Raw genomic sequence first — 57671 nt, 5'->3', positions numbered from 1 at the left:
GATAAATTGATGTTTTTGGCGGTAATATAAACGCTTGAATCAATTCAGCTGAATAATAATTACTGGGGTTAAGTTTTGGATCTTCGCTTAATGGTTAAATTTGCTTTTTGAATATCTGATGGCAATCCACAGGGCGGCAACCCCCAATAACATGACGATGGTATAAGTAGCTTGCATACCGCCACTGATGGCACTGGCGGTCGCCTGCTGAATGTTCCGAGATGAGCTGGTAAACGCGAAAATAGCGCCCATGACAGCTGCGCCCGTAATCAAACCAAGGTTACGCGCAAGGTTTAGCATGCCGGAAACGACGCCTCGTTGATCGGCTCGGACCTCGGTCATCATCAGTGTATTGTTTGCTGTTTGGAAAATAGCGTAGCCTGCGGTCATCAGACTGACTGGCGCGACGTAGGCCAAGACCCCCGCAGTCGTTGATACTAATGTCAAAATACCCGCCCCAAGCGTGAGCGCAGATAATCCCGCGATGACCATGACTCTCGCCCCCCATTTATCTACCAGATAGCCAGCGGGCACACCGCAAAATGCCGCGACCGCAGGGCCAACTGACATGGCCAACCCAACCCATTGAGCCAGCAAATTCAACGCTTGCGAAAGGTAGAATGGACCAACGACCAAGGTGGCCATCATCATTGTGGCGACCAACGTACTCATGATCAGCCCACCACGTAAGCCAGAATGGCGTAACAATGGAAGTTGAATTATCGGATATGCCACGTTTTTTTCAGCCCAGACAAATAAGGCGGTGCCGATGACCGAACCGAATAAGAGCATCCCATTGAGCGCGCTGAACGTGCCGTGCCCGAGTGTCATGGCAAGTGCATAAAGGGCCAATGTCAGTCCTAATAACAGCATGCCGAGTGGGTCGAAACCGCCAGAGGGCAGACGGTTTTTAGGTTCCGAGACAGGGAGGGGGAGATGGTGGGAAACTAGCAACCACGCCATTAGCCCAAATGGGATCATGATCAAGAACATGGCGGGCCAGCCAAATCCGGCAATGAGCAAGCCGCCGAGTGATGGCCCCAGAGCCGTGCCGATAGCCGAAAGGGTACCGAGCATCCCCATCGCGCGCCCTGTTTTCGCCTGACTGATGGTTTCTCCAACTAATGCCAGCGAGAGCGTCATCATGGTGGCGGCCCCTAACCCTTGTAACACGCGGGCAGCAATTAACACTTCGATACAGGGGGCCAGCGCACACCCTAGCGAGGCGAGCGTAAATAACCCGATCCCGGCTTTCAGCAAGAAGCGCTTATCGATGAGATCGCCCATTCGCCCAATGCTGATGGCCGAAGTGGTAATGGCCAGCAAATAGGCCAAAACCACCCATTGTGCTGATTGAAATGAAGCATTGAATACCCGCGTTAGCGTCGGTAATCCCACATTGGCAATGCTGGTCGCTAGTGACGAAAGTAGCATCGGTAGTGAGAGGCTGAGCATGACTTTTCGTGATTGGATGTTATCGATAATGGTTATATCAATGCTGTTGGTATCATTTTTCATTTGGGTATTTGTACCTGAAGGAAGAAACCAAAAGCGTATTTCATTGTGTAATACGGCGGAAGACGCATGAGATACAGCTTATTAGTGCATTTGACGCTATGTCATACGTCGTTGTGCTAGAGTGAATGAATGACAAAACCTGATCTGAATTTATTAATGACACTGAATGTGTTGCTTGCAGAAGGCAGCGTGGCCCGTGCGGCTCACCGATTGGGGCTAAGCCCTTCGGCGATGAGTCGATCATTGGCTCGATTGCGCCAAACGACGGGTGACCCCTTGCTGGTCAGGGCGGGGCGATCCTTAGTCCCCACCCCAAGAGCGCTTGAATTGCGTGAACAAGTGAGCCAATTGGTTCAGGATGCAACATCCGTTTTGCGTCCCGCCGAGAAATTGAATCTGGCGCAGTTAGACCGTGTGTTTACGCTGCGCACCAGTGATGGCTTTGTTGAAAATTTCGGTGCGGCCTTGCTTAAGCGGATACACCTAGAAGCCCCTAGTGTGCAGTTGCGATTTATTCAAAAACTGAATAAAGACAGTACATTACTTCGCGATGGTGTGGTGGATTTGGAGACCGGTGTGGTGGGGGAATCGGCCAGCCCTGAATTACGCAGTCGGGCATTATTTAGCGACCATTTTATTGGTGTTGTGCGGGCTGGACATCATTTGAGTGACGGAGAAATAACGGCTGATCGTTACGCTACTCAGGGCCATATTATGATTTCGCGGCGTCAGGGCCACAAAGGCGGAGTTGATAACGCGTTGCAGTTACTGGCATTGGCGCGCAAGGTGGTGGCCTCGGTTGATGGGATATCGGCGGCATTGGCATTGGCGAAAGGTTCAGATTGGGTCGCGACAGTACCTGAACGCCACAGCTTGAATTTACGTCAAGGAATGTACAGCTTCCCATTACCGATAGCTGTACCGAAAATTACTGTGTCAATGTTATGGCATCCGCGAATGGATGCCGATCTGGCGCATCGCTGGTTGCGGCAATGCGTGCTAGAGGTCTGCGACAAAAACGTTCAGGGCAGTTAAACGCCAACTGCCCTGAATTCGCTTTAATAACGTGGGATTGCGGTGCCCCAATTTCGCCAATCTTTCGGCTCTTCGGGGTTAAGCAAGAAGTGTTGATTGACGTTGGCTTTCGGTGCCAGAGGCGTGGTAGGTGGCGTTGCGAAGGCAATACCGCCTCGAATGAATTGCTGGAAGGTGCCACTTTTCACGACACCACCCGTTAAGCCAAATTCAAGGTTATAGCCTGATGCCAGCCAGAAGACCGTATTTTGGCGCACCAACTGCTGGAACTTCTGGCTAATGCGCAGAGAAACTTGCACCCGATCAGACATCGCCCCTAAATTGAACCCTGTCACTGTGCCGACTTCCAACCCACGGAATAACACTGGTGTGCCAACCTGCAACGATCCCGCTTCTGCCGTATCAAGAATAATGCTCAAGCCATCGAGATAACGCGAATCGGTGATGGTCGCGGTTTGTAGCTCAAAGGTACGCAAAGTGTTGCCTTTACCCGGTTCCACATTGATGTAGGGCTGGAACAGGGTATCGAGATTATTCACCCCTGCGGCGGAGATCTCCGGCGAGACAATGGCGAAGCGACTACCGGCACGGGCGAAGTTCTGCACATATTCAGGATAGAGCACGGCTTTTGCCAAGACCTCATTGCGTTCCGGTATCAGTTTGAGCGACTCAACCTGACCTATATTGATACCCAGATAACGAATAGGCATGCCCGCAGCCAGTTTGCTTGCATCAAAGGTACGTAATGTAATCTGGCTACCGACGGCTCGCGCGGCGGTTTCGTTACTATAAAGGGTGCGTTTAGCCCCTTTATCCAACGTGACCCCCTCGAGATTATCAAAGCTGATGGCACCCTTGAGTGCTCTATTGAGTGGCGATGCTTGTACAGTCAAACCGCTGCCGTTCAGTTGCACTTTTGCCCCCCCTTCAGCCCAGAAGATACTCTTATCAGTGAGTAGCTTGCGATACGCGGGCTGAATGTAAACATCTACTTCAAACTCATTGGCTTTTGGTCTGATATCGGTAATCTCGCCCACCTGAAACTTGCGATACAGCACGACGGAACCGGTCTGGACATCAGGCAAACTGTTAGCTGTTAATGTCAGGGTGGTGGCAGGGGCGTTACCCAAAATGCCGTCAGTCGCCTTAGCAATGCTGCTATACAGGGGATACTTATTCAGCGGCTCGCCTTTTCCTCCTGGAAGTATCAGGATGCCGCCATCAATCCACTCTTGCGCGCTGGCGCCTTGAATGTCGATGCCATCAATGCCGAATTTCACATCAAGGCGGCTGTTCACCACAAATTTCGTGTCTTTATGCACAAGATCTCGGTATTTCGCTTCAATCGCGGCAGTGAAATCAACGCCCGTAGCCGATAGCTCGCGCGTCAGAATTTGACCAATTTTAATGCCATGCAGTGAAATGGGTTGCCCGACATCAATGCCATAACTTTGTGGCGCAGTGAGTTGCAGCTCTAGCACATTGGGTTGCTGTAAAAGGCTTTTACTGCTCGGCAGCACGGTAAAGTGTTTTTGCGGCTCACCTTCACCGGGAATAAGTTCGAGAGTATTACCGGTCAACAACTCACTGAGTTTGGCATCATTCAGACTAATCCGCGGGCTGTTCATTTCGATGCGGCTACCGGTTCGCATCAAATCGACCACGGAAGGGTCAATGGTCAGCTCACCGGTGACTTTGCTGTCCGGTTGAAGCGTCATTTTAGTTAACGTACCCACTTGTAAGCCTTGATAAATCAGCGGTGTTCGCCCCTCACTTAGACTGTTTCCACTGGGAAGGTCTAAGGTAACTGCCACGCCACGTTGGCTGTGTGCTAAATCAGGATAAAGCTGGAATGGCTGGTCTGGTTTTGCATCTTGGCTGTTTTGCGGTGAGTCAAAGGCAATCGCACCATTGACCAGTGCCGCCAGACTTTCCATTTGAACCGATGCGCCACTGAGGCTGAAATCACCTTTAAAGCCGGAGACATTCCAGAAGCGCGTATCGTTTTTGACCAACTTGGCGAAGCGACGATCGATCAGGACATCAATCACTACGCCGTTGTTATCGGGGGCAATATTGTAATCGTAAACCTTACCCACCGGAATTTTACGGTAATAAACCAGTGAGCCGTTATTGAGTGAACCTAAATCAGGGGCATGGAGATGAACCATCAACTCACCGGTATTCATGCGGAATTTAGGTTGGGTATCCAGTGCTGTAAAGTGGCTTTGCGGTTTACCTTCGCCCGGCATCATCCCGATATAATTCCCACCGACTAACGCATCTAAGCCAGAAACACCGGCCAAAGAGGCTTTCGGTGTGACAAGCCAAAACTGCGTACCTTCGCGCAGCGAGTCTTCCATATCATTCTTGATGCTGGCGGTGACTTTAATATTGCGTAGGTCATCATCGAGACTAATGGATTGCACCATCCCTACCTCGACACCTTGATAACGAATGGGAGTGCGACCCGCCACAATGCCAGCAGCAGATTGGAAATCAATGGTGACTTCTGTGCCACGCTCTTGCCAGTTGTTATAAACCAGCCAACCCGCAATCAGTAGGGCAATAAAGGGCAGCAACCAGAAAGGCGATATCCGGCGTTTATGTTTAACTTGTGCCTCAGTCGGTGTACTCGGCGTTTCCTGTTGCATGTGCATCCCAAATCAATCGGCTATCTAGCCATTCGACAGCAAGAATAGTCAAAATGACCGCAGACCCAAAATAAAAGGCTGCTGGCCCCATAGTGAAGGAAAGGAGCTGATCGCGATTAATCAGCGACATCATTAACGCAATAACAAAGAGATCCAGCATCGACCATCGGCCAATCCAAGTAATCAGCCGTAGCAAGCGCATACGGGTTTTTAAACTGTGCTGTGTCTTGAAATGAATACTCAGCAGTAATGTGATGAGAACAATGATTTTGGTAAATGGCACCAGCACACTGGCAATAAAGACCACAGCGGCGATGGGCAGATTGCCCGATGAAGCCAAAGAAACGACGCCGGAGAAAATAGTATCTTCCATGCGCGTACCGTTGGCATAAACAATTGATATAGGTAATAGGTTAGCAGGCAACAGCAGCACTATCGAGGCGATTAGCGCCGCCCAAGTTTTTTGAATGCTGTGGCGTCGGCGATGGCGTAACGGGGTATGGCAACGTGGGCAACGGCCTTGTTCGTCAGGATGACCGGTGTAATGGCATGATAAGCAGATGCGTAATGTTTCTCGTGGGCCTGGGGGCTGCTCTTGTGGATAGAACCGCTCCCATAGCTGTTCCAGATTCAGGTGCACCAGTGTCAAAATACTCAGCAAGGTGAGTGCTAAATACGCTATCAATCCACCACCAGGCATCACATCAGCGTATTCCTTGACCTTGATACAGGCTACGGCCATCCCGATGAGATAAATGTCCAGCATGACCCACTCTTTGAGTCGTTCTAGCATCAGCAAGACAGGGCGTAGATTCATGCCAATCCGGCTGCCGATGCGCAGATAGAGAATGGATGCAGTGAGGGTGATGGGTGCGCCGAGAATGCAGAAGGCCACCATGCTGGCGGTAATCGGGTCGCCCTGACGACTCATTTGCCAGATACCCTCTAGCAGACTGGCATCAATTCGTGTACCCAGCAGGCGAATAGAAATCAATGGCGCGGTGAACGCGAATGGCATGAGCAAAAGCATGGCGACAGCCATAGCCGTGAGACGTGTCAGTGACCAATCGCGGCCGCTGGCAATCTTTGCACTGCAACGCGGACAATACGCTGTTTGCAGGCCATTAAGTGGCGGCAACGTAAACAGTGCATCGCATTCGCAGCATCGCTGTACCCGAGCGGTGGAGAGCGGCCGTTGAATGGCATGTACCTTCATATATAAGACCCTAACACCGACACCGGTTTATAAAGAATAGCGCGGATGTTAGCAGAGCAATGAGTCAAAACAAGGGGCAAAACGGGCCAAATCATCAATATTGATAACTCATTTTCTTTGTTAATGCTGAATAACCTTGTGGCAAAGGGCATTTAGTGATTATTTTATATAAGCCAAGCATAATCATTTCCGCTGGCTATTCTTAGGTTTCTAACGGTCATTAAATGAAAAAAGCAGAATTCTACGCGGAATTAAAACGTGACATGAGTTCCCTGATTGCAGGTGAAACCCATTTTATTGCAACCTTGGCGAACGTCAGTGCTTTACTGTATGAGCGCTTAGAAGGGCTAAATTGGGCCGGTTTTTACTTGATTGATGGCAAAGAGTTAGTTCTTGGGCCATTTCAGGGGAAAATCGCCTGTGTGCGTATTCCAATCGGTAAAGGTGTATGTGGAACGGCTGTGGCAGAAAATCGCGTTCAGCGAGTCGCAGATGTGCATGCATTTCCTGGCCATATCGCTTGTGACGCTGCAAGTAATGCTGAAATTGTGCTCCCCATTGTGGTAAAGGGCGAAATTATCGGCGTTTTGGATATCGACAGCATTGTTTATGATCGTTTTGATGAAGATGACGAATTGGGCTTAACCTCAGTTGTGGCGCGGCTTTGTGAGCATCTTGAACTCTGCGACAGTGCGAAATATGTCACACAGACTGCAAGTTGATATACGGATAACGTGGCAATTGCTGATGGCGTCATTATAATGACGCCTGTTCATGCCTGCGCTGGTTGGCAAACCCGTTGTAATCAGGAAATTTCATGGAAAATCAACCTAAGTTGAACAGTAGTAAAGAAGTCATAGCCTTTTTGGCTGAGCGGTTCCCGCTTTGCTTCACCGCCGAAGGCGAAGCACGTCCACTTAAGATCGGTATTTTTCAAGATCTGGTCGAACGTGTTCAGGGGGAAGAGAATTTAAGCAAAACGCAATTGCGTTCTGCGCTGCGTCTCTACACCTCAAGCTGGCGTTATCTTTATGGGGTCAAAGTCGGTGCTGAACGTGTTGATCTGGACGGCAACCCTTGTGGTGTGCTGGAAGAGCAACATGTCGAACATGCCCGCAAACAGCTCGAAGAGGCGAAAGCCCGTGTTCAGGCACAACGTGCTGAACAACAAGCTAAAAAGCGCGAAGCTGCCATTGCTGCGGGTGAAACTCCAGAGCCGCCACGTCGCCCACGTCCGGCAGGTAAAAAACCTGCGCCGCGTCGTGAAGCGGGTGCTGCTGTGGAAAACCGCAAGCCTCGTCAGTCACCTCGCCCACAACAGGCTCGGCCACCTCGTCAACAGGCCGAGGAAAACCAGCCACGCCCTGTGCCGGTCACAGATATCTCTAAACTGCAAATTGGTCAAGAAATCAAAGTCAGAGCAGGTAAGAGCGCGATGGATGCAACCGTATTAGAAATCGCTAAAGATGGCGTACGGGTGCAGCTATCTTCCGGTCTGGCGATGATTGTACGCGCAGAACACTTGCAGTTCTGATACGGAGGCCAACCTAGGCATGAACAAATTTGTCAGACTAACAGCAATCGCAGGCTTGTTACTGGCGGGGGCGAGTTACGCGGCCGATACGACAACGTATCGTATCGACCAAATTCCTCAACTGCGTCAGGAACCTGAGCATGCAACCGTGAGTGAGCGCGTAACATCGCGCTTCACTCGCTCTCACTATCGCCAGTTTGCGCTAGACGATCAGTTTTCAGCCAAAATATTTGATCGCTTTCTCAACATGTTGGATTACAGCCACAACGTGTTGTTAGCATCAGATGTAGCCCAGTTCGCGGATAAAAAAAATTCGCTGGACGATGAGTTAAAATCCGGCCAGTTAGACACGCCTTTCGCGTTATTCAATTTGGCGCAAAAACGTCGCTTTGAACGCTATCAATATGCATTATCAGTATTAGACCGTCCTATGGTCTTTACTGGCAATGACACGATTGATATTGATCGTGGTAAAGCGCCTTGGCCAACCAGCGAAGCGGAGCTGAATAAGCTTTGGGACGCAAAAGTTAAGTACGATCAGCTTAATTTGAAGCTTACCGGTAAAACGGATAAAGAAATCAAAGAAACGCTGACTAAACGCTATCAAGCAGCGATTAAGCGTTTGACGCAAAGTAACAGCGAAGATGTCTTCCAACTGATTATGAATGCGTTTGCTCACGAGATTGACCCTCATACTAACTACCTGTCTCCTCGTAATACCGAACAGTTCAATACCGAAATGAGCCTGTCACTAGAAGGTATCGGTGCTGTTCTGCAAATGGATGATGATTACACTTTAATCAACTCCATGGTACCGGGTGGCCCTGCAGCGAAAAGTAAGACTATCGCCGTCGGTGATCGGGTGATTGGTGTGGGTCAAGCGGGCAAACCAATGGTCGATGTGATTGGTTGGCGTCTAGATGATGTTGTCGCGCTAATCAAAGGGCCAAAAGGCAGTAAAGTGCGGTTGGAGATTTTACCTGCGGGTAAAGGGACCAAACCGCGTACAGTCACACTGACCCGTGAGCGAATTCGTCTGGAAGACCGTGCGGTGAAAATGTCGGTGAAAACCATCGGCAAAGAGCGTGTCGGCGTTCTGGACATTCCCGGCTTCTATGTTGGCTTGACTGAAGACGTTAAGGTGCAGCTACAGAAGTTGGAAAAAGAGAATGTCAGTAGCATTATCATTGACTTGCGTAGCAATGGCGGTGGGGCGTTAACCGAAGCTGTGTCGCTTTCCGGTCTATTCATCCCAAGTGGCCCTGTCGTTCAGGTTCGGGATAATAACGGCAAAGTGCGTGAAGACAGTGATACTGACGGCATTGTTTACTACAAAGGTCCGCTGGTGGTCTTGGTTGACCGCTATAGTGCTTCGGCTTCTGAAATCTTCGCGGCTGCCATGCAAGACTATGGTCGCGCGCTGATTGTCGGTGAACCGACCTTTGGTAAAGGTACCGTTCAGCAGTATCGCTCGCTGAATCGTATTTACGATCAGATGCTGCGCCCTGAATGGCCCGCACTGGGGTCACTGCAATACACTATCCAGAAATTCTATCGGGTAGATGGGGGCAGTACTCAGCGTAAAGGGGTTACTCCTGACATCGTGATGCCAACGGGTGTCGATCCGGCTGAAACCGGCGAAAGCTTCGAAGATAACGCTTTGCCTTGGGATAGCATTAATGCTGCCAGCTACATCAAGACGGGCGATTTGAAACCGTTTGAGCCTGAATTGCTAAAAAATCATACGGCACGTATCGCTGCCGACCCTGAATTCCAGCATATTCAGCAAGATATTGAACGTTATAAAGCGCTGAAAGAGAAGCGCAACATTGTCTCTCTCAATTACGCTCAACGTGAAAAAGAGAACCATGATGACGATGCAAGACGCTTAGAACGCTTAAACGAGCGCTTTAAACGTGAAGGTAAAAAGCCACTGAAGTCATTGGATGATTTGCCAAAAGACTATCAAGAGCCAGACCCTTATCTTGATGAAACGGTCCATATTGCCTTGGATCTTGCCCATACAGAGAAAGCGCAACCGCAGACTCAACCGGCAACACCGGCGGCGAAAGCAACCGCGGCAAAGTAATTTTGTGATGGTTCTGATGAGTCCGGGTTCGAGAGAGCCCGGATTTTTTTTATTTCTTTTCGGCGCGTGATCTACCGATTGTCGAAAAAGTAGCAAAATATGTAATGAAAAGTATCCAAATTTGTAAAGTTGTGTTGATTTACTCTCTTAGAACTTAACAAACCTTGAAAATTTATCAGATGCCCATACGATCAGCGTATCTCAGTGATTAATTGCTGAGTCATCATTCAAGTCTATGGCAATTTGATTCATGACCAAGTTGACCAATACTGATGTGGCTCAACACAGTGTCGATTGATTAAAATTATCGATTCAACATAAATAAGGAAATAAATTTTTATGATGCGTATCGCTCTGTTCCTTCTCACCAACTTGGCCGTTATGTTGGTGTTCGGGTTGGTGCTAAGCCTGACAGGTATTCAGTCCAGCAGCGTGCAGGGGCTGATGATCATGGCCGGCCTATTTGGTTTCGGCGGCGCATTCGTTTCGTTGCTGATGTCCAAATGGATGGCATTGCGTTCAGTCGGTGGTGAAGTTATTGAACAGCCACGTAATGAAACAGAACGTTGGTTGCTAGAAACTGTTCGTCGGCAATCTCAGCAGGCAGGTATTGCCATGCCGCAAGTTGCCATTTATCAAGCGCCAGACATCAACGCCTTTGCAACGGGTGCACGTCGTGATGCATCCCTGGTGGCTGTGAGTACTGGCCTATTGCAGAATATGAGTCGTGATGAGGCTGAGGCCGTTATTGCGCATGAAATTAGCCACGTGGCAAATGGTGACATGGTCACCATGACGTTGATCCAAGGGATTGTGAATACATTTGTGATCTTCATTTCACGTTTGATTGCGCAAGTCGCAGCCGGATTCCTCTCAGGTGATCGTGATAATGAAGGGAGCAGCGCGGGTAACCCAATGGTTTACTTTGCCGTTTCAATGGTATTGGAACTTGTGTTTGGTATTCTCGCCAGCATTATCACCATGTGGTTCTCACGTCATCGTGAATTCCATGCTGATGCGGGCTCCGCAAAACTGGTTGGGCGTGAAAAGATGATCGCGGCATTACAGCGGTTGAAAACCAGCTATGAGCCACAAGAAGCGGGCAACCTAATGGCATTTTGTATCAATGGGAAGTCTAAAACCTTCAGCGAATTGTTTATGTCGCATCCGCCATTGGATAAGCGTATTGAAGCGTTGCGTTCTGGTCAGTACCTGAAGTAACTGTCAGCACCTGAATTGCCTAAAAAACCCCGCTAACATTTGCGGGGTTTTTTATTATCGAAGCCACCAAAACAGTGTTAACTCCGCTTTTGACTGACGCGTAATAGACTGACTAATGCGGCGATACTGGCGAAACAGCCTGCCAAAATGAGTGATGCATGCGTCCCATTTGTTGAGAAGAGATTAAACATTAATGCGACCAATGCGGCTCCAGAGGTTTGCCCCAGTAAGCGGGCAGTGCCTAACATGCCGCTGGCACCACCACTACGGTTTTGTGGCGCGGCAGAGATTATCGTGTGGTTGTTTGGCGACTGGAACAATCCAAATCCGGCACCGCACAGCATCATGCGCCAGATAATGTCCAAATCAGTCGGATTTTGAGGCAAGAGGGCCAACAGGAATAGACCGCTGGCGAAAACGGCCAAACCAATCCCACCCAATAACCCTGCGTGATACCGTTCAACCAATCGCCCAGCGATAGGTGCGACAACCATCGTCGCTAAGGGCCAAGGGGTCAGCAATAAACCTGTTGCGACTTCATCACGTCCTAGCACGCTTTGTAAGAAGAAAGGGAGCGCCACCATCGCCAACATTTGGGCAGCAAAAGAACAAATCGAGGTGCCTATCGAAAGCGCGAAAATAGGAATGCGCAATAAATCAACTGGCAACAGCGGAAACGGTTGGCTGAGCTGGCGGCGAACAAAGAAGAAGCCAATGACCAGTAGTGCGATAATTTCAGCCGCAATCACAGTTGCACTTTGGCCTTGAGCAAAGCCACTAATGGCAATGATCAGCAAACCAAATGTCAGGGCATTCATAATAGAGCTATTGAAATCGAAGCGGTTACCATTGCTCTTCGTATTATTTGCCGGTAGGTATTTCATCCCCAGCCCCCACGCCAGCAGCCCAATGGGAACGTTAATGGCGAATAACCACTGCCAGGAGGCAACGGCTAACACCGCAGAAGCAATAGTAGGGCCTGCAGCGGCAGAGACAGCCACAATGACCGAATTAATACCAATACCTCGCCCGAGCTGCGCGCGTGGATAAATGATGCGAATCAACGCGGTATTGACGCTCATTAACGCAGCCGCACCGAATCCTTGCAGCACGCGGGCAAATGTCAGCGTCCATAATGAGTCGGAAAGGGCGCAGAACAGAGACGTAATACTGAATACCAGCAAACCGGCTTGATAGACACGACGGTAGCCAATAATGTCACCCAGCGAGGCCATTGATAGCAAAGATATAGTGATGGCTAGTTGATAGGCATTGACGACCCATATGGATGTAGCGGGGCTGGCGTTGAGATCGCGGGCTATGGTCGGCAAAGCGACGTTGGCGATAGTACCATCGAGAACCGCAATGGTGATGCCCAAAGCGATAACGGCTATCGCGGCGTAGCGCTGAGGAACCGGCAAGCCGTCGGCGACAGGAGCAGTCATAAGAATTCGTCTATAAAATAGCCTTAAGTGAAGTATTCATATGCTAACTAGTATTGCGAATGAATGCATCCTCGCCAGAGAGCTATTTTCAAATATCAATGTTATATTTTGTCTCTCTTAGCAAATTAACAGCATGATAACACCTGTAATTTGCAATAATCAGTAAAAATAGAACTGCGATCACGGAAAAATGAAACATCGTTTCTATAATATGAGATAGTATTAGCCGAACAGGTTAGCCTGCGGGCAAAATTTTAATTCTCTGACGATTTAAGGACTTTCCGGATGGCCAAAGGTAAACAAATCCCCCTGACATTTGAAACTTATCAGGATGCCTCTACCGGTGCACAAGTGACACGTCTGACGCCTCCTGATGTGACTTGCCACCGTAACTATTTCTATCAAAAGTGTTTCACCCGTGATGGCAGCAAGTTGTTGTTCGGTGGCGCTTTTGATGGCCCATGGAACTACTATTTGCTGGATCTGAACACGCAGGTGGCAACGCAGTTGACTGAAGGGCGTGGCGACAATACCTTTGGTGGTTTCCTGTCACCTGAAGATGATGCACTGTTTTATGTGAAAGATGGCCGCAATCTAATGCGTGTATCTCTTGATACGTTGGAAGAGCGTGCCGTTTATCAAGTACCAGAAGAATGGGTCGGTTACGGTACTTGGGTCGCCAACTCTGATTGCACGAAGTTAGTGGGTATTGAGATAAAACGTGAAGATTGGCAGCCACTGACTGACTGGAAAAAATTCCACGAGTTCTACTTCACTAAGCCGTGTTGCCGACTCATGCGTGTTGATCTGAAAACCGGTGAATCAACCGTGATTTTGCAGGAAAATCAATGGTTAGGTCACCCAATTTATCGTCCTTACGACGATAATACCGTTGCATTCTGCCATGAAGGGCCGCACGATTTGGTTGACGCCCGTATGTGGTTGATCAACGAAGACGGCAGCAACATGCGTAAAGTGAAGACTCATGCGGAAGGCGAAAGCTGCACCCACGAATTCTGGGTACCAGATGGTTCTGCCTTAGTGTATGTTTCTTACCTGAAAAGCAGCCCAGATCGCTTTATCTACAGCGTAGACCCTGAAACACTGGAGAATCGTCAATTAACCAAGATGCCAGCTTGTTCTCATTTGATGAGCAACTACGACGGTACTTTGTTGGTTGGTGATGGTTCAGATGCGCCAGTCGACGTCCAGGACGACAGTGGATACAAGATTGAAAACGATCCGTTCTTGTATGTTTTCAACATGAAAAATGGTACTCAGCATCGTGTGGCTCGCCACGATACTTCGTGGAAAGTCTTTGAAGGTGATCGCCAAGTCACGCATCCACATCCTTCATTTACACCTGATGATAAACAAATTCTGTTTACCTCGGATGTCCACGGCAAACCAGCACTATATTTGGCCACTTTGCCTGAATCTGTCTGGCAATAGTTAAATTATGCACTAGCCTCTTTCATGGAAAGAGGCTAATTTGCTGTCTGCAAGGCTTTTATCCGATTATTCACATTGGTTTATTGCACACTCTTGTGACTTCCCTTTATAATAAAACCACTGTTCTATTTTTTTTAAAACATATCGTTTTACGAAACGCAGAATATTGAGTAGGGTAACTAAAAAATGGCTATTGCAGATCTAGATAAACAGCCCGACTCTGTGTCGTCGGTTCTGAAAGTTTTTGGCATCTTACAAGCTTTGGGTGAAGAGCGGGAAATAGGTATTACCGAACTTTCTCAGCGTGTAATGATGCCTAAGAGTACAGTTTACCGATTTCTCCAGACCATGAAATCTCTGGGGTATGTTGCACAGGAAGGCGAATCAGAGAAGTATTCCCTGACATTGAAGTTATTTGAGTTAGGGGCTAAAGCGTTACAGAATGTTGATTTGATTCGTAGCGCGGATATACAAATGCGTGAACTCTCTAATGAAACTCGTGAAACTATTCACTTGGGTGCATTGGATGAAGATAGCATTGTTTATATCCATAAAATTGATTCTATGTATAACCTACGGATGCATTCGCGCATTGGTCGCCGTAATCCGTTGCACAGCACAGCTATCGGCAAAGTACTTTTGGCGTGGCGCGATCGTGGTGAAGTAGAAGAAATCTTATCTCATATCGAATTCACGCGTAGCACTAAATACACACTTGATGGCCCAGCAGCATTGCTACCAGTGTTAGATCGCGTGCGTGAGCAAGGTTTCGGCGAAGATATCGAAGAACAAGAAGAAGGTTTGCGGTGTATCGCTGTGCCTGTGTTCGACCGTTTCGGTGTTGTGATTGCGGGGTTAAGTATTTCATACCCAACGCTGCGTTTCTCGGAAGAGAACAAGGCTCATATTGTTAAGTTATTGCATCGTGCAGCGCGTAATATTTCCGAACAGATGGGCTATCGCGATTATCCTTTCTGATTGAATCGATAAATAGGGTAAATACCGTATAATTATTGGATGTTTTAATTAGCTGTTAATTATAACTATTTATCCCTTTCATACTAGACGGCTCCTTTAATTTGGGGCCGTTTTTATTGATACTGGCCCAGTGATAGACACGAGTGAAGTAAAAAACGAAGACAATCATATGGATACGTAAGATATGAGCAGGTAGTAGGTAGATGTTGCCCCGCACCAGCAGCCCATCTAGATAGCCTGTGAAACCATTGATGATCCTGATAGTCATTTTTTGTGTACATATTTATGACTAAAACACTAATATTAGTGCTAAGTATTATTGGAGATTACTCATCATTATTTAATTATATTGTTTAGCGGTCATTTAATTTAGTTGGGTCACTATAGCCGTGCTTAATCATATTTTAGGGAGAAGAATAGTGACGGAGTTATTAAGCATGAGAATGGTATTTGGTGCGGGTCTGTTACTACTATTGGCCGGGTGTAGCAGCACGCAAACTCACCAGCCACATAAATTGATCGACCGTGGTGATTATAAGATTGATACCAACCATCCTTCGGTGGCTCAAAATGAGCGAGTGCGTTTTTTGGTCCTACACTATACCGCCATGGATGACGCGGGATCGCTAAAAGTGCTGACCGAGGGAAATGTCAGTGCGCATTATTTAGTAAAAACACACCCTGATAATGTCGATGGGAAACCAGTGGTACTGCAATTGGTTCCTGAAGAAAAAAGAGCTTGGCATGCAGGCGTGAGCGATTGGCAAGGGCGTAATAGCCTCAATGATACTTCGATAGGTATCGAAATCGTCAATAAGGGCTTCACTGAGAAGATGTTAGGGCGTACCTGGTACCCTTATAACGAATCACAGATTGAATTGATTGAGCACCTCACTAAGGACATCGTAGAGCGCTATGACATTGCACCGACAGCTGTTGTTGCTCATAGCGATATCGCCCCCCTCAGAAAATCCGATCCTGGTCCATTATTTCCTTGGAAACGGTTGGCGGAAAAAGGTGTTGGTGCTTGGCCAGATGATGTAACTGTCAGTCAATATCTTAATGGCAGAAATAAAAGCGATTTGGGTTCGGTACCCATTATTCAGAAAGCACTGGCCAAGTATGGCTATAAAATTCCACAGAGTGGCATATTGGATGAAGAGACCCGCCAGGTTATCATTGCCTTCCAAATGCATTTCAGAGCACAAGATTTCAGTGGCACTCCGGACGCTGAAACGGAAGCTATCGCTCAGGCACTGGTCGAGAAATATCGTTCCTAAGCGTGATTGGTTATCCAAGCAAAAACGTTGCTATAACGTGAGCTCAATAGATTGGGTGAACGGCCCAAATTAACGTTAAAAAGCCAGTCATAGATGACTGGCTTTATTTTTATCAGGGTGTACATCACCTTTTATTGATGAGCTAAATCACTGTCATCGTCACTGTTCAGGATGTCTTTATTGGTTTGTTTCATCAGTTGGCTGGTCACAGTACCTGCCGTCATTGAACCACTCACGTTCAACGCAGTTCGGCCCATATCAATCAATGGCTCAACAGAAATCAGCAAGGCAACCAATGTGACAGGTAAGCCCATTGCTGGCAGGACAATCAATGCAGCAAAAGTCGCACCGCCGCCCACACCGGCAACACCGGCTGAACTGATGGTGACGATACCGACTAAGGTTGCAATCCATATTGGATCCAGCGGGTTGATCCCAACGGTCGGCGCTACCATCACCGCCAACATCGCGGGGTAGAGACCCGCACAGCCATTTTGTCCAATGGTGGCACCAAAGGAAGCTGAGAAGCTGGCAATGGAGTCAGGGACACCTAAGCGGCGGGTTTGTGCTTCAACATTTAATGGGATACTGGCGGCGCTTGAACGGCTGGTAAAGGCAAAGGTCAACACCGGCCAGACTTTACGGAAGAATTTCAACGGATTGATACCGGTGAAAGACAACAATACGCCATGGACCACAAACATAATGGCCAACCCCAGATAAGAGGCTACGACAAAACTACCCAACTTGATAATGTCTTGGATGTTTGAACCAGCAACCACTTTGGTCATTAATGCCAACACACCGTAGGGGGTCAGTTTCATCACCAAGCGCACTAATTTCATGACCCAAGCTTGCAGGGTATCGATAGCCGCCAAGACTCGCTGACCTTTCGCCACATCATCTTTAAGCAACTGCAATGATGCGATACCCAGTAAGGTCGCAAAAATAACAACACTGATGATTGAGGTTGGGTTTGCACCGGTCAAATCAGCAAACGGATTTTTTGGGATAAAGGACAGAATTAACTGAGGTACGGTTAAGTCAGTGACTTTGCCCAAATAGTTGCTTTCGATGGCACTTTAAACGCGCTGTCTCCTGTGTGCCTTGAATGAGACCATCAGCGGTTAAACCAAACAGATTGGTGACGAACACACCAACCAGCGCGGCAATTAATGTTGTGAAAAGCAATGTGCCAATCGTTAGCACACTGATTTTGCCCAATGAAGAGGCGTTATGCAGTTTAGCGACCGCACTCAGAATCGAGGCGAAGACCAGCGGCATGACGATCATTTGCAGTAACTGCACATAACCATTACCGACGATATTAAACCAAGTAATGGACTCTTTAAGCACCGGATTATCTGCGCCATAGACCCATTGTAAGCCCAGACCAAATAGCACACCCAATGCTAAACCAACCAAGACCTTCTTAGACAGGCTCCATTGTTTATGGCGGCTTTGTGCCAAGAGTAATAGCAGTGCGACAAATACCAGCACATTAATCACAAGCGGTAGGTTCATCCCCAAATCTCCAGATTATTATTATGAATGCAAACTTCGTTATTCATTTCTACTTCCGATAGAATCTCGCCAACACAATTAATTTCATCAACAAAAGCAATCTCATCAATAAAAGCAATCAAGCAATCTCACCAAGTAGAATCAATTGAGTCATCAGCCGCATATGGTAGCAGCCTCATAATCACTCACTTATATCCAAAAAGAATTTTATATAAGTTTTTGCCATTATTTGTATGCAATGCATTCAGATTGGTGATTGTTTGTGCATTAAAGTGTGATCACAATCGAAAATTTTTCAATTGCTCCATATAGGATAGCAGTGGAATGGTGGTGTCAGTTTGCCAATAGACGGAAAAGCAAACGAATAGCACACAGAGTACCCGCTCTAATTGATTCCCTTTTTGTGGGCGCAGTAGCGGAATACAGAAACGCCAACGGCAAGGCCAAAGTAACGGTACCCCGGCGGGGGTGATCATATCTGCCACTATATGACTGAAGTAACCAATAATCATGGCATGAAATGCATCTGCGGGAATAATCCAATCTCGCGATATATCCATTTGGAATAGCGCAATCCCCCCAATAACAGCCAACAGACTATGGGTGAATCCACGATGGCCAAAGGCCCTCGCAATGGGCGTTGAGATCCATTTTAACCGTTGACCAAGGATAGACTTAGGATGGTCAATATCGGGCAGCAGGGAAGTTAGCAGGGCACCGGGTATCAGGTGCCACCAATCGCCATGTGCCAGTTCCGGTGTAAGACCGACTTTTTTGGCTAAAATAACGCAGGCGACAGAAAAAATAAGGTGTCCTTCCCCTGTCATACATGAATTCCGAGTTTGTAGCTGTTGATTTATCCAGTATATGAGATTTGCTTTGGTAAGGATAGCCGTGACGCTGTAACTAAATGTCTCTTTTTTCAGTTTGAGGACGGGAGTCTAGCGCATGTATCCAAGTAAGAGATATTCGGTGATGAACTGAAACAAGGAACTATAAGTAAAAAAAAGGGAAAAATGACCGGGTGTCATTTTTCCCTAAGTAATACGGTATAGGCATAATTAACAAATAATGATGAGGGCACTCATAACGATACAACTACTTATTACATAGACAACTTACACGCACAATTAGAAGCTGTACTGCACACCAACACGGAAACGAGTTTGACGTTCGTCCGTAGTTTTGCTGCCAGCGACGTTACCGATAGCAACATATGGCTTCCAGTTTTTATCCCATTTGTAGGCAACTTTCACATCATGACTCCATTCGTCTTTTTTCTTATTAGACAGAATTTCATCTTCAGACTTCTTGTAGTTCAACTCGTATTCAGCGGAATAACTTTTCAAGAAGTTGTAAGCAAACAGCATGGTGAACTCGTGGCCTTTCTCATCAGATTTAGTCTGAGAAGGTTGGTTACGCTTGTAATACGGGCGATAACGCAGTGATGTTGAGAAGTCATCGTTGAAGGACACTTTACCGCGCAGGTAAGGGCGGTAGTTGTTTGAATCGGAAGATGACTCTAATGAGAAACCAGGCTCAAGTTGGAACATCTTATTAAACTGATAAACATAGCTGGCAACAACTTCGGTGCCATTACTGACTTGCTCGTTAAACGGTTTGTTTGGTGTAGTGTCAGAGCTGTGCTGGCCCCATTTTCCTTCTAAAGATAAGCCGAAGCCATTGGCAAAACGGTTGGAGATCAGTAAGCGGTCTTTATGATCAGACTTACTGGTGTCTTTCATTTCGTGCCGATAGTCAATTGTTGTTGCAACAGAACTAAAGCTGATAACAGATGCCACTGCTAATGTAATGAGTTTAAATTTCATTTTTTTATATAATCCCAGGGTTATGGTTATTTAAAACAACAATTATTAACAAACTTATAAAGCTCAACATACGATTAAAAAACAATTCCACAATCAAAGAAACAACGTTTCACTTATTGTGGATACACATTCTATTTATATTTGTAATTAATTGTGTGATCTAGATCTTTGTTGATGATTAATTTTATAATCAGGTATTAATTTGTGATGCTGATCTAATTGACTGATATTTTATGGTTTATAAACAAAACAACCCCGCCAAATTAATGGCAGGGCTTAAGTTTACTTGAGTTAAATAACTTTAATGATTACCGCATAGCGCGTTTTAAAATACGGTCGCCTTGCTTATTAAAGTATTCTGCAGATTCCTGAACTGATTTCTGACCATAATCGATATATTGAATCGCATCGCGGAACAGAGAAACAATTTGTGGATCATCAAAGTATGGTGATGTTTTCATTTCATGTGGAAGTTCCAACGCCATATTCAAACCAGCAACAGATGGATCTTCATCTTTAATAACACCGCTGGCACGAAGTTGAGTCACCGCCGCTGCGCTCAGCGGTACACCACGTTCCAGACCCATCGCCTCAATCCCTTCTTTGCTGTTTAGCAGGAAGTTAATCAGGATGGCGCTTTCCTCTGGATGTTTAGTTGATTTACCGATAGAAAGCATTTGAGCAGGTTTAAAGAACAGACCGGCATCTTTCGCATCTGGCAACATCGGATAAGGGCCAAGGACCAATTTTGCTGGTTTAGTCAGGTTATCGGAATATTTAGTAATGGTGGAGTTCCACATATAAGTGCCACCCCATTCACCGTTAATCCACGGCTTCATTTCGTACATATTACTTTTGCCGAATGAAGCATAGTATTTGGTTGATGGCATAACATGGCTATCGACCATTTTCTTATACATTGTAAAGAACTCAACCCACTGTTCTGGTGTATAAGCAAATTTCTTATTAGCTTCGTCGATCGTAGGAATATTGTATTTTTGTGTCATATAAGAGCGAATCAATGCCAGTGTATCCTGATGCTCTAATACGACAGGGTAATATTGGTCACCCAGTTTTTCTTGGAATACTTTACCTGCGTTCAGCAATTCGTCCCAAGTTTTCGGATATTCCAAACCTGATTTAGCCCATGTCGCGTCGTTGAAGTAGAAAATACGCGCAGTGACTGAAATTGGAATACCATTCAATTTGCCATTAACGGTGGTCTGTTGCAGTTCTTTAGGATCAAATTGAGTCAAATCTAATTGTTTTGATACTTTATTCAAATCAAAAAAGCCAGTGCCGTCTTTAGAGAAGATTGGCAACCAGTTCCAGTTGGTTTGCATAACATCAGGTTCAGTCCCACCGGCGATTTGAGTCGTCAGACGAGAAAGGTGACCATCCCAACCGGTGTATTCAGCTTTTACATTAATATTTGGGTGCAGTTTGTGGAATTCTTCCAGAGCTTTAAGCGTCATTTGATGACGACCATTGCCCCCCCACCATGACATACGCAAGTTAACGTCATCCTGTGCAAAAGCCTGGTGTGACAATAAAGCCAGAGTGGATGCTATTAGCGTGTGTAGGATCGCTTTTTTCATTAGGTACTGCTCCTGTTAAAGAGAGATATTTTTTTCTGTTTTTGCATCAAAGATATGGCATTTATCCATATCAAACTGGAAGTACACGGTGCGATGCAGGCCGTTTTCAATAATTGGCCGTGCTTCATCAGACGGTAAGCGACAAGTCAATTCGAAGTCGTCGACTTTGATATACATGAAGAATTCATGGCCCATGTTTTCCATGCGGACTAATTCGCCTTGAGAATGGTTATTAGCCATTGGCTCAGTTGACATGCGAATGAATTCTGGACGGACACCAAAGAACACTTTTTCACCAGCAAAGGCAGCGACTTTAGCTTGTTGTTTCTCATTCAGAGCCAGTGTGTATTGGCCGACGGTTAGGCCAATTTGGCCATCTTTTTCTACCAACGTGCTCGGTTTGATATTCATTTCCGGCGCGCCGATAAAACCGGCAACAAACATATTGGTTGGGTAGTGATAAAGATTATCTGGGGTATCCACTTGCATGATATGGCCCAGCTTCATGACGCAGATTCGATCGCCCATGGTCATGGCTTCCGTCTGGTCATGCGTAACGTAAACAGTAGTTGCCGCTTTTCCGCTCTTTTTCAGTTGCTTATGCAAATCAGAGATACGGATACGCATTGACGCACGCAGCTTGGCATCCAAGTTTGATAAAGGCTCGTCGAACAAAAACACATCTGGTTTTTTCACAATCGCACGGCCTACGGCGACACGCTGTGCTTGACCACCGGACAACTGACGCGGCAGACGGTCCAACAAATCTTCCAGTTCTAGAATTTTTGCTGCTTCGGCAACTTGTGTTTCAATTTGATCTTTTGGCAACTTGCTCAGCTTAAGACCAAAGGCCAAGTTTTCTTTAACAGTCATATGCGGGTATAACGCATAGTTTTGGAACACCATGGCAATGCCACGTGATTTCGGAGCCAGATTATTGACGACGCGGTCACCAATTCGGACTTCACCATCACTGATGGTTTCCAAACCTGCCAACATACGCAGGGTAGTGGATTTAGCACAGCCAGATGGACCAACAATCACCATAAACTCGCCATCATGGATCTTCAGATCAATGCCATGAACCGCGCGGAAACCGTTGGAGTAAACTTTGCCTAATTTGTTGAAAATGACTTCAGCCATGATAAATCCTCTATTAACCTTTAATTCCGCTGCTGGTTACGCCTTGAACGAAGTAGCGTTGTGCCAGGAAGAAAACAATGATGGACGGCAGAATGGAGATACTTGCCATTGCCAGAATTTCGTTCCACGGTGCGCCTTCGGTGACGTCAATTGACATCTTAAGAGCCAGCGCTATCGGGTATTTATCTACGCTGTAGACATAAATCAATGGACCGATAAAGTCGTTCATTGACCACATGAACTGGAACAGTGCGACGGAAATAATGGCCGGTTTCAGAATTGGCACGACCACATACCACAACACCTGAAGGGAGTTACAACCGTCGATTTGTGCGGCTTCTTCCATATCACGCGGTACACCACGCAGGAACTGAACCAGCATGAAGACGAAGAACCCTTGGGTCGCGAAGGCCGTCGGCAAATAAAGTGGTAAGTAACTATTCAGCATGCCCATTTCGCGGAACATGATGTATTGAGGAATCAACAACACAGTACTTGGCAGCAACATGGTGGTAATCAATGTTGCGAACCAGAATTTCTTCCATGGAATCTCAAAGCGTGCGAAACCATAAGCCACGATAGTGGAAGAGATAATGGTCAAAATGACTTTCGGGATAACAAACTTAAAGGTGTTAAGCATGTAATGACCGAAATTATATTCAGTACCGGTTTTCCAACCATTAACGAAACCATCACGGGTTGCGTTTTCTGGCCATAATCCTAATGTGGTGAAAATCTCATTATTAGGTTTAAATGCTGCAGAGAACATCCACAACAATGGATAAAGCATCATCAGGCCGACAATAATCAAGATGATATAACGGAAAGCTGCACTGACTTTTGCTTTGCGTAGTGTGCGGTTAATTTCCGCATCAGCAAGTTCCTGCGCCAGAGCTAATTTCTTCTGGTTGGAATTATGTTGTACGTCAGTCATTTTTTCCTCCTTTATCGGCGGAGTAGAAGACCCAATATTTAGATGATTTAAATGCAATTGAAGCGAAGAGGGCAACGACTAGGAATAATACCCAAGCCAGCGCAGCACCGTATCCCATATCAAAGTATTTAAACGCTGTATCGTAGATATAGAGCGAGAATAAATAGGTGTAATGAGTCGGTCCACCGTCTGTAATAACGTATGGCGCGGTAAATTCTTGGAATGCCTGCGTCGTTTGCATAATAAAGTTAAAGAAAATAACCGGCGTGATCAGAGGCACGGTAACTTTCATGAACATTTGCCACTTAGAGGCACCATCAATCATGGCTGCTTCATATTGTGATTGCGGTACGTTCTGCAGTGCAGCCAGGAAGATAACCATGGCAGAACCAAACTGCCAAACACGCAGTAAAGTCACGGATGTCAGCGCCAGTGCTGGTTCCCCCAGCCAGTTAATGGCGTCAAATCCAAACACGCCGATAAAGCTGTTTAGCAGGCCATCAATGGCAAAGAGAGCACGCCATAATACGGCAATTGCAACGCTACTGCCGAGGATCGATGGAATATAGAAAGCAGTACGGAAAAGACCAATACCACGTAATTTAAAGTTCAGTACAAAAGCAATCCCCAGAGCAAATGCAAGTTTTAAAGGAATAGTCAGAAAAACATAGGCGAATGTCACGCCCATGGATTTCCAGAATAAATCATCTTCAAGAAACATATGACGATAATTCTCAATCCCGTTAAATACAGGAGGATTCATTAAGTCATACTCAGTAAAACTGAGAAAGAAAGATGATACAAAGGGGAAAGCCGTAAATATTATCAACCCGAGTATATAAGGTGATAAATAGGCTAACCCCAGCATTCTGTTTTCATTCATAATGCTTACCTATTTTTAATAACATGAAAGATAAATAAAATTACTGATTCAAAAGCGTCGGATAAATAAAGTCGATATCGTACAAGGTGCGGCTTTCCCCGTTCACCCGATAATCTCCATGGATGTAACCACCGTTGGTAATAAATTGAGGCATTGCCGTAGACTTATTTTGTTTTGCGGCAATTAAGGTTAATAATGCTAATGCAATCGGATTGTCGATTCGTAGATAACGGTGTTGAGCCGATTCGACAAACAGGCCGCGGTGGTAATGTTGCGTAAATAGGTTGTCGCCAATTTGCCATGCTAACTCGAATAAATGAGGACATTGGCAATATTCTGCCAGCTCGGTTAAGGCGATCAGCAAATAGGGTGTAGCTTTAGGTTTTTGGCCATTCATTAATGCCGCTTGGCGTTTTGGTTTATTCAATTCTGCCAGTTGCCAGCGGTGCAGTAACACGCCAATCAGATCCAGTAATTCTTCATCTTCACTCAAACGCCAAGCTCGTACCAAAGGCAACAGATAATCGACCTCTAATGGGAATGGCGAAATAACAGTCCCTTTTGCGCCGTAGTAACCATCACGTTGCAGGACATAACCGCTCATGTCTTGCCCATCATTCCAGAACGGGCGCAATGTGTTGGTCTCAACGTCATAAGCAAAGCGATAGTAATTTTTCAGGCCGTCAATCACCCATTCGAGCACTTCTGCATCAGGCTGTTGTTGCAGAATATCAAGCATGGCCAGGGGGTTATCAATTAGCAGTGGCCGCATGTCTCTGAATAGCACGTTGGCTTCACGAGCTATTTCACCAAATTCAGGGCCAAACTGACGCTTAGCACGGTCGCCATACCAAGATTGAGTCTGGTTATCATCGTCAGGTATCGGCCGACGCTGTTGCGGGGAACTAAACTGATAAACGGGCAAGCCTGTTTCAGGATTGCGGGCTAAAACATATTGGCGATAAAGATGTTTACCCCATGCGGCTGCGGCAATATCACCGGTGTACTGAGCATATTTATAGGCTGCATAAATCAGGTCAGTGCCAGCGTTTACAAAGGTTAATCCTTTGGTTTCGGGTAGGCGAGGTAAGTCGGCAGGGTGGACCACGTCGTGACGTGCATGGGTGAACACATGTGGGTCACGTTGTTTGTCATAACTGCCATGACGGCCCAGATCCAGAGATTGCCAATCTTCTACGTGTGCATGCCAAAAACCCTGCAAGAAGTTGAGTGTTTTTTCACGATCAATGGAAACCAACAAGTCATAATAAGGCAAATGGTGCTTTAGCTCGTGGACCTGCGCTTTTGATTCTGGCCCTTCGGTTTTCAACGAATCCAAATTCAGGAAACGATGCCCACCCCAATAAAATAATCCGCTCTGCTCATGCACACCACGTTGCATGAAATAGTGACTTTGTGCCCGCGCTTGTTGCTGATATTGCGGATCCTGAGTGACTAGGCTGAGCGCATCTAAGGTTCGCAACCAGTTTTGCTGACTGGCAAAATTAGATATTGGCGTATTCTGTCCATCAGGGAACGCCCAAACGACAGGTTGATGTGTTAGAACATCAAAACCATCAGCCATTAATGGAGTTGGATTTTGAGTGCTGTGGCCAACAGACTGCACTAAATCAACATGGCTGCGGATAGCGCTAAGCCAGTTAATCATCATTGCGTCGCTGTTTTTTGTGTTGCCTGCAAACTTCATCACCTTAACCCCATCGTAGAGACATCTGAGCGGAACCGGTTTTAGGTTCCTTATAAAAAGAAACATCGTTTCAATCCATTATATTTGTATTTTCTGGCGAGTCATTGGGCGAATGACAAAAGTGTGATCGAAGTCGGAACGTTGTTTTGAATTTTTTATGTTTGTACTTTTGGCAGGATGTACTGAATGATCTTATTTGTTAACTAGTTGATAAATAAGTAATAAAAAAGGCACAACAGGAGTTGTGCCTTTTAGTCATGTTGAGTCAAGATGTCAGTACTACCAAAGAAAATCACCTTTAACTCAAATTAGCCATGATTGACAAATTAGCGAGCTAACCAGCCACCATCAACTGCGATAGTGTAGCCGCTGATATAGTCAGAAGCTTTAGATGCCAAGAAGACCACTGGGCCTTTCAAGTCATCAGGTAAGCCCCAACGGCCAGCAGGGATACGGTCAAGGATCTCTTTGCTACGCTCTTCATCTTTACGTAACTGCTGAGTATTGTTTGTCGCCATATAACCAGGGGCAACAGCGTTCACGTTGATACCATGTTTTGCCCACTCGTTAGCTAACAGACGGGTGACACCCATCACTGCGCTTTTCGATGCGGTATAAGATGGAACACGGATGCCACCTTGATAAGACAACATAGATGCAACGTTGATGATTTTGCCGCCATGACCCTGTTTGATGAATTGCTTGGCAACAGCCTGAGACATGAAGAACACCGTTTTAATATTAACGTTCATCACATCATCCCAGTCTTTTTCGCTGAAGTTGATCGCATCTTCGCGGCGGATGATGCCGGCGTTATTGACCAAAATATCGATTTGGCCAAATTCAGCGACAGCGCGCTCTAACAGAGCAGGGATGCCATCAATCTTGCTCAAGTCAGCCGTTAGGCTTAAAAAGCGGCGGCCCAATGCGGTTACTTTCTCAATGGTATCTTTTGGTTCAACAATGTTGATACCCACGATATCACAGCCAGCTTCGGCTAAACCGATCGCCATACCTTGGCCCAAACCTGTGTCACAGCCAGTAACCAGTGCAATTTTACCTTTCAATTCAAAGGAATCTAAAATCATAGCTAACGTCTCTCTCAAAGCGGGCAATGGTTTCCGCGATTTTTATATTAGGGAGAAAACCGCCCAAAGGACGGCTTTGGTTGGTAAAGCCTTTCTTTCAGAACAGCATCTTTAATGGGCAATAACCCAAGCCAGATAACGCGGCAGAATGAGAGATTGCACATGAAGTTGAAAATGTAGGCTGACAACCTGCGCAGGGTCTGACTTCTGACCGAGTGTTTCTTTTGATGTGATGATGATAGTGTTTGCGGGAAGTTAATTCAATAAAAATGAAATGATGTTTTATTATTTTTTGAGTGATGTCATGATTTTTGGATTAATAATGGCAAAACGGTGAAGATTACCCGTAGAATGAGCAGAATCCAGCTAAAAACTGTGACGAAGCTGCATCGAATCTATTTTGCATAATAATGAGGAGAAACAATGAAGATGTTCTTTATTAATGACGAAACGCCTTGGGAAGAGTTAGGCAATGGCATTAAGCGCAAAGTTATGACCTGGAGCGATGAGCTGATGATGGTCTGCGTTCACTTTGATAAAGGGGCCATTGGCACCGCGCACAAACATGATATTCATGACCAAATCGCTTATGTCGCCGCCGGTAGTTTTGAAGTCGAAATTGAAGGGCAGAAACGCATATTAAAAGCTGGGGATGCGTACCGAGCTGTGAAAAATGAGATGCACGGCGCTGTGTCACTGGAAGATAACAGTATTTTAATCGATACCTTTACGCCTAAACGGGATGATTTCCTCTAAAATCGATTCGGGCGGCTGTGTCGTTGGCGTAACCGCCCCTTATCGTTTAGACAGTATCAATACTGGGTTACGAAATATCTTCCTTTCTCAATTGCTCTAATGACTCTAATTGAATATCGGCCAATACCCAGCGCGGATCCGAGCGGTATTCTAGTGATGGAATCACAATTGAGCGCATACGTGCGGCTTTCGTCGCAATCATGCCATTGACTGAATCCTCTAGTGTGACGCATTGCATTGGGTCAACACCCAGATCGGAGGCCGCATTCAGATACACTTCTGGATGGGGTTTGCTGTAGGGCAGGTATTCAGCAGAGACTAAACAGTCGAAATAGTGCTCTACACCTAACATCGCCAAAACGCGTTTTTGCATATGTAATGGCGATGCTGATGCCAAACCAATTTTTAGCCCTTGCTGGCGGCAAAGGTCTAAAGCATATTCCACGCCTGGTAACACGGGATGCGTTTCTTCCACCAAATCAATGGCGCGCGCAATAATACGTTTACAGACTTCAGCCTGACTTGGCCCTTGCCAAGGCATGGTTTGGAACCAGAGTTTCACCACTAAATCGATACGTAAACCAAGCGTGTCGGGTAATGTATCCCGAGAAGACGTATCCAGCCCCAGCGCAGTGAAAACGTCAAGTTCAGCTTGTAGCCATAAAGGTTCCGAATCAATCAATAAGCCGTCCATATCGAAAATTGCGGCCTTAATTGGATGAGGGGTCGCCATTAGTCATCACTCCTGTTGGTTATTGTCTACTTGCTGAATACCTTATCATTAACAACATCATCTTGCGCCTACTGAACCTTGCATGAATTTGAATTAACCTAGCAGGTCACAACAAAAATTTTGCACAAAGAGTGAATGTAGCAGGTAAACTAAGACAACATAAGTTGTGGTATTTGCAAGGAGAAGTCATGACCTATCAACAGGCTGGGCGTGTCGCTGTGATCAAACGGATTGCGGGGTGGCTCGTTTTTATACCAGCACTGCTGTCAACATTGATATCCATTATCAATTTTGCCTATCAATTTAGCCAAAAGAGCACTGGCATTAATGCCGTCATGATGGATTTTATCCACGTAATGACTGACATGATTCGCTTTAATACCACTTTTTTGGATATTTTTTGGTTCAACTCACCTGTACCTGACTTCGAACAAGGCCTTTCCGCTGCTAACATCATGTTCTTTATCATTTATATGCTGATCTTTGTCGGGTTATCGTTACAGGCATCAGGTGCCCGGATGTCGCGACAAGTACGGCATATCCGAGAAGGCATTGAAGACCAGATGATTTTAGAGCAGGCCAAAGGCAGTGAAGGGCGTAGTCGCGAGCAATTAGAAGAGAAAATCGTGCTACCGCATCACACCATTTTCTTGCAGTTCTTTACGCTCTATATCCTACCGATTGTTATCGGTGTCGTGGCTTATTTTGTTGTCAAATTACTGGGATTGATGGCTCAAGGCTAAAGTTGAGTCCTCTTACTCTGACAGATGCTTGGTCTGACGAAATAAACTTGGTCTGACGAAATAAAATAAGAAAAACACCCCGACTCGTTGAATTGCCAACTTTTGGGGTGTTTTGTTTTTTGCTTGAATCAGTCACTGCCGTATCGGTGGTTTGCAACGCTAGAACCGCTCTGGATGCAGCAATTGCTCTACGGCTTTTTGCGCGCTCAGCCAGTGTTGACCGCCAAATAGATTGCTACGATTCAATAAGTAATAGAGTTGATAAATGGGCTGCCGCTCAATAAAGTCGGTCGGCAGTGGCCAAATACTCTGGTAGCCATCATAAATCTGAGCGGGTAGGTTAGGGCAGAGCGGCAACATGGCAAGGTCACACTCTCTATCACCCCAATAACAGGCGGGATCAAAAATGACAGGCCCATTAGCACTGGCCGCACAATTGGCGGGCCATAAATCGCCATGTAGCAACGAAGGTTGCGGTTGATGCCCCAGTAAACGTTCCTGCACAAGTGCTGTTATCTGATCAATATCGCCAAAAGACATGCCCTTCTCAGCGGCTAATTGCAGTTGCCAACCGATACGCTGTTCAGAAAAGAATTGCGCCCAACGTCGTTGCCAACTATTAGGTTGCGGTGTGGTGGCTAAATCATTATCAAAATCTAGCCCAAATTGCAGTTGTTCACTCCATTGATGCAAATGTGCTAATTGTTGACCAAGACAATAAGCATTATGGGCATCGAGGGGTTTCAGGGGAATATATTCGAGTAGCAGGAAGCTGTAATCACGATCGCTACCCACACCATAAACTTCAGGTACTTGGACCGTTTTACTGCGCGCTAATAATGAGAGTTGATCAGCCTCAGCAGTAAATATAGGCAGCATCTCACGGGCATTGCATTTCACGAAAACCTCGGTTTCGCCATAACTGAGGCGCCACGCTTCATGAATATCTCCGCCCGGTAATTCGGTTCTTTCCCGAATTTCAGCCGGGCCTAGGTATTCACCTAACAGACGCTTGACTGCTTGCCACATGATTCACCCCCTACAGCTTGCCAGTTATATCCTTTCGAACTGAATTACAGGCCGTTAGCAGCGTTAAATTTCCGCTGACCTGCAACGCACATGACTTTGGGTAGATATGATTAGGTTAGCTTTTTTTCTGTGTAAAAAACAAGCGCTAACACACAGCAATATCTACGTCGGATCAAACAAAAGACTGATTCTGGCCGATAAGTGACATATTATTTTTCGAGTTGATAAATGCCACGTTAACGACAAAAGGATCACGGCAAAAATAGGCGAGACAGATCGCGACAACTAACAAATAAGCCGTAAATATTACGGCTTAACGGTAAAGACTTAATTGATTATAGCAGGTTGCCTTATGGCGCGTTTTCGGCACTATTTGGCTTATTCTGCTGTGGTATTTGACGGCCTTGCACGGGTTTGACATGGCTGTATATGAGTGCAACCACAAAGAATAATGCTTGAATAATGACAATACAGGGGCCAGTTGCCCCATCAATATGGAAACTGATCAGCGTTCCTAATACGCAGGAGACAACAGACACTAATGTTGCGACAATCAACATCCTGTCAAAACTGCGACAAATCATAAAGGCGATAATACCTGGGGCGATTAGCATAGCGATCACCAAAATAACCCCGACAGCCTGCAACGACGCCACAATTGTTAATGCCAGCAAGCAAAGTAACCCATAGTGCAGAAACTTGACGGGTAGCCCAATAACTCGCGCATGATTTGGGTCAAAACAGTAAAGCATGAAGTCTTTACGTTTTAGTAGCACCACGAGGAGGGTGAAACCAGCAATCCACAAGGTCTGCTTCAATTCTGCCAATGAAATACCGAGCATATTACCGAATAAAATATGGCTGAGGTGCTGGTCTGTATCCATGCGAGAGAACAGCACTATGCCAAAGGCAAACATACCTGAGAAGACAATACCCATGACGGTATCTTCTTTGACTCGGCTATTTTCTTTTAAATAACCTGTCGCGACAGCACAAAAAATGCCTGAGACAAATGCGCCGATAACGAGCGGAATACCAAGCCAAAAGGCCAGTACGATCCCCGGTAATACGGCGTGGGAGATGGCATCGCCCATCAATGACCAGCCTTTTAGTACCAGATAGCATGACAAGACCGCACATACGACACCAGTAATAATCGCGGCGACGATCGCTCGCTGCATAAATGGATACGCGAATGGATCACTGATCAGACTGAACAATGTATTCATACATTATCCTCCGGCCGCTGTTGTAGCGAATGACGACGTTTTTGGCGAGTCCGGAAGCGGGTTGCTACCAACCCATGTTTAGGAGCAAAGACAAAGGCAAACAAGAATACCAATGTTTGCAAGGTCACAATGACCCCACCGGTAGCGCCATCCAGATAGAAACTAAGATAGGCACCCAAGGCGCTGGTGATGGAACCAATGGCGATTGCGATGATCAGTAAGCGACCAAAGCGGTCAGTCAGTAAATAGGCGGTGGCTCCCGGCGTGACAACCATGGCGATAACTAGAATTGCGCCAACGGTCTGTAATGCCGCGACTGTGCAGGCACTGAGCAGGGTAAAAAACAGAATCTTCAAGCGCAGAGGTGATAACCCGATGGATAGCGCATGGCTTTCATCGAAAAATACCGCCAGTAAGTCCTTCCAGATCAGGCATAAAATCACGAAGGACACCAAGATAATGATTTCAACCTGCAAGACATCTTCGTCAGCTATTCCCAAAATATTACCGAAAATAATTGACTGCACATTGACTGAGGTCGGGTTGAGCGAAACGATTAATAGCCCCACGGCAAAGAACGTTGAGAAGATAAAACCGATGATCGCGTCTTCACGTAGGCGGGTGATGTGCCGCACCAATGTCATCGCCAATGCTGCAAGCATGCCAGTAAAGAATGCGCCAGCAGCATAAGGCAACCCGAGAGCATAAGCTCCCGCCACACCAGGAACGACAGAGTGTGAGAGGGCATCACCCATCAGTGACCAGCCTTTCAGCATCAGATAAGCCGACAAGAATGCGCATACCGCGCCGACAATCGCACTGACCCAGATCGCCTTCACCATATAGTTATAGTTAAAAGGTTGCAGTAAAAGTTCCAGCATTAGGGGTTATCCTCTTTCGACTGACTCTGCGCAGGAGGATCATTTTTGGTATGGCCATAAAACACGGCAGGGCGTTCATCATCGGTGATTACGGTGACGGTACGAGGGTCATTGTCATCATGCAATGTACTGCCTGACAGGTTGATATGACGCAAGACACCACCAAATGTCATTTCGAGATTTTTCTGCGTGAAGGTCGTTTCTGTCGGGCCAGCCGCCAGCACAGTCTGGTTTATCAATATCACATGGTCACAAAACTCTGGCACGCTGCCGAGGTTATGGGTAGACACCAAAATCAAGTGGCCTTCATCACGCAGTGCACGTAACAAATCAATGATGGCATTTTCTGTTTTGACGTCAACACCCGTAAAAGGCTCATCCAGCAGCAATACTGAACCTTGCTGGGCCAATGCTCGAGCCAAGAACACCCGTTTTTTTTGCCCGCCAGAAAGCTCGCCAATTTGCCGTGACCGTAACGCTGTTAATCCCACTCGTTCAATGGCTTTATCAACAATAGACTTATCTTCACGACTCGGAATGCGCAGAAAATTCATTTTGCCATAGCGGCCCATCATGACGACATCTTCCACTAATACTGGGAAGTTCCAATCCACATCTTCGGTTTGCGGTACATAGGCGATGGTATTTTGCTTCAACGCATGGCTGACGGGTTTGTTACTCAGTTCTACTTTACCAACACTAGGTTTAACGAGCCCCATAATGCTTTTGAACAGAGTCGATTTACCACTGCCATTGACGCCAACTAACGCACAGATCGTCCCGCCAGTCAGGGAAAAACTGGCGTCATAAATGGCAGTATGCCCATTGTTATAGGTGACAGTGACATCATCTACTATTAGCTCAGGGCGGACAAAAACAGCTTGATTCATTGACCAAATCCTTTCGCGATAGTTTGTACTGTGGTGTTAATCAGGTCGATATACGTCGGGACCGGACCTTTCTCATTGGAGAGAGAATCAACATATAACACCCCACCATATTGCGCACCGGTTTCTTTGCTCACTTGTTTAGCCGGCTTATCTGAAATAGTACTTTCGCTAAATATCACGGGGATTTTATCTGCGCGCATAGTATCAATGACTCGACGCACTTGCTGTGGGGATCCCTGTTCTTCAGCGTTAATTGGCCATAAGTACACTTCTTTAAAACCGTAATCTTTGGCTAAATAGCTAAATGCTCCTTCACTGGTGACCAACCAACGTTGTTCAGCAGGGATGCGAGCAAGGCGTTCACGTAATGGTGCGTCCAGCGCGGCAATTTTTTCTGCGTAGGCTTTAGCGTTGCGATTGTAGGTTTCTGCATGGGCTGGATCGTGTTCAACCAGCGCTTTACGGATATTCTCAATATAAATGAGTGCATTTGAGGGAGACATCCAAGCATGTGGATTAGGGATACCTTTATATGGCCCCTCACGGATAGGTAACGGCGTAATGCCATCTGTGACGACAACGGATGGGACATCTTTGATGTTCTCGAAGAAGCGTTCAAACCATCGCTCCAGATTCATGCCATTCCATAAAATCAAATCTGCGGATTGCGCTTTAACGATATCCCGCGGCGTAGGCTGATAATCATGAATCTCTGCCCCAGGTTTAGTGATCGATTCAACCACGGCGGCATCACCGGCGACATTTTGCGCGATATCCTGAATGATTGTGAAGGTCGTCACAATTTTGAATTTTTTATCAGGGTCACTGGACTTATTTTCTGCTAAGGCCGAGGTACTGATCAGCGATGAAAATGCAACAAGAACAAATAAGGTCATAGCACGTAAAAAACGTGGTGTGGCAGTGTCGATGGAGTGCAGGTAGGGCATTTTTTTCTTAGTAAACATGGCGATGTTCCCTTTCTTTAAATGAAAATGATTATCAATATCATTGACGATCAAGTCAAGCCTTGCCATACAATAAACTAAAACTTACGGATAGTTACCGAATATAGCCTGATCATTATGTTGATAATGGTCAAACTAGCCCAAAAATCTATTTGGAGGCGATGACAACTTGTATATGCTACAAAACGGCTTATCAGCACGGGGAATACTGTGAATCCAAAAGTCGGTTGCCTAATGGCAATTTTATTGCTGGCAGGGTGTGCGAAACAAACCCCGCCACCGCAAGCAAGTAACGGGTGGCTCAAGAAAGCACCCCAGAGTGGTTTTCTTAACGCACCAAAAAGCAGCACCGGTTCAACGACAGTTGCCTACAGCGATGTCATTAAACAAGCTGCCAGCCATTATGGCGTTGATGAAACCTTAATTAAGGCCATTATTCAGGTGGAGTCTGGTTACAACCCAGATGTCGTGAGTACGTCTAATGCTGTGGGTTTGATGCAAATTAAAGCATCGACTGCGGGTCGTGATGCGTACCGGATGAAAGGGCGCAATGGGCAGCCAAGCTCAGGCGAATTAAAAGATCCAGTGAAGAATATTGATATCGGTGCAGCTTATATCAATATTTTGCAAAACCAACAGTTGGCGGGGATAAATGATCCACAAACGTTGCGTTACGCCACGATCGTTTCTTATGCCAATGGTGCAGGTGCTATGCTGCGGACTTTCTCATCAGATAAACGTCTGGCAGTGAATAAAATTAATAGTCTTAGTCCCAACGAATTTTATCAACATATACAAAAGAAGCATCCGGCCGCACAAGCACCACGTTATTTGTGGAAAGTCGATACCGCTTACCGGGCGATGTCAGAATAATATTAAAACGCTAACCGATGTCGTTTATGGATGCTGTTACTCATATCCTTCTCAACATCTCGCAGTATCAACATCGGCTAGCGTTTCACTTTAACGGTTCAATCTTTCTATTCGTTATGCAATGACTGGATGGTAGTTGGCAATAATATCCAGTACGCCATTGATAATAAATTGTACCCCCATGCACACCAGTAAGAACCCCATCAGGCGTGAAATGGCCTCAATGCCTCCTTTGCCAACCCAGCGCATGATAGCGCCTGAGCTGAGCAATGAACCCCAGAGGATTAAGGATACAGCGAGGAATATCAGCACTGGCGCGACCGTGACTACCCATGGGCTAAACTGGGTATGACCCTGAACTGAGGCGGCAGAGCTGATGATCATCGCAATCGTCCCTGGCCCAGCGGTACTCGGCATAGCCAATGGTACAAAGGCAATATTGATGGATTTCCGTTTCTTTAAATCCTGTGATTTGGCTTCTAACTGCGTGTCTTCAGTCGATTGTTGCGGGAACAGCATGCGAAAGCCAATAAATGCCACGATCAACCCACCCGCAATACGCAGACCGGGAATCGAAATACCAAAGGTATTCATCACGACCTGACCCGCGTAGTAGGCAATGGTCATAATAAAGAAGACATAAATTGATGCCATCTTCGATTGTTGATTACGTTCCTCACGGGTCATATTGCCAGATAAACCGAGCAGCAGAGCGACAGTTGTCAATGGGTTTGCCAATGGCAACAGTAATACCAAGCCTAAGCCGATGGCCTTAAATAATTCGAGAATACTCTGCATTAGTCTTGCTCCGAAAATAACACATCTTAATTACTTGCCTAACCACTCTACGCGATACGTTAGGTAAATGGCTAGACCAGATTAATTTGAATGGATAAGTGGGATTGAACGTGTCTTGATATCAGGCAAGTCGGGGATATGTGATGTAGATCAAATCTCCTGTGGGCAACAGTTGGTTCAATATGACAGATCGAGAATAATCACGTCGGCATCAATTTTCGTAAGGAATAGGGTTTTGTGCATTTGTGATATTAGCGTTGAAGATGAATATACTCGCCAGCCTTTGTCAGCTTCGGCAGCATGGGTGCTCGATACACAAGCCGCCCGTGTTCGTGGACGTCTACGTTTTTTAAAACCAAAGCGCCAAGCTCGCCCGCGTTGGCGTTTAGCGCCGTTGAAAGATGCCTACGAAATTCGCTTTTATCCAAACCGGTTACCCGAACTGTGGTTTTTCAGTGCGGAAAGTGCGGCCAGAAAGCGGCTGTAATGCTTATTATTTGCCCGAGCATGGGCGCAGTAAGTCATCCAATATCTGCATTCTTTCCTCCACTGGAATATACAACCAGCGGGTAAACCAAGGTGTTTTCGGCGTGCATTTTTGGTCTGTTTGGCGGAAATAGCGTTCGAGATCTGACAGGTCGCGTTTAACTTTTTGCATCCTCTTTCTCCCCTTGTTAAGCACTGAACAAATCATAATCAACAAAATGCGGAAGAAAAACGGATGTAAAATAATTTATTGTTCAGGATTTAGCGATGATGACTTTTGCATGAGAATTAATTCACGCGAGAGTGAAAGAAGTACGGGGCAAATTGAGCTGATGTTGCGTAATAAATACGGTGTATTGACCAAATAAAACGCCCCGATCGTGTGAACAATCGGGGCGGCGTTCCAGTAACCATTGCTACACGGAAACGGAAATTGATTATGGGCACTTCCTGTAGAAATAGCAATACACCCAGCGCAACTCAAAAGCAATAGATCATAATGTAAATCATTGTTGGTGATAATAAACATCTTTACATCGTGATAGTGGTTGCTGTAGCAAGATTATGTCGTGAGTCCGGCTTGCTGCATTTTTTGCTCCATCCATCGGCGGGCCTGAACAATTTCTGCGACGGGCTCATCCGCTTTCTCTGTCCACATTTCTATCAGAAAAGCGCCGCGATAATTGAGCTGCTTTAGCGTTTTAAATACATTGATAAAATCAACGCATCCTTCACCAAAAGGGACATCACGGAATTGCCCTGGTGAATGGTGGGTCACCGGATAAGTATCTTTCAAATGGATTGCTGCAATACGATCAATACCCAGCGATAGCTCGTGACTGACATCATTGCCCCAAGCACTCAGGTTGCCCACATCGGGATAAACCGTAAACCAAGGTGAGGCAAGGCAACTGTCCCACACTTTCCATTTGCTGATTGAGTTAATAAAGGGCGTGTCCATTATCTCTACCGACAGCATGACTTGCGCTGCGGCCGCTTGCTGTACTGCCCATTGTAGCCCTTCGGTAAAACGACCTACGGTGCCTGCATCTTGCTCTTCATAATAGACATCGTAACCCGCTAATTGGATGGTACGAATCCCCACATCTTTCGCCAATTGGATAGCTTGCGTCATCAACTGGTAAGCTTGTTTTCTCAGGCCCTCATCATGGCTGCCAAAGGGGAAGCGGCGATGCGCTGAAAGACACATGGAGGGAATGGTAATGCCGGTTTCCAACATAGCATCCACCAACGATAGACGTTGCTCTTTACTCCAGTTAAGGCGCGAGAGTCTTTCGTCTGTTTCATCAATAGACATTTCAACAAAATCGAAGCCGCAGGCTTTCGCTAAGGCTAAGCGCTCCGGCCAACTGAGCTGCTTAGGTAAGGCTTTTTCATAAATGCCTAATGGATGTTGGCGCATATTATTTCCCCCAAGTAGCATCAATGGCGTGATGGAACGCCGTCGCAACAGCAACCGGTTGTTCGGCTTCAGACAAAGCACGGCCGACGATGAAAGCGCGCACCGCGATGGAATGGAATAGCGGTAAATCAGCCGGTGTGATCCCCCCAGTGACGGATAATTCAATCCCTAAGTCAGACAAGGCTTGCATACGTTCTAAGTCGGCCTGACCCCAGTTTTGACCGCTGGCTTGCGCATCACGACCTCGATGATAAATCGCTTGTTTAAGGCCCAAGTCGCGCCAGTTCTTTGCATCTTGTAGCGTCCAGTGACCGAAGAGTTCTATCTGGATATCGCCACCGTATTGCTTGGCAACATCCAGTGCGGTGTCCATGGTAGCGAGCGGGGCAGCGCAGATAACCGTCATCCAGTTTGCGCCAGCAGAGAAGGCCTGCTGGGCCAATGTGGCACCGGCATCAGCGACTTTCAGATCGGCAACCAATGTGTGTTGCGGGTAAAGTTTACGCAGTGCTCTGACGGCCTGAATCCCTTCGCTGATACATAAAATGGTTCCTGCCTCGATAATATCGACGTGAGGATGCAGTTGTGCGGTGGTCGCTAATGCAGCGTCAAGGCTTGTGTGGTCTAGTGCGAGTTGCAATTGAGGTCTGGCGTGCGGAGTTTTCATGATCCCTTTATCCTGAATAATGTTAACGCTGGCGCTTTGTCTGAGTCGTAAAACGCTAATGCAAGGTGCCAAGTGCAGCGACTAGAGCTTGGTAGCGCAGATATTTTTCGTGGTAAGCCTGCGTGACCAGAGGGTCAGGTTGCATGACGGTGAGTTTTGGCGTGATGGCCTGTTGAGCTTCTCTGAAATCAGCGAAGCGCCCTGTACCCACCATGGCGGCCAGTGATGCGCCCAAGCAGCCGGTTTCTTCCACCTGCGGGAGTTCCACCGCTAATCCACTAATATCGGCGAACATCTGCATCCATTGCGGTGATTGAGCGGGTCCGCCGGTGATACGTAATGCACACACTTCTGGGAAGCGTTTTCGCATTCGATTGAGATGGGTCATATGGCTAAACACCACGCCTTCATAGATGGCCTGTGCCAGATGGGGGCGCTGGTGGAAGGACTGCATGCCATAAAATCCGGCGCACATGCCTAACTTGGCATTCGAGCCATATAAAAACGGCACAAATAATAGTGAGCTACTGACCTTGGGTAACGCGGCGACCCATTGGTTAATTTGTCGGTAGTCTGCTGTCCCGGCCTCAGTGCCTAACCATTGTTGGATAAACCAATCCAGATTAGCGGCGGATGTTGGGCTCGCTTCATGCACGATATATTGACCGGTTTCGGCATAACGTCCATAAACAAAGGGGTATTCGAGGTCAGATTGAAGCTGGTCGGCAATCCCAGAGGTCACCGCCCAAGTGCCCATCACTGCATTTAAGCGGCTTTGATCTTTGAGCCCTGTACACAAAGCGGTGGAGACGATATCAAACAGGCCACCGACCACGGGCAAACCGACCGGCAGACCCGTCGCATCGGATGCCGCCTGTGTTAGGGTGCCCACGATATCTGCAGCGCCCACAATTGGGGGGAGTGCACTGACTATTTCTTCGATACCCAGTAATTGGGCTAACGCAGGTTGGTAATCACCCTCAGCCATCGAATAGAGATTGGACTCTGAAATATTGGTTTCTTCGCAACCTAACTGGTCAGTCAGGCGATAACGGAGATAGTCGTGGGCCATCAAGACACTGCCAATTTGCTGATATCGGGCAGCTTGGTTTACTTTCAACCAACGTAATAATGAGACAGGATGCCCAGTCCACAATGTCTGGCGAGTCGTTGGATAGAGCGTCTGAGGTATGCCATCTTGTTGCCACTGTTTAACGATGGCCAGCGCACGCTGATCGGAAGACAGTATGGCGTTTCCGAGGGGGTTACCTTGCTTATTCAGCAGAAATAAACCCTTACCTTGCGCGGAAATACCCAGACCTTGAATACGACTGGGAGGCGTTATCTGACGGGCAAGTAATTGGCGGATGACGTCGATCATGGCATGCCATAGCACGTTCATATCCCGCTCTGCCCAGCCCGGTTGTGGGCTAATAATGGCTAGATTTTGCCGAGCGATACCGCATTCATTGCCATCTCTGTCATATAAGCCAGCTTTAATAAATGTGCCGCCACAATCGATGCCTAACCAATATTCCATTTCAGCCTCCGGCGATCATCGTTAATATATTGAGCCGTTTTTTAGCCAATAGGGGGCTGTAGCCAGATATATCGAAATATCTGGACGCCGTAACTTTCTTGCCTGTTCTTGACGCTAATGGCGAAGAATTAAACTTAACGATTAAAGCGCTAAGATTTTTGCCCAAACAGTGTCATTCACCGGAATACCATCGCGCTGATTTTCTGCTTTGATACGCGGGAATTTGTGGCCCGGTAGGCGAATAGCCACGTCTGGATTATCGCGCTCAGCTTGGGTGACATAATCACAAATGCGTTTTAGCTTTTCATCGCGTGTTTTGCCGTCAATCAATCGATCAACATCAATGGCCATAAACACTTGTGAAATGCAGAATTCATCTGACTTATCTTCGCTGACCTCCGCGACTGATAGGCCACCAGAGAGTAGGGTCGCCATCATATCTAACACGATGGATAAGCCTGACCCTTTCCAATAGCCCATGGGTAGAATACGGCGATTCTCTTCAATAATGGCGGGGTCGCGGGTCAAATTGCCGTCATTATCGAAGCCACCATCAACGGGGAGGGTATTGCCTGCTAGCCGGTTAACTTCCAGCATGCCGTAGGAGAACATTGACATCGACATATCCACCATAGTGATGGTTTCACCGGGTATCGCGATGATCAATGGATTCGTCCCGATGCGGCACTCTTTTGCCCCCCAAGGTGGCATAACCGCAATAGAGTTTGTCCAGCAGATACCGATATAACCTTTCTCTGCCGCTTGCCAGCCATAGGCTCCCCCCCGCATCCAATGGTTGGCATTTCGTAAAGCCACTACGCCAATCCCTTGCTTGTCGGCCAAGGCCATGGCTCTGTCCATCATCTGCCGAGCGGTGAGGTTACCGATGGCCTGATGAGCATTCCATTGCTCAATCGCACCAAACGCAGATGCTCTGGTGGGTATGGCATCGGGAACGATGTCACCCGCTTCTAATTGTTGAATGAAACGCGGGAATCGATTGACTCCATGTGAATAAACACCATATTCAGTGGTTTGCGCGAACATCTCAGCGCAGGCATCGGCGGTTGCTTCATTCACTTTTCGCGCCAAAAGCACTCGCTTAAATTCGGCCTTTAACTGCTGATAGCTCACTCTCATGACACACTCCCTAGCGGTATTTGATAAGTACCGGACGGATCCGGCACCGTAGAAAATAATTAGTGGCTTCTATTAGCTATAGGTCTTTAGCCACAGGTATTTAGCCGGATACGATAGAGCGACTTCCCCGCGGTGATATAGAGTTCATCGCCGTTAGGTCCGCCAAAGGTGCAGTTTGAAACTTGCTCTGGAACAGGAATTTTGCCTAACAACACTGCCTGTGGGGTAAAGACCAAAATGCCATCGGCGCAACTGCAAAATACATTGCCGGCATGATCGACGCAGAAACCATCCGGAAAACCCGGTGCAACCTCAGCAAAAAAGCGCCCCTCGCCCAGTTGCCGATCCTTGACGGGATAAACCCGTAATTGCCGCCGCCCCTGTGTTGGGAAATCGACGATAGACATATCTGCCACATACAAAAGTTGTTCATCAGGCGAAAATGCTAACCCGTTGGGCCGCTGCAAGTCGCAGGCCGCGATGTTCAGTGAATTATCTTTTGGATCAAAACAGTAGAGATAACAACCAATCACCTGACTTTCCGATTTATACCCCTCATCATCGCCGGTAATGCCATAAGGAGGATCGGTAAACCATAACGTGCCGTCAGATTTCACCACGATATCGTTGGGTGAATTAAATCGTTTGCCGTCAATACGATCGACCAATAGCGTGATATTTCCCTGTGGGTCAGTCCGGCTAATGGCGCGTCGGCCGTGTTCACAACTGACTATCGAGCCATCAGCCATACGAGCATTGCCATTAGCAAAATTAGCCGATGAACGATAAAGACTGAGCTCACCACTGCGGTGCCAGCGGAACATGCGATTGCCTTTTACATCGCTGAAAACGACAGCATTTTCTTGTGGTAACCAAACGGGCCCCTCAGCCCAAATCGCTGGCGAACATAAGCACGCCAGTTGGCTATCGGCGGCCAACACCGCCGATAATTCCCTGATATCCGTTTCAGCCAGCATCAAACTTGTCATCGTTGTTGCCTCCGACCTAAGATTTATGCTCGGCCTACTTGATGCCCCAGATAGCTTTATAGTGGCCCTGATAATCATTCTGTGGGTCAAACATCTGCTTATCGCCACCGTCACTGCTGATATTGTCACGGGTGACGAGATGAGCTGGCGTTACATAACCTGATGGTGGTTGTTTGGCGAAAGCACGGTTAAATTCATCCAGTAACTGCCAGCCATGGAGTTTTAGCGGTTCTGGCACGGTGGCAGATTGGCTATCACCAGAGCGGATACGCTGATAGGCCGAAATCGAACCATCACCCGCTGAAATGTTGTATGGCGCATTTTTGCCTCCTTTACCTGCGGTCTTAAGTGCAGGTGCCATAAAGTCAAAATAGAGGTCGTTAATGGCCAAAGCATATTGGAAGTTATCACCATGCTTTTGCAGCAAGCTGAAGGTCATCGCCGGCATACGGTTAGCCGTGTCTGCCAGCGGGGTATCGATAAACTCGACAACCTGACATCCGGTACATTTTTCAATGGTCTGCTTCATCACATTGGCTTTATCTAAGGCGATTTGATAAAGCGAATCAGTGAAAATCAGTACCTTAGCTTGGCCTTCCGATTTCGCTACGGCATACAGTGCTGCGATACGGGCCACATCATTTGAGTCGGATGTGACGTTGTAAAAAATATTGTAGTTCGGTACTGGGCCCGGTTCGGGAACGGCATGCCAAGCTGTTAGCACAATGCCTTGTGCAATCGCTTTTTTGAGCGGGATTTTAGCAACGTTCGGGTTCCAGCCACCGATAACAATGCCATCTGGTTTTTGTGCAATAGCTTGATTTAACGACGATAGCTGATCTTTTACCGAGCCGCCGCCATCGAGGGTTTCTAGTTTCCAGCCCGCGGCTTTAGCGGCTTGTGATAATCCCTCTTGCACCCCTTGTACGCCGCCATTCTTCATGTCAGAAGCGATAAAGATAATGTGCTTGTTCGGTTGCAATGCTGGACCGGTGGTGGGGCCATCCCATTCGGTGACACTCGATGTTGCTTTGCTCACGGCAGCTTTAGCCTCATCAAGATAACTATCTGCCCAACTGGGTAATGTGGTGGCAAGTACACCGGTAATAAGTAAACCCTGTAAGATCAAATTACGTTTCATATTCTGTTCCTTGGTGAGGTTAAGAATTGATGACATTTTTAGTATTACCCTGCACTTGGCTGGGTTTGATGGCTTTTTGATTTAATAATCTGCGCCGTTGGGCGTAACCGGCTAATGTAATAGAAAGCAGCAGTGTGGCACCGTTGAACAGCGGCTCTACCCAGAACTCGCCGCCAAATTGTTGAATGCCCGCAATACCAATTGCCAGAATCGCGATCCCCACGACCGTTCCCCAGACATTCACTCTGCCTGGACGAATAGTGGTACTACCAAGAAAAGCCCCTACCAGTGCGGGCAGCAGATAGTCCATTCCGACACTGGCCTGACCAACCCCTTGTTCAGAAGCAATCAGTACACCACTGAAACCGGTTAATACACTCGAAGCGACAAAGGCACCGATAGTAAAACGATTGACTGAAATCCCATTGAGCCTTGCGGCAGCCGGATTGCCACCCACCGCATACATGCAGCGGCCTAGCGGCGTGTGTTCGGTGATAAGCCATAGCACCACAGCAATAATCAAGACATAAAAAGCCACGATGGGAATACCAAATATTTCGGTGTGATGCAGCGCAATAAAGGCATCTGGCAAGTCCCCAACGATTTGGCGACCACCTGAGTGCCAGAGGGCGAGGGCATAGAGCACCGTGCCTGAACCTAATGTGGCAACAAAGCTGTCAATATCGGCTAACGCCACTAAAATTCCGTTTAACAGCCCATAAAGTGCAGAAAGAATCAGCACAGTCAGCACGGCGAATTGCCATGAGAAGCCATATTGCACTTGCAGGGTGATCGCTAAGATGTGCCAGAGCACGATACCAAAACCGACGTTTAAATCGATTTTGCCAACAATCATGGGAATGGTGGCGGCCAGCGCCAGCAACGCAATTTTTGATTTACTGGATAAAATAGCCTGCAATGTGAGCATTGAGGCGAACGACGGCGTGGTCAGTGAGAAAACCAAAACTAAGATGAAGCACAGCAACAGTAGACCGTAGCGGGTCATACCTTGCATGGCCCAAGCACCGAAACCGTGCTCACTCAGGCTGACGCGTTGTTCAAGCGCTGTCGATTTTATCGATGTTTTAGACATAACACTCTCCGGAATCTGGGTATCACAATGCCATCACATTTATGAGGCCATTACTCGCTCAGATATCTGTTTTAAACAGGTGTAGCTTCCCCGGTGCTGGCAGATGCCAACTCCAATAAATTCGCGAACGAGACCTGCTCATTGCGCAGTTCGCCGACAACTTCGCCACGATTAAAGACCAACGCTCGGTTACAGATATGCGCGATTTCCTCTAGGTCATTGGAAATCACCAAAACAGCGACACCTTCTGCTAAGGATTTGTTGAGTAGATGATAAATCTCGGCCCGAGCGCCAACATCCACGCCTGCGGTTGGGTCTTCAAGGATCAGTAGGGGCGCGCCAAGGTGCATCCAGCGGGCCATCACTACTTTTTGTTGATTACCGCCGGAAAGGGCGCTGATATCAATGTTGACGTCTTTGGGACGAACATCGAATAACTGTACTTTCCACCAACTTTCACCGACCTCGCGGCGAGTGCTATAACGAGAAAGGAGTTTGTGGCCGCTTGCGATTGGATTAATGAATAAGTTTTCACGCACCGACATCGACATCACCAAGCTTTCGCCCGTGCGATCGCCTGCTACCAATGAGACACCCGCGGCCATCGCTTCCTGCGGTGAAGACGCCGTGTAGGGATGGTCACGAAAGATTATTTCACCGTGATCACAATGGCGTAAGCCAAATAATAGGCGGCCCAACTCTTCTTGACCGGCTCCCCGCAACCCAGCCAACGCCAGCATCTCTCCCGGTTGCAGGTTGAACGTGACGGGGCCAATCTCGCCCACAACGACATCCTTGAGTTGTAATACGGGTTTATTAACCACCGGTAAGGGTTCACGCTGAGAATCGCCCATCGCTTCACCCACAATCATCTGGACCAAGTCTCGCAATGTATAATCTGCAGTATTTCCCCCTGCAACGTAGCGCCCATCGCGCATCACACAAACGCGATCGGCAATTTCAATCACTTCATCTAAACGGTGGGTAACGTAAATCATGCCGACTTGCTTTGCCCGTAAGCGATTAATGACTTCAAATAAATGGCGAACATCATTGGCTGGGAGCGAGGCTGTAGGTTCATCCAACACTAACACTTCAGCATTGACGGCCACGGCGCGGGCAATGGCTAACAATGACTTTTCTGTCCGAGAGAGTTCGAAAACACGGGCATCGGGTGAAAGTTCGATGCCGATATCCTGTAATGCGCGACTGGCTTGCTGGCGAATCGCCGACCAATTAATTAAACCTAATCGGCGTGGAAAACCCATCACAAGCGCCATATTTTCGGCAACAGTCATCCAGTCAATCAACCCCAGATCTTGATGAATAAAAGCGATAGGCTGATGAGTATCACTTTTAATTTCAGCGGCAGAACGGATGTTATTTCCTTGAAATAAGATCTCGCCGCTGTCACGTGGGTAGACGCCTGCGAGGACCTTGATTAAGGTGGATTTGCCTGCACCGTTTTCACCGAGTAAAGCCAACACTTCGCCAGGCATGACGTCAAGGCTGACATCGTTAACTGCGATATTACCGCCAAATCCTTTGATGATATGGCGCATCGAGAGAATGGGGTGGCCCTGTTCGGTGGTATTCATCAATGTGAAGCCCCTTATCCAGCGAAAACCTTGGTTAACAGTCATCGCGATTTAATTGTGTCGAGTGTAAACTAGACTCTATATTTCAATATGCGAAATCTGATTTCAAAAATAATATGCCGTTATGTTAGCGAAAGCAAAAGAAGTGAATAATTAATTATTCACTTAAAACAATGAGTTAATTATTACTTTACGGAAGTGTGACGAACTACGCACTTCTAATGTTGGGTAAATGTTGCGAAATTACGTACTTGAGATGATAACGAAACACTGTTTCGTGCTTCACACATGCCACAGCTTTGGAGTACCATTTCACGCTAAACAATAAGGATATCGTCCATGGCCCTTACACTCTCCGATGATAAGAAAGATAAGCCCTTAGGTAGTCAAAGCCTGTTTCGCGGGTTGCAACTGATTGAGATTCTAAGTAATTACCCTAACGGTTGTCCATTGGCGCATTTATCTGAGCTCGCTGGGATGAACAAAAGCACCGTTCACCGCTTATTACAGGGGTTACATACCAGTGGTTATGTGACCCAAGCCCCTTCACCGGGGAGCTATCGGTTAACCACTAAATTCATCTCCGTGGGGCAAAAGGCTTTATCATCACTGAATATTATTCATGTTGCGGCTCCGCATTTAGAACAACTCAACCTTGAATTAGGCGAGACAGTCAATTTCTCCACTCGGGAAGATGACCACGTTATCCTGATCTACAAACTAGAACCCACAACTGGAATGATGCGTACCCGTGCTTATATCGGGCAGCATATGCCGTTGTATTGTTCAGCGATGGGCAAGATTTTTATGGCCTACGGTAAAAGTGACTATCCCGATGAGTACTGGCAAAGCCATCAGCATGAGATCCAAGCGTTGACCCATAACACGATTACCGAGCTGCCTAAAATGTATGAGGAACTGGCGAATATCCGTACAGCAGGCATCGCCATGGATCGTGAAGAGAATGAATTGGGGGTGTCTTGTTTCGCGGCTCCAGTATTTGATATCCAGCAACGCGTGCCTTATTCCGTCTCTGTCTCGCTACCGACAGCAAAACTCCAACAGGTTGGCGTTAAAAATCTGATTAAGCCTATTCTGGCGACGGCGCAACGTATTTCACAAGAACTGGGATTCGTGACAACGTAACCTTTAATGCAGGATACAAGGACGTTATAGATATGACGCTATCGATATGACGTTATAGAGATGACGTTATAGATATAGTAAAGGGCGTTCGCATGGATAGAATTGCTCTCATTCCGCTGTTTGTCTTTAGCTATTATCGTCAATCCCTAATTCTAAAACAGACATATCATCCATAAACAAACGTGTTTTAGACATTAGGAGTAAGGTATGGTTGGCCCATTTATTAACAGTGCCGGTATTATTCTGGGCGGTATTGTGGGCGTTTTACTTGCCCGACATATTCCAAAACGCTTACAAGAAGGTTTACCGTCCACATTTGCGCTAGCCTCTATCGCCATCGGTATTGTGATGGTGGTGAAAGTGCATTTTATGCCTGCTGTTGTTTTGGCACTCATTATCGGAACGGCCGTGGGGGAATTATTCTCTCTGGAGCAAGGCGTGAAATGGGGGGCAAATAAGACACGAGGTTTGTTGGAGCGAATTATTCCCTCACGCAGTACGCTGCCCCCTCAGGAATTTGCGCAAAGCTTCACAGCCATGATCGTCTTGTTTTGTGTGAGTGGTTTAGGGATTGTGGGTTCTTTGACCGAAGGGATAACGGGTGATTTTCAGTTGTTATTTGTCAAAGCGCTGATGGACTTTTTCACCGCATTAATATTTTCTATCTCACTGGGTATTGCGTTGATCGCTATTGCCATTCCGCAATTACTGATTCAGATCGCACTGGTTTTGCTTGCTAAACTCATCATGCCGTATATGGATGATATCGCCTTTGCTGATTTTTCGGCCTGCGGTGGGATTATTATGATTGCGGTAGGGTTGCGTATCGCCCAAATCAAAATATTTGCAGTGGTCAATCTTTTACCCGCCTTGTTGCTGGTGGTGCCGATATCCTATTTATGGCGATATTTCATGGTCTAATAGCGAGAAGGGAGTATAGACAGGTTTCTGAAACGGCTGGCTTCTTTGCCCATACTTATCATCGAAGTGACCGTTTCAGGAAGATGTTGTGACTTGTTTTAATGGATTATTTTTTATCTAGCCAATCTTCCGGCATAAAAATTTGCCTTTTATGACGCCATCAAAAAAACGACCTTTCGATACCACAGATATGAAATTCTGATAAACGCGCTCGGGGACACCCAAATACTGGTAAGTCCCTTGTTCACGGAACTGTATTTCCAGCATGCGATTTTCAGGATCATACCCAATCGACAAAATTCTGGAAGATGTAACAGGTTGTCGCTGCAATAGTTGACCCTCAGTTTACGGTGTGGCTCTTGTGGTGATCGTAGAGCAGTTTAAGCATGATAACTTTGTCGGCGATCATTATCACTGTTTGACTTGAGTATTAATCAATTTTTTCCTCGCAACATTGCCACTGCATCACATGATGAATAAATGGCTCATCAGTGGAACAGCAACTCGACGAACGAAGTCCTTTTTGTGTTGGTTTAGAGCCAGGAGTTTCATAAATGCTGCATAGCAAAATTTGAAGTTTTGGACTGTCAGGTACTAGCAGGAGGGCGTTGAATTCGTCTTTAACAAATGAATAGAGTGACTTAAGCGTGAGCGATTATTACTTTCATTCACTCATAACGCTTAAATTATGTCTTATCGTCACCCTTAAAATAAGGTTTTAACACGATAAAAATAAAATAACAGTTGTATAAGCTGGGGGATTACACTCCAGCATAAGGCTGATAATCATGACAAATAATGTTTCAAGTAGCAGTACTTTAAATATAGGTTACGCAGCAGGCATAGGTTCATTTGATGCCATAAAAGAAGCAGCCTCACCAAAAGGTATCCTAGAACACATCATTAATATTCTCACTTTCGGCGGTGTACGGCGGGGTAATGAAAGTCTTTATAGGGAAGTGATGGAAAAGATGGTTGAGGCTTTAAAAATTGCAGATATAGAAAAGCTAGCAAACATCACAATTAACGATATTAATGGATGCGAAGTGTCATTCATCATGCCAGAAAGAGATTCAGATAATGTCAAAGTGGAAGTCAGAAAAGGTAATTACACCGAGAGCTCTGAAATTAATCTCCAGACCTACAAAGATGTTTGCCGAACATTAAAGCTAAGAGATGAATTACAACTGCCCCAAAACCCTGTGATATTGACAGAGGATGGAAAAATGAACTTGGCTGGAGCTGACCTTTCGAATAAAAAACTCGACAAATTAGACTTGTCCCGAGCAAATTTAGTCGGTGCTGACCTGAGTGGTGCCAAATTAGCTAGTGCTAACTTGAATCAGACTAATTTATCTCAAGCTAACCTAAACGGTGCGGATTTAGCAGATTCAGATCTGAAAGGTGCTGATTTGTTCCAAGCAACATTATTTCGAGCAGACTTGGCAGGTGCAAATCTGCGAGGAGCTAACTTGTCCCAAGCGACATTATTTCGTGCCAACTTAGTTGATGCTGATCTGTCGAAAGCAAACCTAACTTCTGCTGAGTTAGGCAATGCTAATCTTAAAGACGCCGACCTTATAGGGGCTGACTTGAGTTGTGCTAATCTGACTAGCGCAAATCTCATAAATGCAGATCTCAGTAGTGCTGACCTCACTTGTGCAAATTTCACTAGCGCTAACCTGACCGATGCTGAACTAGCTAAAGCTAATCTAACTTGTTCAACATTTGCCAATGCCACAATAATAAAAACAGGTATGAATGGCGTTAAAATGCCAGGGGCTAATCTAACTGGTGCGATAACATCGGGACCCATATGATCGTAATATATAAAGCATAACCCTTCTAATACAGCGTTAGCTCGTTACATCTTCTAGCGCTGCAATTTCTATTTGCGGTGTCGCTACATGGTTTTCTTATGTGGGAGTGATGCTCAATAAAGACACCATTCTGGGTGGATAAATCAATAATGGGAATGGTAGTATGGCGAGTCCGTTATAGCGTCACACCCTATGCACAAAGCAAATTGTCTATATGAGTGTACATATCAGGCAAAGTAAAGCCGGATAGCGTTTATAACATATTGATTTTAAATAGTATTGAATTTTGCATGTGATCTGTCGTGTGGGTCACCACTGTAGATAAGGAATTAGAATGCCTGTTATTACCCTTCCTGACGGCAGTCAGCGTCATTACGATCATGCTGTTTCTGCGCTCGATGTTGCTTTAGATATCGGCCCAGGTCTAGCAAAAGCCTGTATCGCTGGCCGTGTCAATGGCGAGCTGGTGGATGCCAGCGACCTGATCGAATCTGATGCTCAACTGGCCATTATCACCACCAAAGATGCTGAAGGGCTGGAAATACTCCGCCACTCTTGTGCCCATTTGTTAGGGCACGCCATCAAGCAACTTTGGCCAGATACCAAAATGGCAATCGGCCCAGTTATCGACAACGGTTTCTATTACGATGTCGATATTGACCGTACCTTGACGCAGGAAGACTTGGATCTGCTAGAAAAGCGGATGCATGAACTTGCCGATAAAGATTACGACGTCATTAAGAAAAAGGTCAGTTGGCAAGAAGCCCGTGACACTTTTGCTGCTCGTGGTGAAGATTATAAAGTGGCTATTCTCGATGAGAATATCAGCCGCGATGATCGCCCTGGTTTATATCACCATGAAGAATACGTTGATATGTGTCGTGGCCCACACGTACCGAACATGCGTTTCTGCCATCATTTTAAATTGCAGAAAACTTCCGGTGCTTACTGGCGTGGCGATAGCAATAATAAAATGTTGCAACGTATCTATGGCACGGCTTGGGGTGATAAGAAGCAACTGAATGCTTATCTGCAACGTCTGGAAGAAGCGGCCAAACGCGACCATCGTAAGATTGGTAAGCAACTGGACCTTTACCACATGCAAGAAGAAGCACCGGGCATGGTGTTCTGGCATAACGACGGCTGGACTATCTTCCGTGAACTGGAAACCTTTGTGCGCACGAAGCTGAAAGAGTACCAGTATCAGGAAGTGAAAGGGCCGTTTATGATGGACCGCGTACTGTGGGAAAAAACGGGGCATTGGGAAAACTATGGCGAACATATGTTTACCACATCCTCAGAAAACCGTGAGTACTGCATCAAGCCAATGAACTGTCCTGGTCACGTTCAGATTTTCAACCAAGGGTTAAAATCATACCGTGACTTGCCATTGCGTATGGCCGAGTTCGGTAGCTGCCACCGTAATGAGCCATCGGGCGCTCTTCACGGCCTCATGCGTGTTCGTGGCTTTACTCAGGATGATGCGCACATTTTCTGTACCGAAGAGCAAGTTCGCGATGAAGTGAACAGTTGCATTAAGATGGTGTACGACATGTACAGCACCTTTGGCTTCGAGAAAATTGTGGTTAAGCTGTCTACTCGCCCTGAAAAACGTATCGGCAGTGATGAGCAATGGACCCGAGCCGAAACCGATTTGGCCGCTGCACTGACTGAAAACGGCATTCCATTCGATTATCAGCCGGGTGAAGGGGCGTTCTACGGGCCTAAAATTGAATTTACCTTGCATGATTGTTTGGATCGTGCGTGGCAGTGTGGTACCGTACAGCTCGATTTCTCATTACCGGGCCGCTTAAGTGCGTCTTACATCGGCGAAAACAACGATCGTCAGGTGCCGGTAATGATTCACCGGGCCATTTTGGGGTCGATAGAGCGTTTCATCGGTATCTTAACCGAAGAGTACGCGGGCTTCTTCCCAACGTGGTTAGCTCCGGTACAAGTCGTGGTGATGAATATCACCGATAGCCAGTCTGATTATGTCCAACAAGTGACCAAAAAACTGCAAGATGCAGGGATTAGGGCAAAAGCGGACTTGAGAAATGAGAAGATTGGCTTTAAAATTCGAGAACATACGTTGCGTCGAGTTCCTTATATGTTGGTCTGTGGTGATAAAGAGGTCGAGTCAGGCAAGATTGCCGTTCGTACCCGCCGCGGTAAAGACTTGGGAAGCTTAGATGTCAACGTGGTCGTAGACCAGCTGCTAACAGAAATTCGCAGCCGTAGTCTTCATCAACTGGAGGAATAAAGTATTAAAGGCGGAAAACGAGTTCAACCGGCGCGTCCTAATCGCATCAACAAAGAGATTCGCGCCACAGAAGTTCGCTTAACAGGCGTCGATGGTGAACAGATTGGTATTGTCAGTCTGAATGAAGCTCTTGAAAAAGCTGAGGAAGCTGGTGTTGATTTAGTAGAAATCAGTCCGAATGCCGAGCCGCCGGTTTGCCGTATTATGGATTACGGCAAATTCCTCTATGAGAAGAGCAAGTCGACAAAAGAACAGAAGAAGAAGCAAAAAGTCATTCAGGTCAAGGAAATCAAATTCCGTCCTGGTACCGATGATGGCGACTATCAGGTCAAACTACGCAACCTGATTCGCTTTCTGGAAGATGGCGATAAAGCCAAAATCACCCTACGTTTCCGTGGGCGTGAAATGGCGCACCAGCAGATCGGCATGGAAGTGCTTAACCGCGTCCGTAAAGACCTGTGTGAAGACATTGATTTGGCCGTTGTGGAGTCCTTCCCGACTCGTATCGAAGGCCGTCAAATGATCATGGTGCTCGCACCTAAGAAGAGACAGTAAGGCATTCAAGTAACAGGCTTCTCTGCGCTTGCGTAGTCGGAGTCTGTTCGCCTAGCTAGCTCGTTGTAATTAACAATGCGAAGTGGATATATTCAATGCCAAAAATTAAGACAGTACGCGGCGCCGCTAAGCGCTTCAAAAAGACCGCCAATGGTGGTTTTAAGCGTAAGCATGCTAACCTGCGTCATATTTTGACCAAAAAAGCTACTAAGCGTAAACGTCATTTACGTCCAAAAGGCCTTGTATCTAAGAATGATCTGGGTCTGGTCGTGGCATGTCTGCCGTACGCATAAGTAATTTTGGTTTGAATTAAGACGATAGGAGAAGTACATGGCTCGCGTAAAACGTGGTGTGGTAGCACGTGCACGTCACAAAAAGATTTTAAAGCAGGCGAAAGGTTACTACGGTGCCCGTTCGCGCGTTTATCGTGTTGCATTCCAGGCAGTAATCAAGGCAGGCCAATACGCCTACCGTGACCGCCGCCAACGGAAGCGTCAATTCCGCCAACTGTGGATTGCACGTATTAACGCAGCTGCTCGTCAGAATGGCTTGTCTTACAGCCGTTTCATCAATGGTCTGAAAAAGGCTTCTGTTGAAATCGACCGTAAGATCTTGGCTGACATCGCAGTATTCGATAAAGTGGCATTCTCTGCACTGGTCGAAAAAGCGAAAGTAGCTCTGGCGTAAGTCAGAATGGAAGAGGGAGCTTGTCTCCCTCTTTTAATCTTTGAGTTTCTTGGCAATTAAGGCCATCGTTATGATGCATGTAGTTACTTTTCGTTTCTTTTTTTACTTTAGCGCCTGATTTCAGGAGGCTGGTGCGTAAGAATAGAAACGAAAAATAACGCCAAAGCCTCCCATAGTGGAGGCTTTTTTGTTTGTGATCTAAGCCACTTCAGGTGATGATAGAAGCAATATAAATAATAGATATCTTGCTGATTTTGTGTGAAAAATATTTTACTCATCGGTTTTTAACTCATGATATACCTGAAGTAATTGAAGTTGCAGTGAACGTCCTGCAACGGCAGATACGAAGGATATAACTACAAGCGGGCCATACCGGCCAGAGGAAGAGGAAACAATGCCACATCTCGCAGAGCTGGTTGCCAAAGCGAAAGCAGCCATAGAAGATGCCCAAGATGTTGCCGCGTTGGATTTGGTACGCGTCGAATATCTAGGCAAGAAAGGCCATTTGACCCTTCAGATGACATCGCTACGCGAATTGCCAGCAGAAGATCGCCCAGCAGCAGGTGCAGTCATCAATCAGGCCAAGCAGGAAGTACAAGAAGCACTTAATGCCCGTAAAGACTCGCTGGAATCGGCGGTCATGAACGCTCGGTTAGCAGCTGAAACCATTGATGTCTCTTTGCCAGGACGTCGTATGGAAAATGGTGGGCTGCATCCGGTGACGAGAACAATTGATCGTATTGAAACTTTCTTTGGTGAGTTGGGCTTTTCTGTTGAATCAGGCCCAGAAATCGAAGATGACTATCATAACTTCGACGCACTGAATATTCCGGCGCATCACCCAGCTCGTGCTGACCATGATACCTTCTGGTTTGACGCCACTCGCCTATTGCGTACTCAGACTTCAGGTGTACAAATTCGTACTATGCAAGGCCAGCAGCCTCCGATTCGGATTATCGTGCCAGGCCGCGTTTATCGTAATGACTACGACCAAACTCACACCCCGATGTTCCATCAGATGGAAGGGCTTATCGTTGATCGCGATATTAGCTTTACCAACCTGAAGGGCACTTTGCATGATTTCTTGCGTAACTTCTTCGAAGAAGATCTGCAAATTCGCTTCCGACCTTCTTATTTCCCATTCACTGAGCCATCTGCTGAAGTGGATGTTATGGGCAAAAATGGGAAATGGCTTGAAGTACTAGGCTGCGGCATGGTGCACCCAAATGTATTACGAAACGTAGGTATTGATCCTGAAGTCTATTCAGGTTTTGCATTTGGCATGGGGATGGAGCGTTTAACGATGTTACGTTACGGTGTCACTGATTTGCGGGCCTTCTTCGAAAATGATCTGCGTTTCCTCAAACAGTTTAAGTAAGGCGGGAATATCTCATGAAATTCAGTGAACTTTGGTTACGCGAATGGGTGAACCCAGCCATTAGCAGTGACGAATTAACCCATCAAATTACGATGGCAGGTTTAGAAGTTGATGGTGTTGAGCCTGTTGCGGGTGAATTTAATGGTGTTGTTGTCGGCCACGTCGTTGAATGTGGTCAGCATCCAAATGCAGATAAACTGCGAGTCACCAAGATTGATGTGGGTGGCGATCGTCTGTTGGACATCGTTTGTGGCGCACCAAACTGTCGCCAAGGTCTGAAAGTTGCGGTTGCGACAGTGGGCGCTGTTTTACCTGGAGACTTTAAGATTAAGGCTGCCAAGTTACGTGGTGAGCCATCAGAAGGCATGTTGTGCTCTTTCTCTGAGTTAGCCATTTCAGAAGATCACGATGGTATTATCGAGCTACCAGCAGATGCACCAATCGGTGTTGATGTACGTGAGTACCTGAAGTTAGATGATAAAACCATTGAAATCAGCGTGACACCAAACCGCGCGGATTGCTTAGGCATTATCGGTGTTGCACGTGATGTCGCTGTTGTTAACCAACTGGCATTAACTGAGCCGGATATGAGCCCAGTTGTCGCCTCTATTAATGACACTTTCCCTATCCGCGTAGATGCGCCACAAGCTTGCCCACGTTATTTGGGCCGCGTAGTGAAGGGCATTAACGTTAAAGCCGCCACGCCTTTGTGGATGCGTGAGAAATTGCGCCGCTGCGGTATTCGTTCGATTGATCCTGTTGTAGACGTCACTAACTTTGTCTTACTTGAGTTAGGTCAGCCGATGCATGCGTTTGATCTGGACCGCATCGAAGGTGGCATTATTGTCCGTCTGGCAGCCGAAGGCGAAGAATTGACCCTTTTGGATGGAACAAAAGCTAAACTGAATGCTGACACATTGGTTATTGCCGACCAGCAAAAACCGCTGGCAATGGCCGGGATTTTTGGTGGTGAGCATTCTGGTGTTAATGAAGAAACCCGTAATGTCCTGTTGGAATCGGCATTCTTCAATCCACTGTCAATTACAGGACGAGCGCGTCGCCATGGTCTGCATACTGATGCCTCTCATCGTTATGAGCGTGGCGTTGATCCAGCATTGCAGCATAAGGCGATAGAACGTGCGACTCACTTGTTAATTGATATCTGTGGTGGTGAAGCCGGCCCAGTTATCGACGTCACAGCAGCGCAAGACTTGCCAAAGCGGGCCACTATCACGCTACGCCGTGAAAAACTGGATCGCTTAATTGGTCACCATGTGCCTTCTGAGCAGGTGAGTGACATCCTTCGCCGCCTAGGCTGTCAGGTAACTGAGCTAGGTACTGACTGGCAAGCTGTCGCACCAAGTTGGCGTTTCGATATGGAAATCGAAGAAGACTTAGTCGAAGAAGTTGCCCGTATTTATGGTTATAACAATATTCCAGATGTGCCTATCAAAGCAGATTTGGTGATGACAAAACACCGTGAGGCGGATTTATCACTGAAGCGAGTCAAAACAACATTAGTGGATCGTGGCTATCAGGAAGCAATTACTTACAGTTTTGTTGACCCAAAAGTGCAAGCATTACTGCACCCGCAACAAGAAGCATTAATTCTACCTAGCCCTATCTCTGTTGATATGTCTGCCATGCGTTTGTCATTGTTGACCGGTTTACTGTCTGCGGTAGTTTATAACCAGAATCGCCAGCAATCTCGTTTACGCTTATTCGAAAGTGGCTTACGCTTTGTACCTGATAACACAGCCGATCTTGGGGTTAGACAGGATGTCATGCTGGCTGGCGTCATTGCTGGGCATCGTTACGAAGAACATTGGGATCTGGTGCGTCAGCCAATCGACTTCTATGATTTGAAGGGTGATCTGGAAGCAATTCTGGAACTTACTGGCAAATTATCTGATGTTCAGTTCCGTGCAGAATCCCATTCGGCACTTCATCCGGGGCAGAGTGCGGCAATATATTTATCGGGCGAACACATTGGTTTCATTGGTGTAGTTCATCCTGAGCTGGAACGTAAGCTGGATCTAAATGGTCGAACTGTGGTGTTTGAATTGTTATGGAACAAGCTCGCAGACCGCGCCGTGCCTCAAGCCAGCGAGATTTCTCGCTTCCCTGCAAACCGTCGTGATATCGCTGTTGTGGTAGCTGAAAACGTTCCCGCAGAAGATATTTTGGCAGAGTGTAAGAAAGTTGGCGCAAATCAGGTAGTTGGCGTAAACTTGTTTGATGTGTACCGTGGCAAGGGCGTAGCAGAAGGTTATAAGAGTCTGGCTATTAGTCTGGTGTTGCAGGATACCGCCCGTACACTGGAAGAAGAGGAGATCGCCGCTACCGTTGCAAGATGTGTAGAGGCGTTAAAACAGCGATTCCAAGCATCCTTGAGGGATTGAACCTATGGCGCTTACTAAAGCTGAAATGTCAGAACATCTGTTTGAAAAGCTTGGGCTTAGCAAACGAGATGCAAAAGATCTGGTCGAGCTATTCTTTGAGGAAGTACGTCGTGCTCTCGAGAATGGTGAACAGGTTAAACTCTCTGGCTTTGGCAATTTTGATCTGCGAGACAAGAACCAACGTCCGGGCCGTAATCCGAAGACGGGTGAGGACATCCCTATTACGGCGCGCCGTGTGGTGACTTTCCGTCCAGGGCAAAAGCTAAAAAGTCGAGTAGAGGGTGCCACTCCAAAAGAGTGAATCTTTCTCGAAACAAAAGGCCGCGCAAGCGGCCTTTTTCTTTGGTGACGTGTTTTAAATAGCTGACCCGTCCTAAATAGCTAAAGTTTATTCGC

Annotated in this window: 53 protein-coding genes, 1 pseudogene and 1 other annotated feature (1 of these 55 only partly in view); of the genes and pseudogenes, 23 read left to right on the top strand and 31 right to left on the bottom strand. The window is 46.7% G+C overall.

Annotated features, from left to right (window positions below):
* Nucleotides 1-87: 87 nt before the first annotated feature.
* On the bottom strand, nt 88-1518 hold the full coding sequence (locus BN68_RS05780; RefSeq protein WP_019210211.1) for an MFS transporter: 1431 nt from the start codon (nt 1516-1518) through the stop codon (nt 88-90).
* Nucleotides 1519-1647: 129 nt separating this feature from the next.
* Between BN68_RS05780 and BN68_RS05775 the strand changes: the two genes are divergently transcribed.
* Nucleotides 1648-2553, top strand: coding sequence for a LysR family transcriptional regulator (locus tag BN68_RS05775; RefSeq protein ID WP_019210210.1), 906 nt, complete (start codon nt 1648-1650; stop codon nt 2551-2553).
* Between the two features lie 23 nt (nt 2554-2576).
* Here BN68_RS05775 and BN68_RS05770 read toward each other — a convergent pair whose 3' ends face one another.
* Together BN68_RS05770 and yebS are read right to left on the bottom strand one after the other, a co-directional pair.
* On the bottom strand, nt 2577-5207 hold the full coding sequence (locus BN68_RS05770) for a PqiB family protein (RefSeq protein ID WP_019210209.1): 2631 nt from the start codon (nt 5205-5207) through the stop codon (nt 2577-2579).
* Nucleotides 5176-6423, bottom strand: coding sequence for a membrane integrity lipid transport subunit YebS (yebS, locus tag BN68_RS05765; protein WP_019210208.1), 1248 nt, complete (start codon nt 6421-6423; stop codon nt 5176-5178). The genes BN68_RS05770 and yebS overlap by 32 nt, the downstream gene beginning before the upstream one ends.
* 224 nt (nt 6424-6647) lie before the next feature.
* On the opposite strand from yebS, the gene BN68_RS05760 reads away from it, so the two are divergent.
* The 4 genes from BN68_RS05760 (at nt 6648) to htpX (ending at nt 11267) form a co-directional block, all read left to right on the top strand.
* The gene (locus tag BN68_RS05760; protein WP_019210207.1) at nt 6648-7145 is read left to right on the top strand and encodes a GAF domain-containing protein; all 498 of its coding nucleotides are present in this window, start codon (nt 6648-6650) and stop codon (nt 7143-7145) included.
* Between the two features lie 95 nt (nt 7146-7240).
* The gene (proQ, locus tag BN68_RS05755) at nt 7241-7957 is read left to right on the top strand and encodes an RNA chaperone ProQ (RefSeq protein ID WP_019210206.1); all 717 of its coding nucleotides are present in this window, start codon (nt 7241-7243) and stop codon (nt 7955-7957) included.
* A gap of 19 nt (nt 7958-7976) precedes the next feature.
* Nucleotides 7977-10046, top strand: coding sequence for a carboxy terminal-processing peptidase (gene prc, locus BN68_RS05750; protein ID WP_019210205.1), 2070 nt, complete (start codon nt 7977-7979; stop codon nt 10044-10046).
* A 339-nt stretch (nt 10047-10385) separates the two neighbouring features.
* On the top strand, nt 10386-11267 hold the full coding sequence (gene htpX, locus BN68_RS05745; protein ID WP_019210204.1) for a protease HtpX: 882 nt from the start codon (nt 10386-10388) through the stop codon (nt 11265-11267).
* 77 nt (nt 11268-11344) lie between these two features.
* On the opposite strand, the gene BN68_RS05740 is transcribed toward htpX, so the two are convergent.
* A complete protein-coding gene (locus BN68_RS05740) occupies nt 11345-12712 on the bottom strand; it encodes an MFS transporter (RefSeq protein WP_019210203.1) in 1368 nt (455 codons plus the stop codon).
* A gap of 285 nt (nt 12713-12997) precedes the next feature.
* On the opposite strand from BN68_RS05740, the gene ogl reads away from it, so the two are divergent.
* From ogl to BN68_RS05720, 3 genes are all read left to right on the top strand, one after another.
* On the top strand, nt 12998-14164 hold the full coding sequence (gene ogl, locus BN68_RS05735) for an oligogalacturonate lyase (protein WP_019210202.1): 1167 nt from the start codon (nt 12998-13000) through the stop codon (nt 14162-14164).
* 186 nt (nt 14165-14350) lie between these two features.
* On the top strand, nt 14351-15142 hold the full coding sequence (gene kdgR / locus BN68_RS05730) for a DNA-binding transcriptional regulator KdgR (protein WP_019210201.1): 792 nt from the start codon (nt 14351-14353) through the stop codon (nt 15140-15142).
* Nucleotides 15143-15579: 437 nt separating this feature from the next.
* Nucleotides 15580-16422, top strand: coding sequence for an N-acetylmuramoyl-L-alanine amidase (locus BN68_RS05720; RefSeq protein WP_019210200.1), 843 nt, complete (start codon nt 15580-15582; stop codon nt 16420-16422).
* A 131-nt stretch (nt 16423-16553) separates the two neighbouring features.
* On the opposite strand, the pseudogene BN68_RS05715 reads toward BN68_RS05720, so the two are convergent.
* The 9 genes and pseudogenes from BN68_RS05715 to kduD all read right to left on the bottom strand — a co-directional run bounded on the left by BN68_RS05715 (nt 16554) and on the right by kduD (nt 27129).
* A pseudogene (locus tag BN68_RS05715) lies at nt 16554-17946 on the bottom strand (L-cystine transporter).
* 278 nt (nt 17947-18224) lie between these two features.
* On the bottom strand, nt 18225-18773 hold the full coding sequence (locus tag BN68_RS05710; RefSeq protein WP_019210198.1) for a metal-dependent hydrolase: 549 nt from the start codon (nt 18771-18773) through the stop codon (nt 18225-18227).
* Nucleotides 18774-19076: 303 nt separating this feature from the next.
* Nucleotides 19077-19775 (bottom strand): oligogalacturonate-specific porin KdgM family protein, encoded by a 699-nt coding sequence (locus BN68_RS05705; RefSeq protein ID WP_019210197.1) that lies wholly within the window; start codon nt 19773-19775, stop codon nt 19077-19079.
* Nucleotides 19776-20083: 308 nt separating this feature from the next.
* The gene (locus BN68_RS05700; protein WP_019210196.1) at nt 20084-21373 is read right to left on the bottom strand and encodes an ABC transporter substrate-binding protein; all 1290 of its coding nucleotides are present in this window, start codon (nt 21371-21373) and stop codon (nt 20084-20086) included.
* A gap of 15 nt (nt 21374-21388) precedes the next feature.
* On the bottom strand, nt 21389-22516 hold the full coding sequence (locus BN68_RS05695; protein WP_019210195.1) for an ABC transporter ATP-binding protein: 1128 nt from the start codon (nt 22514-22516) through the stop codon (nt 21389-21391).
* A gap of 13 nt (nt 22517-22529) precedes the next feature.
* Entirely contained in the window at nt 22530-23450 is a 921-nt protein-coding gene (locus tag BN68_RS05690) for a carbohydrate ABC transporter permease (RefSeq protein WP_019210194.1), read from the bottom strand.
* Nucleotides 23443-24333, bottom strand: coding sequence for a carbohydrate ABC transporter permease (locus tag BN68_RS05685; RefSeq protein WP_019210193.1), 891 nt, complete (start codon nt 24331-24333; stop codon nt 23443-23445). Before BN68_RS05685 ends, BN68_RS05690 begins: the two co-directional genes overlap by 8 nt.
* Nucleotides 24334-24373: 40 nt before the next feature.
* On the bottom strand, nt 24374-26041 hold the full coding sequence (locus BN68_RS05680; RefSeq protein ID WP_042806410.1) for a pectate lyase: 1668 nt from the start codon (nt 26039-26041) through the stop codon (nt 24374-24376).
* Nucleotides 26042-26367: 326 nt separating this feature from the next.
* Nucleotides 26368-27129 carry a 2-dehydro-3-deoxy-D-gluconate 5-dehydrogenase KduD gene (gene kduD / locus BN68_RS05675; protein ID WP_019210191.1) on the bottom strand — a complete coding sequence of 254 codons (762 nt, stop codon included), beginning with the start codon at nt 27127-27129 and terminating at the stop codon, nt 26368-26370.
* A 423-nt stretch (nt 27130-27552) separates the two neighbouring features.
* Here kduD and BN68_RS05670 point away from each other — a divergent pair, with 423 nt between their 5' ends.
* On the top strand, nt 27553-27885 hold the full coding sequence (locus tag BN68_RS05670; protein WP_019210190.1) for a cupin domain-containing protein: 333 nt from the start codon (nt 27553-27555) through the stop codon (nt 27883-27885).
* Between the two features lie 67 nt (nt 27886-27952).
* On the opposite strand, the gene hxpB is transcribed toward BN68_RS05670, so the two are convergent.
* Nucleotides 27953-28618, bottom strand: a complete 666-nt coding sequence (gene hxpB, locus BN68_RS05665) for a hexitol phosphatase HxpB (RefSeq protein ID WP_019210189.1) — start codon at nt 28616-28618, stop codon at nt 27953-27955.
* Nucleotides 28619-28806: 188 nt separating this feature from the next.
* Between hxpB and BN68_RS05660 the strand changes: the two genes are divergently transcribed.
* A complete protein-coding gene (locus tag BN68_RS05660) occupies nt 28807-29361 on the top strand; it encodes a YniB family protein (RefSeq protein ID WP_019210188.1) in 555 nt (184 codons plus the stop codon).
* Between the two features lie 159 nt (nt 29362-29520).
* Here the strand turns inward: BN68_RS05660 and BN68_RS05655 are convergent, their stop codons facing one another.
* The 5 genes from BN68_RS05655 to yfeA form a co-directional block, all read right to left on the bottom strand.
* On the bottom strand, nt 29521-30390 hold the full coding sequence (locus BN68_RS05655) for a fructosamine kinase family protein (protein WP_019210187.1): 870 nt from the start codon (nt 30388-30390) through the stop codon (nt 29521-29523).
* 350 nt (nt 30391-30740) lie between these two features.
* Entirely contained in the window at nt 30741-31619 is an 879-nt protein-coding gene (yfeD, locus tag BN68_RS05650; protein WP_019210186.1) for an iron/manganese ABC transporter permease subunit YfeD, read from the bottom strand.
* Nucleotides 31616-32500 (bottom strand): iron/manganese ABC transporter permease subunit YfeC, encoded by an 885-nt coding sequence (gene yfeC, locus BN68_RS05645; protein ID WP_019210185.1) that lies wholly within the window; start codon nt 32498-32500, stop codon nt 31616-31618. Before yfeC ends, yfeD begins: the two co-directional genes overlap by 4 nt.
* Complete coding sequence (gene yfeB / locus BN68_RS05640) at nt 32500-33390, bottom strand: iron/manganese ABC transporter ATP-binding protein YfeB (RefSeq protein ID WP_019210184.1); 891 nt, start codon at nt 33388-33390, stop codon at nt 32500-32502. The genes yfeC and yfeB overlap by 1 nt, the downstream gene beginning before the upstream one ends.
* Nucleotides 33387-34355: an iron/manganese ABC transporter substrate-binding protein YfeA gene (gene yfeA / locus BN68_RS05635; protein WP_019210183.1), complete on the bottom strand. Its 969-nt coding sequence runs from the start codon at nt 34353-34355 to the stop codon at nt 33387-33389. The genes yfeB and yfeA overlap by 4 nt, the downstream gene beginning before the upstream one ends.
* A 210-nt stretch (nt 34356-34565) precedes the next feature.
* On the opposite strand from yfeA, the gene BN68_RS05630 reads away from it, so the two are divergent.
* Nucleotides 34566-35228 carry a transglycosylase SLT domain-containing protein gene (locus BN68_RS05630; RefSeq protein WP_019210182.1) on the top strand — a complete coding sequence of 221 codons (663 nt, stop codon included), beginning with the start codon at nt 34566-34568 and terminating at the stop codon, nt 35226-35228.
* 114 nt (nt 35229-35342) lie between these two features.
* Here BN68_RS05630 and BN68_RS05625 read toward each other — a convergent pair whose 3' ends face one another.
* Nucleotides 35343-36026: a MarC family NAAT transporter gene (locus tag BN68_RS05625; protein ID WP_019210181.1), complete on the bottom strand. Its 684-nt coding sequence runs from the start codon at nt 36024-36026 to the stop codon at nt 35343-35345.
* A 235-nt stretch (nt 36027-36261) separates the two neighbouring features.
* Here BN68_RS05625 and BN68_RS05620 point away from each other — a divergent pair, with 235 nt between their 5' ends.
* Nucleotides 36262-36513 carry a hypothetical protein gene (locus BN68_RS05620; protein WP_042806409.1) on the top strand — a complete coding sequence of 84 codons (252 nt, stop codon included), beginning with the start codon at nt 36262-36264 and terminating at the stop codon, nt 36511-36513.
* Between the two features lie 6 nt (nt 36514-36519).
* Here the strand turns inward: BN68_RS05620 and BN68_RS24105 are convergent, their stop codons facing one another.
* The 9 genes from BN68_RS24105 to BN68_RS05580 all read right to left on the bottom strand — a co-directional run bounded on the left by BN68_RS24105 (nt 36520) and on the right by BN68_RS05580 (nt 46103).
* Nucleotides 36520-36684 carry a hypothetical protein gene (locus BN68_RS24105; protein WP_019210179.1) on the bottom strand — a complete coding sequence of 55 codons (165 nt, stop codon included), beginning with the start codon at nt 36682-36684 and terminating at the stop codon, nt 36520-36522.
* Nucleotides 36685-37074: 390 nt separating this feature from the next.
* Nucleotides 37075-37935 carry an L-ribulose-5-phosphate 3-epimerase gene (locus BN68_RS05615; protein ID WP_019210178.1) on the bottom strand — a complete coding sequence of 287 codons (861 nt, stop codon included), beginning with the start codon at nt 37933-37935 and terminating at the stop codon, nt 37075-37077.
* Between the two features lies 1 nt (nt 37936).
* A complete protein-coding gene (gene ulaD / locus BN68_RS05610; protein WP_019210177.1) occupies nt 37937-38602 on the bottom strand; it encodes a 3-keto-L-gulonate-6-phosphate decarboxylase UlaD in 666 nt (221 codons plus the stop codon).
* 55 nt (nt 38603-38657) lie between these two features.
* A complete protein-coding gene (locus BN68_RS05605; protein ID WP_019210176.1) occupies nt 38658-40142 on the bottom strand; it encodes an FGGY-family carbohydrate kinase in 1485 nt (494 codons plus the stop codon).
* A 141-nt stretch (nt 40143-40283) separates the two neighbouring features.
* The gene (gene yiaK, locus BN68_RS05600; RefSeq protein ID WP_019210175.1) at nt 40284-41282 is read right to left on the bottom strand and encodes a 3-dehydro-L-gulonate 2-dehydrogenase; all 999 of its coding nucleotides are present in this window, start codon (nt 41280-41282) and stop codon (nt 40284-40286) included.
* Between the two features lie 86 nt (nt 41283-41368).
* Nucleotides 41369-42259 (bottom strand): SMP-30/gluconolactonase/LRE family protein, encoded by an 891-nt coding sequence (locus tag BN68_RS05595; protein ID WP_051144537.1) that lies wholly within the window; start codon nt 42257-42259, stop codon nt 41369-41371.
* A 46-nt stretch (nt 42260-42305) separates the two neighbouring features.
* Complete coding sequence (locus tag BN68_RS05590; RefSeq protein WP_019210173.1) at nt 42306-43412, bottom strand: ABC transporter substrate-binding protein; 1107 nt, start codon at nt 43410-43412, stop codon at nt 42306-42308.
* Between the two features lie 19 nt (nt 43413-43431).
* The gene (locus BN68_RS05585) at nt 43432-44505 is read right to left on the bottom strand and encodes an ABC transporter permease (RefSeq protein WP_019210172.1); all 1074 of its coding nucleotides are present in this window, start codon (nt 44503-44505) and stop codon (nt 43432-43434) included.
* A gap of 71 nt (nt 44506-44576) precedes the next feature.
* The gene (locus BN68_RS05580; protein ID WP_019210171.1) at nt 44577-46103 is read right to left on the bottom strand and encodes a sugar ABC transporter ATP-binding protein; all 1527 of its coding nucleotides are present in this window, start codon (nt 46101-46103) and stop codon (nt 44577-44579) included.
* A gap of 339 nt (nt 46104-46442) precedes the next feature.
* Between BN68_RS05580 and BN68_RS05575 the strand changes: the two genes are divergently transcribed.
* Entirely contained in the window at nt 46443-47249 is an 807-nt protein-coding gene (locus BN68_RS05575; protein WP_019210170.1) for an IclR family transcriptional regulator, read from the top strand.
* A 207-nt stretch (nt 47250-47456) separates the two neighbouring features.
* Entirely contained in the window at nt 47457-48170 is a 714-nt protein-coding gene (locus tag BN68_RS05570; RefSeq protein ID WP_019210169.1) for a DUF554 domain-containing protein, read from the top strand.
* Between the two features lie 117 nt (nt 48171-48287).
* Here the strand turns inward: BN68_RS05570 and BN68_RS05565 are convergent, their stop codons facing one another.
* Nucleotides 48288-48500 (bottom strand): KTSC domain-containing protein, encoded by a 213-nt coding sequence (locus BN68_RS05565; RefSeq protein ID WP_042806407.1) that lies wholly within the window; start codon nt 48498-48500, stop codon nt 48288-48290.
* Nucleotides 48501-48958: 458 nt separating this feature from the next.
* On the opposite strand from BN68_RS05565, the gene BN68_RS22880 reads away from it, so the two are divergent.
* The 9 genes from BN68_RS22880 to ihfA all read left to right on the top strand — a co-directional run bounded on the left by BN68_RS22880 (nt 48959) and on the right by ihfA (nt 57576).
* On the top strand, nt 48959-49990 hold the full coding sequence (locus tag BN68_RS22880) for a pentapeptide repeat-containing protein (protein WP_019210167.1): 1032 nt from the start codon (nt 48959-48961) through the stop codon (nt 49988-49990).
* Between the two features lie 334 nt (nt 49991-50324).
* Complete coding sequence (thrS, locus tag BN68_RS05555) at nt 50325-52253, top strand: threonine--tRNA ligase (protein ID WP_019210166.1); 1929 nt, start codon at nt 50325-50327, stop codon at nt 52251-52253.
* A 3-nt stretch (nt 52254-52256) separates the two neighbouring features.
* Nucleotides 52257-52808 (top strand): translation initiation factor IF-3, encoded by a 552-nt coding sequence (gene infC / locus BN68_RS23200; protein WP_071822392.1) that lies wholly within the window; start codon nt 52257-52259, stop codon nt 52806-52808.
* A gap of 95 nt (nt 52809-52903) precedes the next feature.
* Entirely contained in the window at nt 52904-53101 is a 198-nt protein-coding gene (rpmI, locus tag BN68_RS05545) for a 50S ribosomal protein L35 (protein WP_002211834.1), read from the top strand.
* Between the two features lie 37 nt (nt 53102-53138).
* Nucleotides 53139-53495, top strand: coding sequence for a 50S ribosomal protein L20 (gene rplT, locus BN68_RS05540; RefSeq protein WP_004706556.1), 357 nt, complete (start codon nt 53139-53141; stop codon nt 53493-53495).
* 69 nt (nt 53496-53564) lie between these two features.
* Nucleotides 53565-53687, top strand: a sequence feature (Phe leader region).
* Nucleotides 53566-53613 carry a pheST operon leader peptide PheM gene (gene pheM / locus BN68_RS24570; RefSeq protein WP_129111451.1) on the top strand — a complete coding sequence of 16 codons (48 nt, stop codon included), beginning with the start codon at nt 53566-53568 and terminating at the stop codon, nt 53611-53613. (Overlaps the previous feature by 48 nt.)
* A 202-nt stretch (nt 53688-53889) precedes the next feature.
* Nucleotides 53890-54873, top strand: coding sequence for a phenylalanine--tRNA ligase subunit alpha (pheS, locus tag BN68_RS05535; RefSeq protein ID WP_019210164.1), 984 nt, complete (start codon nt 53890-53892; stop codon nt 54871-54873).
* 14 nt (nt 54874-54887) lie between these two features.
* Nucleotides 54888-57275: a phenylalanine--tRNA ligase subunit beta gene (pheT, locus tag BN68_RS05530; protein ID WP_019210163.1), complete on the top strand. Its 2388-nt coding sequence runs from the start codon at nt 54888-54890 to the stop codon at nt 57273-57275.
* A 4-nt stretch (nt 57276-57279) separates the two neighbouring features.
* Nucleotides 57280-57576: an integration host factor subunit alpha gene (gene ihfA / locus BN68_RS05525; RefSeq protein WP_004875238.1), complete on the top strand. Its 297-nt coding sequence runs from the start codon at nt 57280-57282 to the stop codon at nt 57574-57576.
* An 80-nt stretch (nt 57577-57656) separates the two neighbouring features.
* On the opposite strand, the gene BN68_RS05520 is transcribed toward ihfA, so the two are convergent.
* Nucleotides 57657-57671, bottom strand: partial view of a SpoVR family protein gene (locus BN68_RS05520; protein WP_019210162.1) — the end only. The gene runs 1521 nt beyond the window's last position; the window shows 15 of its 1536 coding nt (coding positions 1522-1536); its start codon lies beyond the right edge, outside the window; it ends in the stop codon at nt 57657-57659.

Origin of the sequence: Yersinia massiliensis CCUG 53443 (assembly GCF_000312485.1) — a bacterium.
Lineage (GTDB): Bacteria > Pseudomonadota > Gammaproteobacteria > Enterobacterales > Enterobacteriaceae > Yersinia > Yersinia massiliensis.
Note: the sequence above shows the minus strand (reverse complement) of the source record. Positions and strands in the feature narration are given on the sequence as shown.

Bases quoted from the DNA above. Each gene is read 5' to 3' on its own strand.
- BN68_RS05780 (WP_019210211.1), bottom strand. From the start codon at position 1,518: ATGAAAAATGATACCAACAGCATTGATATAACCATTATCGATAACATC.
- BN68_RS05775 (WP_019210210.1), top strand. From the start codon at position 1,648: ATGACAAAACCTGATCTGAATTTATTAATGACACTGAATGTGTTGCTT.
- BN68_RS05770 (WP_019210209.1), bottom strand. From the start codon at position 5,207: ATGCAACAGGAAACGCCGAGTACACCGACTGAGGCACAAGTTAAACAT.
- yebS (WP_019210208.1), bottom strand. From the start codon at position 6,423: ATGAAGGTACATGCCATTCAACGGCCGCTCTCCACCGCTCGGGTACAG.
- BN68_RS05760 (WP_019210207.1), top strand. From the start codon at position 6,648: ATGAAAAAAGCAGAATTCTACGCGGAATTAAAACGTGACATGAGTTCC.
- proQ (WP_019210206.1), top strand. From the start codon at position 7,241: ATGGAAAATCAACCTAAGTTGAACAGTAGTAAAGAAGTCATAGCCTTT.
- prc (WP_019210205.1), top strand. From the start codon at position 7,977: ATGAACAAATTTGTCAGACTAACAGCAATCGCAGGCTTGTTACTGGCG.
- htpX (WP_019210204.1), top strand. From the start codon at position 10,386: ATGATGCGTATCGCTCTGTTCCTTCTCACCAACTTGGCCGTTATGTTG.
- BN68_RS05740 (WP_019210203.1), bottom strand. From the start codon at position 12,712: ATGACTGCTCCTGTCGCCGACGGCTTGCCGGTTCCTCAGCGCTACGCC.
- ogl (WP_019210202.1), top strand. From the start codon at position 12,998: ATGGCCAAAGGTAAACAAATCCCCCTGACATTTGAAACTTATCAGGAT.
- kdgR (WP_019210201.1), top strand. From the start codon at position 14,351: ATGGCTATTGCAGATCTAGATAAACAGCCCGACTCTGTGTCGTCGGTT.
- BN68_RS05720 (WP_019210200.1), top strand. From the start codon at position 15,580: ATGAGAATGGTATTTGGTGCGGGTCTGTTACTACTATTGGCCGGGTGT.
- BN68_RS05710 (WP_019210198.1), bottom strand. From the start codon at position 18,773: ATGACAGGGGAAGGACACCTTATTTTTTCTGTCGCCTGCGTTATTTTA.
- BN68_RS05705 (WP_019210197.1), bottom strand. From the start codon at position 19,775: ATGAAATTTAAACTCATTACATTAGCAGTGGCATCTGTTATCAGCTTT.
- BN68_RS05700 (WP_019210196.1), bottom strand. From the start codon at position 21,373: ATGAAAAAAGCGATCCTACACACGCTAATAGCATCCACTCTGGCTTTA.
- BN68_RS05695 (WP_019210195.1), bottom strand. From the start codon at position 22,516: ATGGCTGAAGTCATTTTCAACAAATTAGGCAAAGTTTACTCCAACGGT.
- BN68_RS05690 (WP_019210194.1), bottom strand. From the start codon at position 23,450: ATGACTGACGTACAACATAATTCCAACCAGAAGAAATTAGCTCTGGCG.
- BN68_RS05685 (WP_019210193.1), bottom strand. From the start codon at position 24,333: ATGAATGAAAACAGAATGCTGGGGTTAGCCTATTTATCACCTTATATA.
- BN68_RS05680 (WP_042806410.1), bottom strand. From the start codon at position 26,041: ATGAAGTTTGCAGGCAACACAAAAAACAGCGACGCAATGATGATTAAC.
- kduD (WP_019210191.1), bottom strand. From the start codon at position 27,129: ATGATTTTAGATTCCTTTGAATTGAAAGGTAAAATTGCACTGGTTACT.
- BN68_RS05670 (WP_019210190.1), top strand. From the start codon at position 27,553: ATGAAGATGTTCTTTATTAATGACGAAACGCCTTGGGAAGAGTTAGGC.
- hxpB (WP_019210189.1), bottom strand. From the start codon at position 28,618: ATGGCGACCCCTCATCCAATTAAGGCCGCAATTTTCGATATGGACGGC.
- BN68_RS05660 (WP_019210188.1), top strand. From the start codon at position 28,807: ATGACCTATCAACAGGCTGGGCGTGTCGCTGTGATCAAACGGATTGCG.
- BN68_RS05655 (WP_019210187.1), bottom strand. From the start codon at position 30,390: ATGTGGCAAGCAGTCAAGCGTCTGTTAGGTGAATACCTAGGCCCGGCT.
- yfeD (WP_019210186.1), bottom strand. From the start codon at position 31,619: ATGAATACATTGTTCAGTCTGATCAGTGATCCATTCGCGTATCCATTT.
- yfeC (WP_019210185.1), bottom strand. From the start codon at position 32,500: ATGCTGGAACTTTTACTGCAACCTTTTAACTATAACTATATGGTGAAG.
- yfeB (WP_019210184.1), bottom strand. From the start codon at position 33,390: ATGAATCAAGCTGTTTTTGTCCGCCCTGAGCTAATAGTAGATGATGTC.
- yfeA (WP_019210183.1), bottom strand. From the start codon at position 34,355: ATGTTTACTAAGAAAAAAATGCCCTACCTGCACTCCATCGACACTGCC.
- BN68_RS05625 (WP_019210181.1), bottom strand. From the start codon at position 36,026: ATGCAGAGTATTCTCGAATTATTTAAGGCCATCGGCTTAGGCTTGGTA.
- BN68_RS24105 (WP_019210179.1), bottom strand. From the start codon at position 36,684: ATGCAAAAAGTTAAACGCGACCTGTCAGATCTCGAACGCTATTTCCGC.
- BN68_RS05615 (WP_019210178.1), bottom strand. From the start codon at position 37,935: ATGCGCCAACATCCATTAGGCATTTATGAAAAAGCCTTACCTAAGCAG.
- ulaD (WP_019210177.1), bottom strand. From the start codon at position 38,602: ATGAAAACTCCGCACGCCAGACCTCAATTGCAACTCGCACTAGACCAC.
- BN68_RS05605 (WP_019210176.1), bottom strand. From the start codon at position 40,142: ATGGAATATTGGTTAGGCATCGATTGTGGCGGCACATTTATTAAAGCT.
- yiaK (WP_019210175.1), bottom strand. From the start codon at position 41,282: ATGAGAGTGAGCTATCAGCAGTTAAAGGCCGAATTTAAGCGAGTGCTT.
- BN68_RS05595 (WP_051144537.1), bottom strand. From the start codon at position 42,259: ATGCTGGCTGAAACGGATATCAGGGAATTATCGGCGGTGTTGGCCGCC.
- BN68_RS05590 (WP_019210173.1), bottom strand. From the start codon at position 43,412: ATGAAACGTAATTTGATCTTACAGGGTTTACTTATTACCGGTGTACTT.
- BN68_RS05585 (WP_019210172.1), bottom strand. From the start codon at position 44,505: ATGTCTAAAACATCGATAAAATCGACAGCGCTTGAACAACGCGTCAGC.
- BN68_RS05580 (WP_019210171.1), bottom strand. From the start codon at position 46,103: ATGAATACCACCGAACAGGGCCACCCCATTCTCTCGATGCGCCATATC.
- BN68_RS05575 (WP_019210170.1), top strand. From the start codon at position 46,443: ATGGCCCTTACACTCTCCGATGATAAGAAAGATAAGCCCTTAGGTAGT.
- BN68_RS05570 (WP_019210169.1), top strand. From the start codon at position 47,457: ATGGTTGGCCCATTTATTAACAGTGCCGGTATTATTCTGGGCGGTATT.
- BN68_RS22880 (WP_019210167.1), top strand. From the start codon at position 48,959: ATGACAAATAATGTTTCAAGTAGCAGTACTTTAAATATAGGTTACGCA.
- thrS (WP_019210166.1), top strand. From the start codon at position 50,325: ATGCCTGTTATTACCCTTCCTGACGGCAGTCAGCGTCATTACGATCAT.
- rpmI (WP_002211834.1), top strand. From the start codon at position 52,904: ATGCCAAAAATTAAGACAGTACGCGGCGCCGCTAAGCGCTTCAAAAAG.
- rplT (WP_004706556.1), top strand. From the start codon at position 53,139: ATGGCTCGCGTAAAACGTGGTGTGGTAGCACGTGCACGTCACAAAAAG.
- pheS (WP_019210164.1), top strand. From the start codon at position 53,890: ATGCCACATCTCGCAGAGCTGGTTGCCAAAGCGAAAGCAGCCATAGAA.
- pheT (WP_019210163.1), top strand. From the start codon at position 54,888: ATGAAATTCAGTGAACTTTGGTTACGCGAATGGGTGAACCCAGCCATT.
- ihfA (WP_004875238.1), top strand. From the start codon at position 57,280: ATGGCGCTTACTAAAGCTGAAATGTCAGAACATCTGTTTGAAAAGCTT.